The organism is Mycobacterium sp. IDUB_1, assembly GCF_055419625.1.
In genome coordinates, this window is record NZ_JBVAYA010000001.1 from 2,014,652 (window position 1) to 2,070,672 (window position 56,021).

The 56,021-nt window shown below is 68.9% G+C and carries 53 protein-coding genes and 1 riboswitch (2 of these 54 running past the window's edge); of the genes, 24 read left to right on the top strand and 29 right to left on the bottom strand.

What is annotated here, in order from left to right:
* Window positions 1-272 carry the 5' portion of an FHA domain-containing protein gene (locus tag ACZYYX_RS10290; protein ID WP_463814288.1) on the bottom strand. 2,302 nt of this gene lie to the left of the window's left edge, so 272 of the gene's 2,574 nt are visible here — the first part of the coding sequence; it begins with the start codon at window positions 270-272; its stop codon lies beyond the left edge, outside the window.
* A 305-nt stretch (window positions 273-577) separates the two neighbouring features.
* Between ACZYYX_RS10290 and ACZYYX_RS10295 the strand changes: the two genes are divergently transcribed.
* Complete coding sequence (locus ACZYYX_RS10295; protein WP_463814289.1) at window positions 578-1,141, top strand: TetR/AcrR family transcriptional regulator; 564 nt, start codon at window positions 578-580, stop codon at window positions 1,139-1,141.
* Here ACZYYX_RS10295 and ACZYYX_RS10300 read toward each other — a convergent pair.
* Entirely contained in the window at window positions 1,125-2,333 is a 1,209-nt protein-coding gene (locus ACZYYX_RS10300) for an NADH:flavin oxidoreductase (protein ID WP_463814290.1), read from the bottom strand. The two genes, ACZYYX_RS10295 and ACZYYX_RS10300, sit on opposite strands and share 17 nt — an antisense overlap.
* A 28-nt stretch (window positions 2,334-2,361) precedes the next feature.
* Here ACZYYX_RS10300 and ACZYYX_RS10305 point away from each other — a divergent pair, with 28 nt between their 5' ends.
* From ACZYYX_RS10305 to ACZYYX_RS10320, 4 genes are all read left to right on the top strand, one after another.
* Window positions 2,362-3,219 carry a bifunctional methylenetetrahydrofolate dehydrogenase/methenyltetrahydrofolate cyclohydrolase gene (locus tag ACZYYX_RS10305; protein ID WP_463814291.1) on the top strand — a complete coding sequence of 286 codons (858 nt, stop codon included), beginning with the start codon at window positions 2,362-2,364 and terminating at the stop codon, window positions 3,217-3,219.
* Window positions 3,216-3,500: a DUF3017 domain-containing protein gene (locus ACZYYX_RS10310; protein ID WP_463814293.1), complete on the top strand. Its 285-nt coding sequence runs from the start codon at window positions 3,216-3,218 to the stop codon at window positions 3,498-3,500. The genes ACZYYX_RS10305 and ACZYYX_RS10310 overlap by 4 nt, the downstream gene beginning before the upstream one ends.
* Window positions 3,501-3,678: 178 nt before the next feature.
* Entirely contained in the window at window positions 3,679-4,809 is a 1,131-nt protein-coding gene (locus ACZYYX_RS10315; protein ID WP_463814294.1) for a ferredoxin reductase, read from the top strand.
* Window positions 4,810-4,820: 11 nt separating this feature from the next.
* The gene (locus ACZYYX_RS10320; protein WP_463814295.1) at window positions 4,821-6,023 is read left to right on the top strand and encodes a fatty acid desaturase family protein; all 1,203 of its coding nucleotides are present in this window, start codon (window positions 4,821-4,823) and stop codon (window positions 6,021-6,023) included.
* Window positions 6,024-6,039: 16 nt separating this feature from the next.
* Here the strand turns inward: ACZYYX_RS10320 and ACZYYX_RS10325 are convergent, their stop codons facing one another.
* The 4 genes from ACZYYX_RS10325 to ACZYYX_RS10340 form a co-directional block, all read right to left on the bottom strand.
* On the bottom strand, window positions 6,040-6,771 hold the full coding sequence (locus ACZYYX_RS10325) for a class I SAM-dependent methyltransferase (protein WP_463814296.1): 732 nt from the start codon (window positions 6,769-6,771) through the stop codon (window positions 6,040-6,042).
* Complete coding sequence (gene metX, locus ACZYYX_RS10330; protein WP_463814867.1) at window positions 6,768-7,886, bottom strand: homoserine O-acetyltransferase MetX; 1,119 nt, start codon at window positions 7,884-7,886, stop codon at window positions 6,768-6,770. Before metX ends, ACZYYX_RS10325 begins: the two co-directional genes overlap by 4 nt.
* A 5-nt stretch (window positions 7,887-7,891) precedes the next feature.
* The gene (locus ACZYYX_RS10335; protein ID WP_463814297.1) at window positions 7,892-9,238 is read right to left on the bottom strand and encodes a bifunctional o-acetylhomoserine/o-acetylserine sulfhydrylase; all 1,347 of its coding nucleotides are present in this window, start codon (window positions 9,236-9,238) and stop codon (window positions 7,892-7,894) included.
* A 40-nt stretch (window positions 9,239-9,278) separates the two neighbouring features.
* A riboswitch (SAM riboswitch) is annotated at window positions 9,279-9,398 on the bottom strand.
* Between the two features lie 43 nt (window positions 9,399-9,441).
* Window positions 9,442-10,272, bottom strand: coding sequence for an alpha/beta fold hydrolase (locus tag ACZYYX_RS10340; RefSeq protein ID WP_463814299.1), 831 nt, complete (start codon window positions 10,270-10,272; stop codon window positions 9,442-9,444).
* Window positions 10,273-10,334: 62 nt separating this feature from the next.
* Between ACZYYX_RS10340 and ACZYYX_RS10345 the strand changes: the two genes are divergently transcribed.
* A complete protein-coding gene (locus tag ACZYYX_RS10345) occupies window positions 10,335-11,147 on the top strand; it encodes an exodeoxyribonuclease III (protein WP_463814300.1) in 813 nt (270 codons plus the stop codon).
* 49 nt (window positions 11,148-11,196) lie between these two features.
* On the opposite strand, the gene ACZYYX_RS10350 is transcribed toward ACZYYX_RS10345, so the two are convergent.
* On the bottom strand, window positions 11,197-12,222 hold the full coding sequence (locus ACZYYX_RS10350; RefSeq protein ID WP_463814302.1) for an esterase/lipase family protein: 1,026 nt from the start codon (window positions 12,220-12,222) through the stop codon (window positions 11,197-11,199).
* A 53-nt stretch (window positions 12,223-12,275) separates the two neighbouring features.
* Window positions 12,276-12,890: a TIGR03086 family metal-binding protein gene (locus ACZYYX_RS10355; RefSeq protein WP_463814303.1), complete on the bottom strand. Its 615-nt coding sequence runs from the start codon at window positions 12,888-12,890 to the stop codon at window positions 12,276-12,278.
* An 85-nt stretch (window positions 12,891-12,975) separates the two neighbouring features.
* On the opposite strand from ACZYYX_RS10355, the gene ACZYYX_RS10360 reads away from it, so the two are divergent.
* The 3 genes from ACZYYX_RS10360 to yhjD are packed head-to-tail and all read left to right on the top strand — an operon-like array spanning window position 12,976 to window position 15,473.
* Window positions 12,976-13,377: a MarR family winged helix-turn-helix transcriptional regulator gene (locus ACZYYX_RS10360; RefSeq protein ID WP_463814868.1), complete on the top strand. Its 402-nt coding sequence runs from the start codon at window positions 12,976-12,978 to the stop codon at window positions 13,375-13,377.
* A 16-nt stretch (window positions 13,378-13,393) separates the two neighbouring features.
* Window positions 13,394-14,407 carry a tryptophan--tRNA ligase gene (trpS, locus tag ACZYYX_RS10365; RefSeq protein ID WP_463814304.1) on the top strand — a complete coding sequence of 338 codons (1,014 nt, stop codon included), beginning with the start codon at window positions 13,394-13,396 and terminating at the stop codon, window positions 14,405-14,407.
* 13 nt (window positions 14,408-14,420) lie between these two features.
* Entirely contained in the window at window positions 14,421-15,473 is a 1,053-nt protein-coding gene (gene yhjD, locus ACZYYX_RS10370) for an inner membrane protein YhjD (protein ID WP_463814305.1), read from the top strand.
* A 12-nt stretch (window positions 15,474-15,485) separates the two neighbouring features.
* On the opposite strand, the gene ACZYYX_RS10375 is transcribed toward yhjD, so the two are convergent.
* Entirely contained in the window at window positions 15,486-16,700 is a 1,215-nt protein-coding gene (locus ACZYYX_RS10375; RefSeq protein ID WP_463814306.1) for a D-alanyl-D-alanine carboxypeptidase family protein, read from the bottom strand.
* A gap of 152 nt (window positions 16,701-16,852) precedes the next feature.
* Here ACZYYX_RS10375 and ACZYYX_RS10380 point away from each other — a divergent pair, with 152 nt between their 5' ends.
* Complete coding sequence (locus tag ACZYYX_RS10380) at window positions 16,853-17,995, top strand: metallophosphoesterase (protein ID WP_463814307.1); 1,143 nt, start codon at window positions 16,853-16,855, stop codon at window positions 17,993-17,995.
* 124 nt (window positions 17,996-18,119) lie between these two features.
* Window positions 18,120-18,290, top strand: coding sequence for a hypothetical protein (locus tag ACZYYX_RS10385; RefSeq protein ID WP_463814308.1), 171 nt, complete (start codon window positions 18,120-18,122; stop codon window positions 18,288-18,290).
* A 61-nt stretch (window positions 18,291-18,351) separates the two neighbouring features.
* Here ACZYYX_RS10385 and ACZYYX_RS10390 read toward each other — a convergent pair whose 3' ends face one another.
* The 4 genes from ACZYYX_RS10390 to ACZYYX_RS10405 form a co-directional block, all read right to left on the bottom strand.
* Complete coding sequence (locus tag ACZYYX_RS10390; protein ID WP_463814309.1) at window positions 18,352-18,654, bottom strand: hypothetical protein; 303 nt, start codon at window positions 18,652-18,654, stop codon at window positions 18,352-18,354.
* Between the two features lie 160 nt (window positions 18,655-18,814).
* Window positions 18,815-19,816 carry an SMP-30/gluconolactonase/LRE family protein gene (locus tag ACZYYX_RS10395; RefSeq protein WP_463814310.1) on the bottom strand — a complete coding sequence of 334 codons (1,002 nt, stop codon included), beginning with the start codon at window positions 19,814-19,816 and terminating at the stop codon, window positions 18,815-18,817.
* Window positions 19,817-19,839: 23 nt separating this feature from the next.
* Window positions 19,840-21,228 (bottom strand): aspartate aminotransferase family protein, encoded by a 1,389-nt coding sequence (locus tag ACZYYX_RS10400; protein ID WP_463814311.1) that lies wholly within the window; start codon window positions 21,226-21,228, stop codon window positions 19,840-19,842.
* Window positions 21,225-21,743, bottom strand: coding sequence for an Lrp/AsnC family transcriptional regulator (locus ACZYYX_RS10405; protein ID WP_335333206.1), 519 nt, complete (start codon window positions 21,741-21,743; stop codon window positions 21,225-21,227). The genes ACZYYX_RS10400 and ACZYYX_RS10405 overlap by 4 nt, the downstream gene beginning before the upstream one ends.
* 123 nt (window positions 21,744-21,866) lie before the next feature.
* Between ACZYYX_RS10405 and ACZYYX_RS10410 the strand changes: the two genes are divergently transcribed.
* Window positions 21,867-23,360 (top strand): gamma-aminobutyraldehyde dehydrogenase, encoded by a 1,494-nt coding sequence (locus ACZYYX_RS10410; protein WP_463814312.1) that lies wholly within the window; start codon window positions 21,867-21,869, stop codon window positions 23,358-23,360.
* Window positions 23,361-23,449: 89 nt separating this feature from the next.
* Here the strand turns inward: ACZYYX_RS10410 and ACZYYX_RS10415 are convergent, their stop codons facing one another.
* The 4 genes from ACZYYX_RS10415 to ACZYYX_RS10430 all read right to left on the bottom strand — a co-directional run bounded on the left by ACZYYX_RS10415 (window position 23,450) and on the right by ACZYYX_RS10430 (window position 33,124).
* Window positions 23,450-28,693: a PE family protein gene (locus ACZYYX_RS10415; RefSeq protein WP_463814313.1), complete on the bottom strand. Its 5,244-nt coding sequence runs from the start codon at window positions 28,691-28,693 to the stop codon at window positions 23,450-23,452.
* A 292-nt stretch (window positions 28,694-28,985) separates the two neighbouring features.
* Window positions 28,986-29,846: a universal stress protein gene (locus ACZYYX_RS10420; RefSeq protein ID WP_463814314.1), complete on the bottom strand. Its 861-nt coding sequence runs from the start codon at window positions 29,844-29,846 to the stop codon at window positions 28,986-28,988.
* A gap of 9 nt (window positions 29,847-29,855) precedes the next feature.
* Window positions 29,856-31,367, bottom strand: a complete 1,512-nt coding sequence (locus ACZYYX_RS10425) for an APC family permease (protein WP_463814315.1) — start codon at window positions 31,365-31,367, stop codon at window positions 29,856-29,858.
* Between the two features lie 62 nt (window positions 31,368-31,429).
* Window positions 31,430-33,124 carry an APC family permease gene (locus ACZYYX_RS10430; RefSeq protein WP_463814316.1) on the bottom strand — a complete coding sequence of 565 codons (1,695 nt, stop codon included), beginning with the start codon at window positions 33,122-33,124 and terminating at the stop codon, window positions 31,430-31,432.
* Between the two features lie 385 nt (window positions 33,125-33,509).
* Here ACZYYX_RS10430 and ACZYYX_RS10435 point away from each other — a divergent pair, with 385 nt between their 5' ends.
* Genes ACZYYX_RS10435 through ACZYYX_RS10455 form a run of 5 tightly spaced genes read left to right on the top strand, consistent with a single transcriptional unit; the run spans window position 33,510 to window position 39,599 of the window.
* Window positions 33,510-34,601: a polyprenyl synthetase family protein gene (locus ACZYYX_RS10435; RefSeq protein WP_463814869.1), complete on the top strand. Its 1,092-nt coding sequence runs from the start codon at window positions 33,510-33,512 to the stop codon at window positions 34,599-34,601.
* Window positions 34,601-36,109, top strand: a complete 1,509-nt coding sequence (gene crtI, locus ACZYYX_RS10440; protein WP_463814317.1) for a phytoene desaturase family protein — start codon at window positions 34,601-34,603, stop codon at window positions 36,107-36,109. The genes ACZYYX_RS10435 and crtI overlap by 1 nt, the downstream gene beginning before the upstream one ends.
* The gene (locus ACZYYX_RS10445) at window positions 36,106-37,053 is read left to right on the top strand and encodes a phytoene/squalene synthase family protein (protein WP_463814318.1); all 948 of its coding nucleotides are present in this window, start codon (window positions 36,106-36,108) and stop codon (window positions 37,051-37,053) included. The genes crtI and ACZYYX_RS10445 overlap by 4 nt, the downstream gene beginning before the upstream one ends.
* Window positions 37,054-37,056: 3 nt before the next feature.
* The gene (locus ACZYYX_RS10450; RefSeq protein WP_463814319.1) at window positions 37,057-38,592 is read left to right on the top strand and encodes an FAD-dependent oxidoreductase; all 1,536 of its coding nucleotides are present in this window, start codon (window positions 37,057-37,059) and stop codon (window positions 38,590-38,592) included.
* Entirely contained in the window at window positions 38,589-39,599 is a 1,011-nt protein-coding gene (locus ACZYYX_RS10455) for a DUF5914 domain-containing protein (RefSeq protein ID WP_463814320.1), read from the top strand. Before ACZYYX_RS10450 ends, ACZYYX_RS10455 begins: the two co-directional genes overlap by 4 nt.
* Here the strand turns inward: ACZYYX_RS10455 and idi are convergent.
* From idi to ACZYYX_RS10475, 4 genes are read right to left on the bottom strand one after another with little or no spacing between them, the layout of a single operon-like run.
* On the bottom strand, window positions 39,596-40,129 hold the full coding sequence (gene idi, locus ACZYYX_RS10460; RefSeq protein ID WP_463814321.1) for an isopentenyl-diphosphate Delta-isomerase: 534 nt from the start codon (window positions 40,127-40,129) through the stop codon (window positions 39,596-39,598). The two genes, ACZYYX_RS10455 and idi, sit on opposite strands and share 4 nt — an antisense overlap.
* A gap of 55 nt (window positions 40,130-40,184) precedes the next feature.
* Complete coding sequence (locus tag ACZYYX_RS10465; RefSeq protein ID WP_463814322.1) at window positions 40,185-41,417, bottom strand: NRAMP family divalent metal transporter; 1,233 nt, start codon at window positions 41,415-41,417, stop codon at window positions 40,185-40,187.
* Window positions 41,414-42,223 carry a magnesium transporter gene (locus ACZYYX_RS10470; RefSeq protein ID WP_463814870.1) on the bottom strand — a complete coding sequence of 270 codons (810 nt, stop codon included), beginning with the start codon at window positions 42,221-42,223 and terminating at the stop codon, window positions 41,414-41,416. The genes ACZYYX_RS10465 and ACZYYX_RS10470 overlap by 4 nt, the downstream gene beginning before the upstream one ends.
* A gap of 24 nt (window positions 42,224-42,247) precedes the next feature.
* On the bottom strand, window positions 42,248-42,733 hold the full coding sequence (locus ACZYYX_RS10475; protein ID WP_463814323.1) for a CGNR zinc finger domain-containing protein: 486 nt from the start codon (window positions 42,731-42,733) through the stop codon (window positions 42,248-42,250).
* Window positions 42,734-42,819: 86 nt separating this feature from the next.
* On the opposite strand from ACZYYX_RS10475, the gene ACZYYX_RS10480 reads away from it, so the two are divergent.
* Both ACZYYX_RS10480 and ACZYYX_RS10485 read left to right on the top strand, forming a co-directional pair.
* Window positions 42,820-43,686, top strand: coding sequence for an alpha/beta fold hydrolase (locus tag ACZYYX_RS10480; protein WP_463814324.1), 867 nt, complete (start codon window positions 42,820-42,822; stop codon window positions 43,684-43,686).
* Between the two features lie 28 nt (window positions 43,687-43,714).
* Window positions 43,715-44,779, top strand: a complete 1,065-nt coding sequence (locus tag ACZYYX_RS10485; RefSeq protein ID WP_463814325.1) for an AI-2E family transporter — start codon at window positions 43,715-43,717, stop codon at window positions 44,777-44,779.
* A gap of 111 nt (window positions 44,780-44,890) precedes the next feature.
* On the opposite strand, the gene ACZYYX_RS10490 is transcribed toward ACZYYX_RS10485, so the two are convergent.
* The 4 genes from ACZYYX_RS10490 to sdhC are packed head-to-tail and all read right to left on the bottom strand — an operon-like array spanning window position 44,891 to window position 48,330.
* Window positions 44,891-45,661 (bottom strand): succinate dehydrogenase iron-sulfur subunit, encoded by a 771-nt coding sequence (locus ACZYYX_RS10490; protein ID WP_463814326.1) that lies wholly within the window; start codon window positions 45,659-45,661, stop codon window positions 44,891-44,893.
* Window position 45,662: 1 nt separating this feature from the next.
* Window positions 45,663-47,417, bottom strand: a complete 1,755-nt coding sequence (gene sdhA, locus ACZYYX_RS10495; protein ID WP_463814327.1) for a succinate dehydrogenase flavoprotein subunit — start codon at window positions 47,415-47,417, stop codon at window positions 45,663-45,665.
* A gap of 13 nt (window positions 47,418-47,430) precedes the next feature.
* Entirely contained in the window at window positions 47,431-47,904 is a 474-nt protein-coding gene (locus tag ACZYYX_RS10500) for a succinate dehydrogenase hydrophobic membrane anchor subunit (RefSeq protein WP_463814328.1), read from the bottom strand.
* Window positions 47,905-48,330, bottom strand: coding sequence for a succinate dehydrogenase, cytochrome b556 subunit (sdhC, locus tag ACZYYX_RS10505; protein ID WP_335333221.1), 426 nt, complete (start codon window positions 48,328-48,330; stop codon window positions 47,905-47,907).
* A gap of 218 nt (window positions 48,331-48,548) precedes the next feature.
* Here sdhC and ACZYYX_RS10510 point away from each other — a divergent pair, with 218 nt between their 5' ends.
* From ACZYYX_RS10510 to ACZYYX_RS10525, 4 genes are all read left to right on the top strand, one after another.
* Complete coding sequence (locus ACZYYX_RS10510) at window positions 48,549-48,968, top strand: cytidine deaminase (protein WP_463814329.1); 420 nt, start codon at window positions 48,549-48,551, stop codon at window positions 48,966-48,968.
* Entirely contained in the window at window positions 48,968-50,263 is a 1,296-nt protein-coding gene (locus tag ACZYYX_RS10515) for a thymidine phosphorylase (protein WP_463814330.1), read from the top strand. Before ACZYYX_RS10510 ends, ACZYYX_RS10515 begins: the two co-directional genes overlap by 1 nt.
* Window positions 50,264-50,273: 10 nt before the next feature.
* Window positions 50,274-51,362, top strand: coding sequence for an adenosine deaminase (locus ACZYYX_RS10520; protein ID WP_463814331.1), 1,089 nt, complete (start codon window positions 50,274-50,276; stop codon window positions 51,360-51,362).
* Between the two features lie 95 nt (window positions 51,363-51,457).
* Window positions 51,458-52,267, top strand: coding sequence for an alpha/beta fold hydrolase (locus ACZYYX_RS10525; protein ID WP_463814332.1), 810 nt, complete (start codon window positions 51,458-51,460; stop codon window positions 52,265-52,267).
* On the opposite strand, the gene satS is transcribed toward ACZYYX_RS10525, so the two are convergent.
* From satS to ACZYYX_RS10540, 3 genes are read right to left on the bottom strand one after another with little or no spacing between them, the layout of a single operon-like run.
* Window positions 52,247-53,497, bottom strand: coding sequence for a protein export chaperone SatS (gene satS, locus ACZYYX_RS10530; protein ID WP_463814334.1), 1,251 nt, complete (start codon window positions 53,495-53,497; stop codon window positions 52,247-52,249). The two genes, ACZYYX_RS10525 and satS, sit on opposite strands and share 21 nt — an antisense overlap.
* A 22-nt stretch (window positions 53,498-53,519) precedes the next feature.
* Entirely contained in the window at window positions 53,520-54,596 is a 1,077-nt protein-coding gene (locus ACZYYX_RS10535; protein ID WP_463814335.1) for a C40 family peptidase, read from the bottom strand.
* A complete protein-coding gene (locus ACZYYX_RS10540; protein WP_463814336.1) occupies window positions 54,593-54,898 on the bottom strand; it encodes a type VII secretion target in 306 nt (101 codons plus the stop codon). The genes ACZYYX_RS10535 and ACZYYX_RS10540 overlap by 4 nt, the downstream gene beginning before the upstream one ends.
* A 64-nt stretch (window positions 54,899-54,962) precedes the next feature.
* On the opposite strand from ACZYYX_RS10540, the gene upp reads away from it, so the two are divergent.
* A complete protein-coding gene (gene upp, locus ACZYYX_RS10545; RefSeq protein WP_463814337.1) occupies window positions 54,963-55,586 on the top strand; it encodes a uracil phosphoribosyltransferase in 624 nt (207 codons plus the stop codon).
* Here the strand turns inward: upp and ACZYYX_RS10550 are convergent.
* Window positions 55,568-56,021, bottom strand: the 3' end of a protein-coding gene (locus tag ACZYYX_RS10550) for a phospho-sugar mutase (RefSeq protein ID WP_463814338.1). 1,163 nt of this gene lie beyond the right edge of the window; 454 of the gene's 1,617 nt are visible here — the last part of the coding sequence; its start codon lies beyond the right edge, outside the window; its stop codon occupies window positions 55,568-55,570. The genes upp and ACZYYX_RS10550 overlap by 19 nt on opposite strands.

The window sequence follows — 56,021 nt, forward strand, 5'->3', positions numbered from 1 at the left end:
GGATTGCCGATGTGTAATTGGGCGCCGTCGGTGATGTCGACGACCGGCACCCGCCGGCTGTTGACGAACATCCCGTTGAGCGAACCGTTGTCGATCGCGAGCCAGCGGCCCTGATCGAAACGCAACACCAGATGTGCTCGAGAGATCAGCGGATGCGCGATCCGGACATCGGCGCGTAGATCCCGGCCGACGACCACGTCGTTACCGGCCGCGAAGGTACGTGTGGACCCGTCGTAGCGCACGGTCAGCGCAGGGGGTGCTGCTCGGGTCACAGAGCCGCTCCCGCGGCGACAGTAGACATCGCGCCCAACTCTATCGGTAGGGCTGCATCGTCGAAGGTCGGCCGTGACTCCATCGTGACTCTGTGGGAGAGATGTGGGCGATCTGTGGCCGGGCCGTTACTCGAGCGTGTGCATATCGTGTCGCAGCGTGGCCCGACACGCCCACGCGCGGGACCTGAAATGTCCTGTGAACACTGGGAATAGCGCGCGCTCATTTCCTTCCTGTCGGAATTCACAGGTTCGCCGCTGAGTGCGCCGCGCATTTTAGAGGTTATTCTCTACTTTAGGGTGGAGCAATGCCACGGCCCGCCCGATACACCGTCGACGTCCTCCTCGACGCAGCGGCCGACCTGCTGGCTGCCGACGGCCCGGGTGCGGTGACGATGTCGGCGGTCGCGCGTGCCACCGGCGCGCCGAGTGGCTCGGTCTACCACAGGTTCCCGACCCGGGCGGCACTGTGCGGCGAACTGTGGGTGCGCACCCAGGAGCGTCTGCAGGACGCGCTGCTGTCAGCGCTCAACAGCGACGGCGACTCGGCGCAACGCTGCGTGTCCGGCGCGCTCTGCGTGCTGGCCTGGTGCCGCGCACATCCGACCGAGGCGCAGGTGCTGCTGACCGGCCCCGGGCAATTGGGGCTCGGCGACTGGCCCGAGAATCTCCTTGGCCGGCGGAAACGCTTGCAGCGCAAACTCAATAAGGCGCTGGGCGAGATCGACGGAGAAGCTGCCCGGGTCAGCGCCGCCGTGATCGACGTGCCCTACGCGATCGTGCGACGCCACCTGCGGGCGCGTCAGGCGATCCCCGCCAGCGCGGATGCGATCGTCACCGACTGCGCGCGGGCACTCATCGACCCGAACTGACCGGCGACGGCGATCCCGTCACCACGCAGTGGGTGTGGGTGTAGATCGTCGCCATGCACTGGTTGCAGTGCGTGCACATCGACTGCACCGATCGCCCGTCGGCGGCGATGCGATTGATCAGATCCGGTTCGGCGAGCAGGGCCCGCCCCATCGCGACGAAGTCGAAGCCCTCGGCCATCGCCAGGTCCATGGTCTCGCGATTGGTGATGCCGCCCAGCAGGATCAGCGGCATCGACAGCTCCGCGCGGAACAGCCGGGCGTCGCGGAGCAGATACGCCTCGCGATAGGGATACTCGCGGAAGAACTTATTGCCCGTCATCCGGATTCCCCAGCGCAGCGGCGGTTTGAACGCACCCGCGAACTGCTTGACGGGCGCGTCGCCGCGGAACAGGTACATCGGGTTGACCAGCGAGCTGCCCGCGGTGAGTTCGATGGCGTCCAGGCCCCCGTCTTCCTCGAGCCACTTCGCGGTCTGCAGCGCCTCATCGGTCGAGATGCCGCCGCGAACACCGTCGCTCATGTTCAGCTTGGCGGTCACCGCGATCGGCGTGCCTGCTTTCTCGACGGCCCGCCGGACGGCGAGCACCGTGCCGCGCGCCACCTTGGCCCGGTTCTCCAGGGAGCCGCCGAACTCGTCGTCGCGCCGGTTGATCAGCGGGGACAGGAACGAGCTCGCGAAGTAGTTGTGGCCGAGGTGCACCTCGACGGCGTCGAAGCCGGCGTCGATGGCCATCCGGGCAGCCTGGGCGTGTGCTTCGGTGATGTCGGTGATGTCGTCGCGGGTGGCCCGCTTGGCGAAGCGCATCGACAGCGGATTGAAGAAGCGCACCGGGGCGTAGGCAGCGGTGCGGTTGGACTTCGAGTTGGCGACCGGGCCGGCGTGCCCGATCTGCGCGCTGATCTTCGCGCCTTCGGCGTGCACGGCTTCGGTGAGCCTGCGCAGCCCGGCCATCGCCTCGGGTCGCCAGTAGATCTGGTTGCCCTCGGTGCGTCCGCCCGGGGCGACGGCGAGGTAGGCCACCGTGGTCATGCCGACCCCGCCGGCGGCGGGCAGCCGATGGTAGGTGATGAGGTCCTCGGTGACCAGAGCGTTCGGGGTCGCGGCCTCGAACGTTGCCGCTTTGATCACTCGGTTGCGCAACGTGATGGGGCCCAGCGTGGCCGGAGTGAACACATCGCCGACAGTTGTCATGTCTACAGAGCCTGTCACAATGATCGCCGTGGGTGCGATCACTTTGGACGGTAAGGCCACGCGCGACGAGATCTTCGTCGACCTCACGGCGCGCACGGCGCGCCTCGTCGAGGCCGGTCACACCCCGGGACTGGGCACCGTCCTGGTCGGGGACGACCCCGGGTCGAAGGCCTACGTGCGGGGCAAGCACGCCGACTGCGCGAAGGTAGGCATCACCTCGATCCGTCGCGACCTGCCTGCCGACATCAGCCAGGCCGACCTGATGGCCACGCTCGACGAGCTCAACGCCAACCCCGAGTGCACCGGCTACATCGTGCAGCTGCCGCTGCCGCGCCACCTCAACGAGAACGCCGCGCTGGAACGCATCGATCCTGACAAGGACGCCGACGGGCTGCACCCGATGAACCTCGGCAAGCTCGTGCTCAACGAGCCCGCCCCGCTGCCGTGTACACCGCGGGGGATCGTGCACCTGCTGCGACGCTACGAGGTCGAGATCGCCGGAGCGCACGTCGTGGTCATCGGCCGCGGCGTCACGGTCGGTCGTCCACTCGGCCTGCTCCTGACCCGTCGCTCGGAGAACGCCACGGTGACGCTGTGCCACACTGCGACCCGGCACCTGCCGCAGATCACCCGGGAGGCCGACATCATCGTCGCCGCCGCGGGCGTGCCGCACATGGTGACCGCGGAGATGGTGCGGCCCGGAGCGGCAGTCGTCGACGTGGGCGTCAGCCGCGACGACGCGGGCAAGCTCGTCGGCGACGTCCATCCCGATGTCTGGGACGTGGCCGGACACGTGTCACCCAATCCCGGCGGTGTCGGTCCGCTCACCCGGGCGTTCCTGCTCACCAACGTCGTCGAGCGCGCCGAGGCTGCCGCCGCGTCGTGAGGTCAACGCGCAGGCTGTTCAGCGGGCAGTGGCCGATCCTGGTCGTGGGACTGTCGTTGCTCGCCGCGTTCGTGCTCGTGGCAGCGGGGTACTGGCGGCGCGGCGCGCTGGTGATGGCCATCGGGGTGGGCACGGCCTCGGCGCTGCGGCTGACACTGCCGGAGGACCGCGTGGGGTTGCTCGCCGTCCGGAGCCGCACGGTGGATGTCGCCACCACCGCCGCGGTCAGCGCCGCCATGCTCTACATCGCGTGGACCATCGACCCGCTGGGAACCAGCTGAGCGTTTCCCGACCGCGCCGCTCTCCCGACTGATAGTGCAGGTCACAAGGTTTTCAACGTTGCCCGGATTCTTTGGTGAACAAATGTTTCGTTACCGGTGAGTAGGGATACCCCAGGGGCGTCCTCAACGGTGTGACTGCAGTCACACCGTTACCTGCGGAGCGCAACAGGGGTGATCCATGGCCGGATTGGTCAAGACGGTGGCGCGATGGTCCAAAGCGCCGGCTCGTGACGTCGAGGCGCCGAGCGGGGGGTGGGTGAACATGGTGCGCGGGCTCGCTGCCCGCGCCACCACGCCGCTGCTGCCCGACGACTATCTGTCTTTGCTCAATCCGCTCTGGTCGGCGCGTGAGCTGCGCGGTGAGATCGTCGAGGTTCGCGCCGAGACCGACGATTCGGCCACCGTGATCATCCGTCCTGGGTGGGGTTTCGCCCGCGACTATCAGCCCGGCCAGTACGTCGGCATCGGCCTGCGGGTGGACGGACGGTGGCACTGGCGCTCGTATTCGTTGACCTCGGTCCCGGAACAGACCGAGGGCGAGATCTCGATCACCGTCAAGGCGACGCCGGAGGGGTTCCTCTCCACGCACCTCGTCGATGGGGTGGAGCCCGGCACGATCATCAGGCTCGCCGCACCGCAGGGCGAGTTCACGCTGCCTGATCCGCCGCCGGAGTCGCTGCTGTTCATCACCGCGGGCAGTGGCATCACCCCGATCATGGCGATGTTGCGCTCGTTGAATGCCCGCGGCCAGGAGCCCGACATCGTGCACATCCACTCGGCGCCGTCGGCCGAGTCGGTGATCTTCCACGACGAGCTCCGGGAACTGGAGAGCCGACAACGCGGCTATCGCCTGCACCTGCAGCTCACCCAGGAGGACGGCAAGGTCGAGCTCACCGAACTCGACAAGCTCGTGTCGGACTGGCAGAAGCGCTCCGCGTGGGTGTGCGGACCCTCGGCGATGCTCGACGCGGCCGACGAGGTGTGGGAAGAGCACGGTCTGGCTGATCAGCTCAACATGGAGCGATTCACGATCGCCGCCACCGACAAAGGGGGCGAAGGCGGTACCGTGCACTTCGGGATCTCCGACAAGTCCGTCGAGATCGACGGTGCGACAACCATTTTGCAGGCCGGCGAGGACGCCGGCATTCAGATGCCGTTCGGCTGCCGGATGGGTATCTGCCAGACCTGTGTGCTCCCGCTCGAAGAGGGGCACGTTCGGGACATCCGTTCCGGGCAGGAACACGGTGCGGGCGACCGCATCCAGACATGCATATCCACCGCCTCCGGTGACTGCACCATCAAGATCTGAGGAGACTGACCATGGCAATCACCGACATCAAGGTCTATGCCCACTTGACCGAGGAGGACGTCGAGAACCTCACCGCGGAGCTGGACCAAATTCGTGCCGACATCGAGGAGTCGCGCGGTGAACGCGACGCCCGTTACATCCGGCGCACCATCCAGCTGCAGCGCGCGCTGGCCGCCGGCGGGCGGATCGCGCTGTTCGCGAGCAGCAGCCGCATCGCACGGATCGGCGGCACCGCGATGCTGGCGACGGCGAAGATCATCGAGAACATGGAACTCGGCCACAACATCACCCACGGTCAGTGGGATTGGATGAACGATCCGGAGATCCACTCGACCGAATGGGAATGGGACACCACCTCCCCGTCGGTGCAGTGGAAGAAGTCGCACAACTTCGTCCACCACAAGTACACGAATGTCGTTGGTCTGGATGACGACATCGGCTACGGCATCATGCGGCTCACCCGTGACCAGCGCTGGGAACGGTGGATGATCGGCAACCCGATCTACAACCTCATGCTGGGTACGTTGTTCGAGTGGGGTGTCGCCCTGCACGGCGTCGAAGTGACGAAGTACCGCAAGGGTGAGAAATCGATCGGCGAGGTGCGCAGAGACCTCAAGGTCATCGGCCGCAAGGTCGGCAAGCAGGTCGGTAAGGACTACATCGTCTTCCCGGCGCTGACAGGAACGAATTGGAAGCACACGCTCAAATGCAATGCGGTGGCGAACCTGATCCGCAACTACTGGGCGTACATGGTGATCTTCTGCGGCCATTTCCCTGACGGCGCAGAGAAGTTCACCGTCGAGGAGTTCGAGAACGAGACTCGCGGCGAGTGGTACCTGCGACAGATGTTGGGGTCGGCCAATTTCCATGCCGGGCCGATCATGGCGTTCATGAGCGGCAACCTGTGCTACCAGATCGAGCACCACCTGTTCCCCGACCTGCCGAGCAACCGGTACGCCGAGATGAGCGTGCGGATCAGAGAGCTCTGCGAGAAGTACGACCTGCCCTACACGACCGGGCCGCTGTTGCGCCAGTACTGGCAGTCGTTCTGGACCATCCTGAAGCTCGCGCTGCCGGACAAGTACCTGAAGGCCAATGCCGACGATGCGCCGGAGACGGCCTCGGAGCGGCGGTTCGGCCGCGTCGAACCCACCCCGGGTACGCCGAAGCGCGGGCTGCGCACCGCGATCAAGGAGCGCACCAGGGCGGCCTGACGCACTAGGACTCGCGCTAGGACAGCGTCGCGCGCACGCACACCGTCACGTACGGCAGTGCAAGCCCCGACGCGTTGGCCAGGGCCGGGTGCGTGGCGAGAAGCTCGCGCACCCGGTCGAGCGTGCGGGTACGCACCTGCTCGGGCGAGGTGATGCAGTAGCTGCGGGAGGCGACCAGGTCGATCAACGCCTGCGGCGTCAGATAACTCGTCCACTCGACCTGATGCCGTGAGACCTCGGTGAAGGGCGCGGGTAGCTCGACGGTTTGCGTGAACGGATCGACTTCGTGGCCGATGATCTGGCCGAGATCCTTGACCCAGCCCAGTCTTTCGTCACGGTTGTTCCACACCAGGCCGAGCCGGCCACCGGGTCGCAGTACCCGCGCCACCTCATCGAGGGCGCGTACCGGATCGAACCAGTGCCAGGCCTGAGCGACGAGCACGGCGTCGACGCTGTTGTCCGGCAACGGGATCTCTTCGGCGGTACCGAGCAGCGCGGGCGTGTGGGGGAGTGAGGTGCGCAGCAGTTCGAGCATCTCCGGAACGGGATCGACGGCGACGACGTCGAGGTTGCGTTCCACCAGCCGCGTGGTCAGCTTTCCGGTCCCCGCACCGAGATCGAGCACGGTGTGGGCATCGGGGGGAAGCAGCCAGTCGATGGCCTCCGGCGGATAGGACGGGCGGCCCCGCTCGTAGGCGGCCGCTTCGGCGCCGAAGGACAGCGACCGTTGCTGTGCCGAACCACTCACCGGCTGGCCAACTCCAGCGTGCGTCGGATCAATACCCCCACCGCGTCGGTTTCCACCAGGAAGCCGTCGTGCCCGAACTTCGACTCGACGATGTCGAGCCCGTCGCAGCCCGGCAGCAGATCGGCCAATTCCTGTTGCAGGCGAAGGGGATACAACCGATCAGAGGTGATTCCGCCCACCACGGTCGGCACCGGGCAGCCCCTCAGGGCGGCCGCCACGCCACCACGGCCACGGCCGACGTCATGGCTCGACAGCGCGTCGGTCAACGCCACATAGGTGCCGGCATCGAAGCGTGCAGACAGCTTCCGGCCCTGATACTCGAGATAGCTCTGCACCGAGTACCGGCCGCCCGCGGTGGGGTCTTCACCCGGTTGCGCGGAATTGCCGAAGCGCTCGTCGAGTTCGGCCTCGCCGCGATAGGTCAGGTGAGCGAAGCGGCGGGCGATCTCCATGCCGGTGTCGGGGGAGTGGCCGGTGTCGTGGTAGTCGCCGTTGCACCAGTGGGGATCTGAGGTGATCGCGGCGACCTGCGTGCTCTGCGTGCCGATCTGGTCGGCGGTGGCGCGGGCTCCGACCGCGAGCACCAGCGCTGCGCGCACGTCGTCCGGGTGACTGACGATCCATTCGAGAGCCCGCGCACCACCCATGGAGCCGCCGATCACGGCGGCCACCTCGGTGATGCCCAGCCGCTCGAGCGCCGCGACGTCGGCGGCAACCTGATCGCGCACCGTTGTCGCCGGAAACCGCGAGCCCCAAGCCTTTCCGTCAGGGGCGATGGTGCTCGGCCCCGTCGAGCCGCGGCAGCCGCCCAGTACGTTCGTCGAGATCGCGCACCAGCGGTCGGTGTCGATCGGGGCGCCGGGGCCGGCCACGCCGTCCCACCACCCGGGCGTCGGATGGTCCGGGCCCGCGGGGCCGGTGATGTGCGAGTCGCCGGTCAGCGCGTGCAGCACCACCACCACGTTGTCGCGCTCCGGAGAGAGCTCACCCCAGCGCTGCACCGCGATCGAGACGTCGTCGAGCACGGCGCCGTTCTCGAGGCGCAGCGATCCGACGTCGACGATGCCGATCTCGCCTTCGGGCGGCAGCGCCACGCGATCGTTGCGCACGTCCATGACGGTCACGTCTGCACCTCGAGCAGCTGGGCATCGGCGGTGCTGCCGGCACGCTGCGCCGCGGCGAAGCCCCGCTCGAGGTCGGCCAGGATGTCATCGATGCCCTCGATGCCGACCGCCAGACGTACCAAGCCGGGGGTGACGCCGGTGGCGAGTTGTTCCTCGGCCGAGAGCTGCTGGTGGGTGGTGGACGCCGGGTGGATCACCAGCGAGCGCACGTCGCCGATGTTGGCGACATGGCTGTGCAATGTCAGCGCGTCGACGAACGCCTTGCCCGCGGGGACCCCGCCCGCCAACTCGAACGCCAGGACTGCGCCGGTTCCCTTGGGCGCCAGCTTATTTCCCACCTCGTACCAGGGTGAGCTGGGCAGGCCCGCGTAGTTGACGGAGATGACGGCGTCGTGGCCGGCCAGGTATTCGGCTACGCGCTGGGCGTTGGCGACGTGGCGCTCCATGCGCAGGCTCAGCGTCTCCAGACCCTGCGCAATCAGGAACGCGTTGAACGGCGATGCGGCAGAACCCAAGTCGCGCAGCAGCTGCACGCGGGCCTTCAATGCGAACGCGGGCGCGCCCAGTTCGGCGAACACCACACCGTGGTAGCTCGGGTCGGGTTCGGTGAATCCGGGGAAGCGCCCGTTGGTCCAGTCGAAGTTTCCGCCGTCGACGATCACGCCGGCGATCGCGGTGCCGTGCCCGCCCAGGTACTTGGTCGCCGAGTGAACCACGATGTCGGCGCCGTGGGCGATCGGCTGGATCAGATAGGGCGTGGCGATCGTGTTGTCGACGATCAGCGGCACCCCGGCGTCGTGCGCCACCGCGGCGACGGTCGGGATGTCGAGCACGTCGATCTGCGGGTTCGAGATCGTCTCGGCGAAGAACGCCTTGGTGTTGGGACGCACTGCGGCCCGCCACGACTCGGGGTCGTCGGGGTTGTCGACGAAGCTGACCTCGATGCCCAGCTTGGGCAGCGAGTAGTGGAAGAGGTTGTAGGTGCCGCCGTAGAGCCGGGGGCTCGACACGATGTGATCGCCGTTGTGGGCGAGATTCAGGATCGCGAACGTCTCGGCCGCCTGCCCGGAGGCGACGAACAGCGCGGCGACTCCGCCCTCGAGCGCTGCGATGCGCTGCTCGACGACGTCCTGGGTCGGGTTCATGATGCGGGTGTAGATGTTGCCCGGCTCGGCCAGCCCGAACAGTGCGGCCGCGTGGTCGGTGTCGCGGAATGCGTAGCTGGTGGTCTGGTAGATCGGCAAAGCCCGCGCACCCGTGGCGGTGTCGGGTGCCTGGCCGGCGTGGACCTGTTTGGTCTCGAAAGCCCAGTCGGCACTCGGATCGGGGGTATCGAGGCTCATCAGATGTCTCCTCCGTGAACGGGGGGCCCGATTCACAGCGGACCCGCGCTTGCCTTATAGCCGTATTCGGCTACTCAACCTGGTCGTCTCCCGGGGCACCCCACCGCGGTTGGAGGGTTGCCGGCCAGCAAGCCGGGGCTTGACGCTGGCACTCATGACCGTTTCGAAGAATAACGCACCCGGCAGATCGGGTGCCACTGGGTTCAGCTGATGGCGCGCTGCGGGCCGGTCTGTTCGTCGAGGAACTCGCGGATCACGTCGGCGACGCGTTCGGGTGCCTCGAACATCGGAATGTGTCCGACGCCATCGAGTCTGGTGTAGCGGGTCGACTGGGGCAGGAACTTGCGGAAGTGGGCGGTGAACCGGGGATCCGGCAGCACCCGGTCTTTCTCGCACACCACCAGATAGGTGGGCGTCTTGGTGTCGGCGAGTTCCATCAACCCCGGCATCAGCAGCGCTTTGACGAGCAGCTGGTAGTAGGCCGGGCAGTGCCGGACGTCGTCGATGATCTCCAGGATGTCGGCGTCGCTGATCCCGTCGGGCCGGGCGCTGACCGGCAGGCTGGTCAGGAACCGCGCGCCGGGCACGCGCGCCGCGCGCTCTCCGAGCAGCTTGGCGACCACCCAGACGGGCATCCCCATCACGAACTTGAACACGATCTCGTATTTGGCCGGGGTCCAGCGGTGCCAGCCACCGGCCGGGGCGATGCCGACCAGGGACCGGGCCCGATTGCGGCGTTCGAGCTCGAAGGCCACCCAGCCGCCGAGCGAGTTCCCCACGATGTGGGCGGTGTCCCACCCGAGGCGGTCGAGGTGGCGCTCGATGTCGTCGGCCAGTGTGCCGCTGTCGAGCAGCCAGGAGCGGTTGGGACTGCCGCCGTGGTGGCCCGCCATCGACGGTGCGAACACCTCGTAGCGGCCGGTGTCGGCCAGCGCGGGCGCGACGTCCTTCCACACGTTGTTCGACATCATGAACGGGTGCAGCAGCAACACCGGTTCCCCGGAGCCGAGGTGGATGGGCGCGCGTTGGCTCATAGCGCCCGACCCTAAAGGTGGTACCCGCGGTACCGCAAGGACGCCCGCTAGGGTCGACGGCCGTGACGCGCCCCCTCACGATCAGCACTGTCAACGTCAACGGCATCCGCGCCGCGATCAAGCACCGCTCGGAGGACAACCGCGGCCTGCTGCCGTGGTTCGCGCAGACGGGTGCCGACGTGGTCTGCCTGCAGGAGACCCGCGCCGACGACGAGCAGGTGGCCGAGGCGCTGGCGCCGCTGCTGGCCGATGGCTGGCATCTGGCGTCGGCCGCGCCCCACGTCAAGGGTCGCAACGGTGTCGCAGTGGTGTCCCGCACCGCCCACGAACGCGCTCAGATCGGCTGCGGGGCAGATGAATTCGCCGATCACGGCCGCTACATCGAGGTCGACACCGGCGGTGTGACGGTGGCGAGCGTGTACTTTCCCACCGGCGAGGCCGGCACCGAGCGGCAGCGGGAGAAGGAGCGGTTCATGGCCACGGTCGCCGAGCGGATGGCCGTTCTGCGGGCCGAGGGCCGCGACGCGGTGCTGTGCGGTGACTGGAACATCGCCCACACCGAGAACGACATCAAGAACTGGAAGGGCAACGTCAAGAAGGCAGGATTCCTGCCCGAGGAACGCCAGTGGCTCACCGAGCTGCTGGCGACCGGCTGGGTGGACGTGGTGCGGGTGGCACACCCGGACCAGCCCGGGCCGTACGCGTGGTGGTCATGGCGCGGTAAGGCGTTCGACAACGACGCCGGCTGGCGCATCGACTACCAGCTGGCCACCCCGGGACTGGCGGCGCGCGTCACGGCGGTGCACACCGAACGTCCCGCGGCGTATGCGCTGCGCTGGTCCGACCACTGCCCTGTGACGGTCACCTACGCGTGACTTCGGCGTGCTTGTCGTCGCTGACCGACGACAGACACGCCGAAATCGCTCAGCAGCCGACGCGGTTGGGGGTCGATAGCGCGTCGTCGGCGCCGTCGATCGCGCCCCGGACCACCTCGAATACCCGCGGGTCCCACGTCATCCCGGTCTCCCACGGCAGGCCGACGGAATCGGAGACGAAGATGCTGTGGGTGTCGTCGAAGGACACGCAGCGGCGGTGGGGCAGTACGCGGTCGCTGATGTCGGTGGCCAGCGCGCTGCGGGTGGTCACAATGCCGTCGTTCGGCCACACCATCGGGTTCACCGGCGCGGGGCGGGTGAAGCGAGCGCCGCCGATCAGGACGACGGGGATGCGGTCCAGGACGCCGGCCTGGAATTCGTTCCACCCGTGCGGGCCCATCAGGTACCCCTGGTTGACCTCCCGGCCCGATCCGCTCTGCAGCCGCGTCACCTCGGCGGCCATCGCCAGCGACGCCTTCTCGCAGTAGGCATCCCCCAAGCAGTCCGACAGCGGGGTGATGCCGTTGGCGTAGTCGGACAGGAACGACCCCTCCCATGGGGTGCCCACCGTCGTCAGCGATCGGATGCGGATCGGCGAGCCGAGGTTCTGCATCACGCGGAACGCCGACCGCGAGTACAGCCCGCCCATCGAGTGAGCGACGACGTCGACGACGTCCACCCCTCGGGTGTCGTGCAGGTAGGTCAGGAAGCGGGCGAGGTGTTCGCCGGCCAGGTCGATCGACGCCGTGGAGTCGACGGTCATTGTGTCGGGCAGAACGATCGGGCAGTCGCCGAACGCGCCGAATCCGCCTTGGTCGGCGACGGGGCCGCGGCCCGCCATGGCCGGCGACGTGTACACGGTGTGGCCCGCTGCGAGCAGGTTCTCTCGCAGCGCCGTGTCGGTGTTGCCGGCGGCCAGGCCGGACCGGCACGCCGCCTCCGGCGTGGTGAAGGGACTGACCGCGTCACCGCCCGAGACGATGACGACGGCGTGACCGGGTGCGGCGTGCGCAGGAGCGCATGGAAGAAGCGTCGCGAGCACCAACAGAACAAAGGCCGACGACCACCGTCGCATGAGACCCCCTCGGTTGCGCGAATGCTAGCTCGGGCGGTGAGCTGGGACGGCGGTTATGCCGCGGTCGCCGCAGTCCAGGCCGGGTTGCGTCCGAGGTGGCGCAGCAGCTGGGCGAGGACGTCGCCGTCGCTCGGCGGCAGCGCGCGGGCGAATGGCGACGCGAGATCGTCCCGGAATTCGCCGTCGGGTACCGCGAGCACCAGCGGTGTCACCGCCTCGAGCACCTCGGTCGGCGGGGCGAACGGTGCTCCCAGCGACACCGCGACGTCCCAGCTGTGCACCACGTAGTCGACGAAGTGGAAGCCCATCGCCGTCTCGCCGATCACGGTGACGTCGGCCCCGAACTCGGGGAGCGCGAACATCGCTTGGTCCACACCGGGTCGGGCGAACGCCGCAAGCACATCGGCTGCCGCGGCGGCGTAGGTGCCTGCGGGATCCGTTGCGATCGCCGCGGCGAGCGGTTCGGTGCGCCACACGTCGATATCGGCGCCGAGACCGCGCGCTGCGGCGGCGAAGCCGCGGTGTTGAGCTGTCATGTGGGTGAGCAGATCTCCCAGCGTCCACCCGGCGCACGGCGTATGCCGGTCGAGGTCGCCGGGGCGGACGAGGGCGACGATGTCCATCGATGTGGAGACGGCGCGGTGATGCTGAAGAGAAAAAGTATGCATAAGCATATGATATGCACATGCATATAATTGCGCAACGCCTACGCTCTGATTCGTGGATTCGCCCCGTCCCGACCTGGCTGCCCTGATGGCCCCGCTCACGCGTGACCTCGTGGCCGCTGAGGAACCGATACTGGCCGAGCATGGCCTGACGATGTGGGGTTATGTGGTGCTCTCGGCGCTGGACCGAGGAGCGATCCGCACCCAGGCGGCCTTGGCCGAGGCCATCAACGCTGACAAGACGCGCATCATCCGCACGCTCGACGACCTGCAGGACCGGGGTTATCTCGACCGCGTCGCCGACCCCGCGGACCGACGCGCCCGCGTGCTGGCCATCACCGAGGAGGGCCGACGGGTCAAGAACGCGGCGCAGACGCAGATCCAGCGCGGGGAGGAACGTTGGCTCAGCGTCCTGAACGCCGAGGAGCGCCGGGTGTTCCTGCGCGCCCTCCGCCGGATGGCCGCCGGACAAAACGATGACCGCGCGTGAAAAACTGGTCATCACCATGAGCACTTCAGCCAAGCCCGTCGTCTTCTCCGGCGCGCAACCGACGTCCGACTCCCTGCATCTGGGTAACGCGCTCGGCGCGGTCGCGCAGTGGGTGGGTCTGCAGGACGGGCACGACGCCTACTTCTGCGTGGTCGATCTGCACGCGATCACGCTGGCCCAGGACCCCGCGACGTTGCGCCGGCGCACGCTGGCCACGGCCGCGCAGTACCTGGCCCTGGGTGTCGATCCGTCCCGCGCCACGGTGTTCGTCCAGAGCCACGTCCCCGAGCACAGCCAATTGGCCTGGGTGCTGGGCTGTTTCACCGGGTTCGGGCAGGCGTCGCGGATGACGCAGTTCAAGGACAAGTCCGCCAAGCACGGCGCTGATGCGCAGACCGTCGGCCTGTTCACCTACCCGATCCTGATGGCCGCCGACGTCCTTCTCTACGACACCGAACTCGTGCCGGTCGGCGAGGATCAGCGCCAGCACCTCGAGCTCGCCCGCGACGTCGCGCAGCGCGTCAACGCGCGCTTCCCCGACACGTTCGTCGTCCCAGAACCGATGATCCCCAAGGCGACGGCGAAGATCTACGACCTGGCCGACCCCACTGCCAAGATGAGCAAGTCCGCGGCCACCGATGCCGGGTTGATCAGCCTGCTCGACGATCCGGCGCGCACCGCCAAGAAGATCCGCTCCGCCGTCACCGACAGCGACCGCGAGATCCGCTTCGATCCTGACGCCAAGCCGGGGGTCTCGAACCTGCTGACGATCCAGTCAGCGGTCACGGGCACCCCGGTCGAGGCTCTGGTCGCGGGCTACGCCGGCCGCGGCTACGGTGACCTGAAGAAGGAGACGGCCGACGCCGTCGTCGAGTTCGTCACCCCTATCAAGGCGCGGGTCGACGACTACCTCTCCGACCCGGCCGAACTGGAGAATGTGCTGGCCGCAGGCGCGCAGCGTGCGCGTGAGGTGTCTGGCAAGACGGTGGCACGGGTATACGACCGGCTGGGATTCCTCGCACCGCGATAACGGGAGGCTGACGATGACGGCGCCGGACGGTTCGGCCTCCCCGGAAAATGCCGAGGACAAGCCCGGGTTGCTGGATCGGCTGCGGGCGCGCATGCCGTGGTTCGACCACGTGATGCGGGCCCAGGGGCGCTACAACGACAGCAAGGGCGACTTCTATGCCGCCGGCATCACCTATTTCACGATCTTCGCGTTGTTCCCGCTGCTCATGGTCGGGTTCGCGATCGGCGGTTTCGTGCTCACCTATCAGCCGGAGTTGCTCGAGCAGCTCAAGGCCAAGATCGCAGGAGCGGTCAGCGGAGACCTGGGGCAACAAGTCACGCAGCTGATGGATTCGGCGATCGACTCACGCGGCACCGTCGGCATCATCGGGCTCGCCACCGCGGCGTGGGCCGGTCTGGGCTGGATGGCCAATCTGCGCGAGGCGCTGAGCCAGATGTGGGGTCTCTACCGCGAAGAGCAGCCGGGCTTCGTCAAGACCAAGCTGTCCGATCTGCTGGCGCTGCTGTCGACGTTCGCCGCGATCGTGGTGACGGTCGCGCTCTCGGCGCTGGGGAGCCGCTCGGTGACGGGCAGTGTGCTCGAATGGCTGGGCATCCCCGAGTCGCCGGTGCTCGGAGTGCTGCTGCGCATCGGGTCGATCGCGGTGTCGCTTCTGGTGTCCTGGCTGCTGTTCACCTGGATGATCTCGCGGCTGCCGCGGGAGTCGACGAGCTTCCGCAGCAGTGTGCGCGCCGGCCTGCTGGCCGCGGTCGCGTTCGAGGTGTTCAAGCTGGTGGCGTCGATCTACCTGAAGTCGGTACTGACGGGCCCGGCGGGCGCCACCTTCGGACCGGTGCTGGGCTTGATGGTGTTCGCCTACATCACCGCGCGGTTGATCCTGTTCTCCACCGCGTGGGCGGCGACGATGCCGGAGAACATGGTGGAGGCGCCCATCCCGGCGCCCGGGCCGGCCGTCATCCGCAACCGCATCATCACCAGGCCCGGGTTGGCGCCGTGGCAGGCGGCCGGTGCCGCGGCGGTCGGCGCGCTGGGCGCGCTGGGCTTCGCGCGGCGGCGCAAGCGCTGACGCTGTCCGCCCTTAGTGTTGGGGCCTGCGGTTGAGCGCCCTGGCGCCCATGATCAGGCAGAACACGATCACCGCGCCGACGACGCCGACGCCGACGCGCACCGGCATGGCGTCGATCTCGGGCAGTGTCGCGCTGGCCTTGCTGGTCGCGGCGGCGGCGGCCGCCGGGTCGGCGTCAGGGGTCCGCAGGGACGGGTCGGGTTCGACCAGGCTGCCGACCTTGGTTCCCGGCGCGGTGGCGTAGCCGTAGTCGAGAAGGTGCGCGGCCTGCTCCCACGGGGCGATGGGTTGCCGCGTGCCGCGCATCAGCACCGCCACGAGACGTCGTCCGCCGTGGTCGGCCGCACCGACGAAGGTCTGGCCGGCGTCGTCGGTGTAGCCGGTCTTGCCGCCGAGCGCGCCCGGATAGTTGGCCAGCAGCTTGTTGTCGTTCTCGATCGGGTAGCTGCCGTCGCCGCGCCCGGGAAATGAAAACTCTTGCGTGTGAACGATATTCGCGAAGACGGGGTTGTTCCATGCGTAGCGGTAGAACAGTCCGACGTCGTAGGCGGAGGTGCTCATGCCCGGCCCGTCCAGTCCGGACGGGGTCGCCACGCGGGTGTCCCGCGCGCCGAGCTTGTTGGCCAGCGCGTTGAGCTTGGTCAGTGTGGCGTCCATGCCGCCCAGTTGCATCGCGAGGGCGTGCGCGGCGTCGTTGCCCGAGTGCATCAGCAGACCGTGCAGCAGGTCGTTGATGGAGTAGAAGCCGCCTTCGCCGACGCCCACCCGCGTGCCCTCGGCGTTCGCGTCCTCCTGGGTGCCCGGCACCACCTTGTGCAACGGCAGGTCGCGGATCGCCTGCATCGCGACGAGCACCTTGATGATGCTGGCCGGGCGGTGGCGGCCGTGCGGGTCGCGGGCGGCGATGACGTCACCGGAATCGATGTCGGCCACGACCCACGCCTCGGCGGAGACGTCGCCGGGCAGCGGGGGAGTGCCCGGCGCGGTGATCACGCCGCACCCGGAGAGCGCGTCGCCGCCCATCGGCTTGGCCGGCACAGGCAGCGGTGCGGGTGGGTCGCCGGATTCCGGAACCTCCGACGCGTCGACGGCGGGCGGGGTCGCCTCCCGGTAGGGGCAGGTGTTCGCCTCGGGGACGGGCTGGGCCGCAGCGACCGGGGCCATCGCCAGCATCGCCGCGCTGAGCAGCGCAGACACCCGCAGTGGGAACGTCGTGAAGGTCGCCATCGGGGTTGAAGGTTAGGCGATCGCGGCTTTCGGATCGGTGAGCCACGCGGTGACAGATGTGAAGAGAGTTTCGCAAGTTACTGGCCGAGCTCGGTGCTCCTCGCCGCTCACTAGGCTGGCGGGACCGCCCGAGCCGCCAAAGAAAGTCATCCATGTTCCTGCTCGTTCTCGGCTCGTTCCTCGGGCTGATGACCCTCTACGTCTGGTTTCGCCTCGTGCGATCCACCACCCGCCCGGGGCGCGTGCGCGGGGTCCTCACCGCGCTGCTGCTGATCTTGACCGCGCTGCTGGTGGCGGCGCTGATGCTCCGGCGCGACCCCGGCGGCTCGAGTTGGGCTGCCTGGCCCGGTTATCTGTGGTTCGGCCTGCTGGCCTACCTGGTGCTGGCGCTGCTTGTTCTCGAGCCGGCGCACCTGGTCGCCCGCGTGCGCCGGCGTCGGCGCTCCGCCGAGAAGGCGCCCGACCTCGAGCGGCGGCTCTTCCTCGCCCGAGCGGGCGCCATGGCCGCCGGTGCGGCGGCGGTCGGCGTGACCGGTGTCGGCGTCGCTTCCGCGCTCGGGCCGCCCGATGTGGTGCGCGTTCCCGTGCGATTGAACCGGTTGGGTGCGGAGTTCGACGGGTTCCGCATCGCCGTGGTCTCCGACGTCCATCTCGGGCCGCTGCTGGGCCGCCGGCACACCGAGCGGATCGTGCGGATGATCAACGAGACCGAGCCCGACCTGGTAGCCGTGGTCGGTGACCTGGTGGACGGTACGGTCGCGCAGCTGGGGCCCGCGGCGGCGCCGCTCGCCGACCTGGTGTCGCGGGAGGGAACGTTCTTCGTCACCGGCAATCACGAGTACTTCGTCGAGGACACCGCCGAGTGGCTGACCGAGCTCGACCGACTGGGGTTGCAGGTGCTGCGCAACGAGAACACCCGGATCCGCCGAGGCGCATCCGCGTTCGATCTAGCCGGGGTCAACGATCTCGCGGGACGGTCGATCCAGCAGCCACCTGACTTCGACGCGGCGTTGCGTGGCGTCGACGCCTCGACGCCGACGATCCTGCTGGCGCACCAGCCGATCCAGGTGGCCGAGGCCGCGCGGCGCGACGTCGACCTGCAGCTGTCCGGCCACACCCACGGCGGACAGATGTGGCCGTTCCACTACGCGGTGGAGCTGGCCCAGCCCTCGCTGGCGGGCCTGTCGACCGTGGACGGGACGCAGCTCTATGTCTCGCGAGGTGCGGGCTTCTGGGGGCCGCCTGTGCGTGTCGGCGCCCCGCCGGACATCAGCGTGCTCACATTGCGCGGCTGAGTGGGTTTACACCTGCTCGCGGGCGGTTACTTTCTCATCAACTTCACGGCTAACACTGACCGAATCGCTCAGGTGGGCCGAGCACGCTGAAGGAATCCAGGCGATTCAGCGGAAGGACGTTGAGATGGCGACAACAGTGAGCAACACCAACGCGAGCACTGCGGGCGTGGTCGACCTGCGATCACATCCCGCATTCAATGCCTCCGAGCGGCGGGCTTTCGCCATGCAGGAGGCCATGCGCCGTCATCCGTCCTTCCAGTCGCGCACGGGTGCCGCACCTCTGCACTCCATCTGACCCCCCGACAAAACAGGGGCACCTCCTCATTGGAGGTGCCCCTGTGTTGTCTGTGGCGTGCTCAGCGCACGTTGACGTAGACCGTCTGGTTGCTCACCGAGCGGGTGTTGTCGCCGTTGGAGGTGGCATTCGGTACCGCCTGGCGGACGTTGGGCCCGTGCGTGACGGACACGACGGACGCCTCCTCGAGCGGCGTGCTGCTCTGCCGGTTGACGACGACGCGGTTGCCCTGCGCCTCGAGTGCGCTGATGGTGTCAGCGGCACTGCCTGCGCCGGACGGGGCGGCGAGCGCGGGGGCGGCGAACCCGAGGACGCCCGCGGTGAGGGCGGCAGCGGCGGTCGTGGTGATCATGAGTGACTTCATGGGGTGCTCTTCCCTTGATCGGGTCGGAGCCGTGGAGCGATGTCGCGCGGTTCTGACTGTGTGAAATTGTCGGTCTGCGACCGGACTTCGTGGTGTGTCCGATACGCGCGGTACAACCAGGCGCTGCCCGCAATGCTTCCCGAATGTTTCGCAGTGTGTCTCACAACACGGTCGAGGCGAGCGCGATGCTGCCGAGATACGGGCCGCCGATGCTGCCCAGCCACAGCCGGTTGTTGCTCTCCACCATGCCGGTGACCATCTGCAGCTGCGGGTGGGTGGTGCGCATTCCGGCGACGGCGGTGCCGTCGTCGGGGTCGAAGGCGACGACCCACACCACCGACTCGGGGGTGGGCTGCAGTCGCTTGGGCAATCGCCAGATCAGGGTCCGCAGGATCGGCGGGCCGGCGGCCAGCCGGTCGGCAAGGCGGTTGGCGGGGGTCACCATCGCACACCAGATGCGCCCGTCGGCGCCGGTGGACAGGTTGTCCGGCATGCCGGGCAGGTTCTCGGCCAACGGCCGCAACGTCCCGGCGTGCGGTCCGGTCAGCCAATACTTCGACAGCCGCCGACCCTGGGTTTCAGCCACGATCAGCGCGGTACCGTCGGCGGTCGGCGTGACCCCATTGGCGAAGTACAGCCCGTCCACGACGGTCGTGAGGGTGCCGTCGGGGTCTAGGCGGTGTAGCGCGCCGCGGCCGCGCGCCTCCAGGATCGCGCCGAGGTAGTCGGCCACGGTGAAAGCTGAGGTGGATTCGGTGAAATAGATTGTGCCGTCGTCAGTTTCGGTGACGTTGGAGCAGAACTGCAGCTTTCTGCCCGCCACCGCGTCGACCAGTGTGTCGATTCGCCCGCTGCCAGGATCCAGCGCCAGCAGACCGCGTGGGCTGTCGCAGATCAGCAGCCGGCCGTCGCGCGCGAACGCCAAGCCCAGCGGCCGCCCGCCGGTGTTGGCGATCACCGTCGGCGCGGTGCCGTCGGGCTCGAACCGCACGATGCTGCCGTCGAGGGCGCCGGCCCACAGTCGACCGGCGCCGTCGACGACGACGTCTTCGGGTTCCCCGCCCGGAACGGAGGTCAGCGTGATGTCGGCCGCCGGGAACGCGGGCAGGGCCCCCACCGGGGGCGCCTGCCAGCGGACGGGATCGATGGGCGGTTTGGTCATACCGCCCAGTGTCGCCGACCGATCTACATCCGGCGGCTGGCTTCGCCGAGCACGCTGCTCAGCACGTCGTAGATCGCGTCGAACTCGCGCTGCCCGCAGATCAGCGGCGGAGCCAGCTGCACGACTGGGTCGCCACGGTCGTCGGCGCGGCAGTACAGCCCGGCTTCGAACAGGGCCGGCGTCAGGAACCCGCGCAGCAGCCGCTCGCACTCCTCGTCGTTGAACGTCTCCTTGGTGGCCTTGTCCTTGACGAGTTCGATTCCGTAGAAGAATCCTTCACCGCGGACGTCGCCGACGATCGGCAGGTCGAGCAGCTTCTCCAACGTGGCGCGGAACGCCGGAGCGTTCTCCTTGACGTGGGCGTTGATGCCCTCGCGCTCAAAGATGTCGAGGTTGGCCAGCGCCACGGCCGCCGACACCGGATGCCCACCGAAGGTGTATCCGTGCCCGAACACCGTGGAGCCGTCGTTGAACGGTTCGAACAGTCGGTCGCTGGCGATCATCGCGCCGATCGGGGAGTAGCCCGAGGTGAGTCCCTTGGCGCAGGTGATGATGTCCGGGACGTAGCCGAAATCGTTGCAGGCGAACATCGAACCGATGCGGCCGTACGCGCAGATCACCTCGTCGGAGACCAGCAGCACGTCGTACTCGTCGCAGATCTCGCGGACCCGCTCGAAGTATCCGGGCGGCGGCGGGAAACACCCGCCGGCGTTCTGGACCGGCTCGAGGAACACCGCGGCGACCGTGTCGGGACCCTCGAACTCGATGGCCTCGGCGATCCGGTCGGCGCAGTAGCGGCCGAACGCCTTGGGGTCGGAGCTGAACTGCTCGGGCGCCCGGTAGAAGTTGGTGTTCGGAACGCGGAAGCCGCCCGGTGTCGGCGGGTCGAACGGCGCCTTGAACGTCGGGATACCGGTGATCGCCAAGGCGCCCTGCGGGGTGCCGTGGTAGGCGATGGACCGCGAAATCACTTTGTACTTACCGGGTTTGCCCGTCAGCTTGAAGAACTGCTTGGCCAGTTTCCAGGCGCTCTCGACGGCCTCGCCGCCGCCGGTGGTGAAGAAGACGCGGTTCAGGTCGCCGGGTGCGTAGCCGGCGAGGCGCTCGGCCAGCTCGACTGCCGGCGGCGTCGCGAACGACCACAGCGGGAAGAACGCCAGCGATTCCGCTTGCTTGGCGGCAGTTTCGGCAAGCTCGGCGCGGCCGTGTCCGACCTGCACCACGAACAGCCCCGAGAGGCCGTCGATGTAGCGGTTGCCGTTGCTGTCCCAGATGTGGACACCCTCGCCGCGCGTGATGATCGTCGGTGTGATGCCCTCGCCGTGACGGGCGAAGTGACCCCAGAGATGGCGGTTGGCCTTGGCTCCCAGGCCGGAGGTGTCGGTCTGTTCGGTTTCGGAAATGATGGTCATCGGGTACCCCAATTGTATTGCTGTTTAACGAGTTTCAGGTAAACGAGGGTTTCTGTGGATATCACTCCCGGCAGCGCGCGGATCTGGGTGTTGAGCAGTTGCAGCAGATGGTCGTCGTCTTCGCAGACCACCTCGACGATGGCGTCGAAGGAGCCGGCAGTGAGCACCACGTAGTCGACGGAGTCCAGTGCGGCGAGCTTCTCGGCGATCTTGGTGGTGTCCCCGGTGCAGCGCACGCCGATCATCGCCTGACGGGCGAACCCGAGTTGCATCGGATCGGTGACCGCGACGATCTGCATGACCCCGGCGTCGACCATGCGCTGGACGCGCTGGCGCACTGCGGCCTCGGACAGCCCGACAGCCTTTCCGATACCGGCGTAGGACCGCCGGCCGTCTTGCTGCAGCTTCTCGATGATCGCCTTGGACAGTTCGTCGAGCTGGAAGGCGGCACCGGGGCGGGACTGATTCACTCGGAAGGAGACGGGGCCGACGTGCGGAACGCCCGGGTTGACCATGCCTGTGATTGTGCACGGAATCCGTCGTCTCAAGCAACCATAACCATGAAATCACTCGCTGTGAGTCGTTGACGGTGCCGTAATGCGTAGATTTCTCCGGCGTCGGCACGGTAGTTTTGGGCCATGACTGTGGTTTCCGAGACGGATGTCGCCAGCAGCTGGATCGACGGCGAGCCGGTCCGCACCGGCGGCGCCTCGCACACCGTGATCGACCCGGCCACCGGTACGCCCGTGGCCCATATGGCATTGGCCGCCACTGCCGACGTCGACCGGGCTGTCGCCTCGGCACGCGCGGCGCTGTCCGGCTGGGCCGGCGCGACCCCGGCCGAACGCTCGACGGTTCTGGCCACCCTGGCCAAGCTCGCCGACGCGGCGTCGGCGACGCTGGTCGCCGAGGAGGTCAGCCAGACAGGCAAGCCGGTGCGCCTCGCGCGCGAGTTCGACGTGCCGGGCAGCGTCGACAACATCGACTTCTTCGCCGGCGCCGCACGCCATCTCGAAGGCAAGGCGTCTGGCGAGTACTCCGGCGACCACACCTCCTCGATTCGCCGGGAGGCCGTCGGCGTGGTCGCGACGATCACGCCGTGGAACTACCCGCTGCAGATGGCGGTGTGGAAGGTGTTGCCGGCGTTGGCCGCTGGATGCTCCGTGGTGATCAAGCCTGCCGAGATCACCCCGCTGACCACACTGACACTGGCCCGGTTGGCCAGTGAAGCGGGTTTGCCGCCCGGGGTGCTCAACGTGGTGACCGGTGCCGGCGCCGACGTGGGCACCGCGCTGGCCGGTCACGCCGGGGTGGACATGGTGACGTTCACCGGGTCGACGGCCGTCGGGCGAAAGGTGATGGCGGCGGCCGCGGTGCACGGTCACCGCACCCAGCTCGAGCTCGGCGGGAAGGCGCCGTTCGTCGTGTTCGACGACGCGGATCTGGACGCGGCGATTCAGGGCGCGGTCGCGGGCTCGCTGATCAACACCGGTCAGGACTGCACGGCGGCAACGCGCGCGATCGTCGCCCGCGAGGTCTACGACGACTTCGTCGCCGGCGTCGCCGAGGTGATGGGCAAGGTCGTCGTCGGCGACCCACAGGACCCCGACACCGATCTCGGACCGCTGATCACGCTGGCGCATCGCGCGAAGGTGGCCGACATGGTGGCGCGCGCGCCGGGAGAGGGCGGACGCATCGTGACCGGCGGCGTGGCCCCGGACGGCCCGGGCTCGTTCTACCGGCCGACGCTGATCGCCGACGTGTCCGAGCAGTCGGAGGTGTATCGAGACGAGATCTTCGGTCCGGTGCTCACGGTGCGGCCGTTCACCGACGACGACGACGCGATCCGGCAGGCCAACGACACCGCCTACGGGCTGGCGGCGTCGGCGTGGACGCGCGACGTCTATCGCGCGCAACGGGCGTCGCGCGAGATCCACGCGGGCTGCGTGTGGATCAACGACCACATCCCGATCATCTCGGAGATGCCGCACGGCGGGTTCGGCGCATCAGGCTTCGGCAAGGACATGAGCCAGTACTCCCTCGAGGAGTACCTGTCGATCAAGCACGTGATGAGCGACATCAACGGCGTGGTCGACAAAGAGTGGCACCGAACGATTTTCACGAAGCGGTAGCGCGGGCACCGCGAGCGCGCGTGTCTGCACGCCGACGCGCCGCCACATCTGGCATTCAGCGCACGCTCGCGAGCTGCGAGAGCGCGCCGTCAGCCGTCAGCGCCGGGGAGTCCCGTCGCACCGTTGGTACCGGTTGGTTTGCCTGTGCCGCCTGCACCACCCGCGCCGCCGGACCCGCCCGTGCCGGCGTTCTGCACCGTGGACGCGGTACCGCCGTTGCCTCCTGTGCCGCCCATTCCGCCGTCGCCTCCGGTGCCCGAGCTCGACACGATGGCATTGCCGCCGGCGCCACCTGTGCCGCCAGTGCCGCCGGCTCCGCCGTTCCCGGCGTGCGCATCGCCGAGCGCGGCGCCGCCGGCTCCGCCGGCACCGCCGGCACCGCCCGAGAGACCTTCACCTGCGAATATCCAGGCAGGCTTACCGTCTGCGCCGACACCCCCGCTTCCACCGGTGCCACCGTCGCCTGCCTGTCCGCCGGCGAGCGCCGCTCCGCCGTCGCCGCCGATGCCACCCTTTCCGCCGGGGCCACCGGTGAATGTGATCCCTTTGTCGCCGCCGTCGCCACCTTGACCACCGGCGCCTCCGCGACCGGCAGTGCCATGAGGCGCGGCGGCGCCACCGTCTCCGCCTCGGCCACCCTCGCCGCCGTGTCGGGCGTCGGGCGCGTCACCGGGGAAATTGCCGCCAGCCCCACCGTCGCCGCCCGCTCCGCCGTTGCCGGAGATGCCCGAAATGCCGCCACCCTGCGCGCTCCCGGCCACGCCACCGGCGCCACCCGCGCCACCTGCTCCGCCCGCGCCACCGTCGTCGCTGATCGCATCCCTCGATCCGCCGACACCGCCCGAGGCCCCGGCACCACCGGCACCACCGTCACCGGAGCGACCGGCGCCGAAGAGCTCGCCGCCGTTGCCGCCGCGGCCTCCGGCGCCGCCTGTGCCGGCGCGGCCACCGGGCAGAGGTGTGTGGTCCAACGGGTCTTTGAGGTACTGGTAGGAGCTGTTGCTTGCACCGGCGCCACCCGCACCGCCGTCGCCACCTCTGCCGGCGGTACCGCCCGCAAGGTTCCCGGATGTGCCGACAGCACCGCCTCGTCCGCCGTTCCCGCCATTTCCGCCGTCGGCATCGGCGACGTTGTATAGCCGAGTCGCGAGCTTGGCGCCACCCGATCCGCCTCGGCCTCCGGCACCTGCGTCGCCGCCCACACCGCCGTCGGGCGCCCCTCCGCCGTCTCCGCCGTCGCCTCCGCGCCCGCCTGTGCCGCCTTTTCCGGCGAAGTTCTTCTCGTTGGAGCCGGTGTATCCGCCCGCACCGCCATTGGCGGCGTCCCCGCCCGACCCACCCTTGCCTGCGATGCCGCCGTCGAACACCGCGCCCCCGTTGCCGCCGTTGCCACCGCTTCCGGCTGCGCCGCCACTACCTCCGCCTCCGGTGAGGGGGTACCACTGAGGTCCCAATCCGGCGTCACCTCCGGCGCCGCTCTTGCCACCGTTGCCGCCGCTTCCGGCAGTGCCGCCCCCGGACGCCAATCCGCCGTTGCCGCCCCATCCCCCGTCGCCACCGCGGCCGCCTGCACCGCCGATGCTCATGTAGTTGCTCGCAGAGAAATTGTCCTGCGCGTTACCACCTTGGCCTGCTGTGCCGCCCTTGCCCCCCGCGCCGGCGTTCCCCGCGGTGCCTCCACCGAAGGCGGCACCGCCTGCGCCTCCGTCACCTCCACGGCCACCGTTGCCGCCGTACCCGCCGTTGTAACTCTTGATTCCGCCGATCGCTTGGTCGGCGTCAGCCCCGGAGCCGCCCTTACCGCCGGCGCCGCCGGCTGCGCCGAGGCCGCCGATGCCGCCGGCTCCACCGGAACCTGCAGCGCCGCCCTTTCCGCCGGCGCCGCCAGCACCGCCCGCACCTCCGCTGCCGGAGACGAACTCGAGGCTCGTCGATATCGCGAATCGACCGGAAATGCCGTCAGCGCCATCGCCACCGCTACCCGCCGCTCCGCCTTTGCCGCCGTTGCCATTGCGTCCGCCGGAGGAACTGTTGCCGCCCGCACCACCCGCGCCACCTGCGCCACCTGCGGAGCCGGCGCCGCTGAGGGCGCTGTTGCTCCGCACGCCGTTGGCTCCAGCGCTGCCCGCGCCGCCATCGCCGCCCGTGCCGCCGCGGCCGGCGTTACCGGCCGCGCTCGCCGCGCCCGCGCCGTCACCGGCCTTGCCGCCGGTCCCGGCATTGCCGCCGACACCGCCCGCGCCGCCGGTGAAGCCTGCGCCCCCGACGTTGTTGCCGGCTTTGCTGCCGTTGCCGCCGTCGCCACCATTGGCACCGGCGCCGCCTCGACCATTCACTCCGCCGGCCCCGGCCTTTCCGCCGTTGCCGCCGTTTCCGCCTGCGCCGCCGGCGTATCCGCTGTTCCCGGCTTGTCCGTTGCCGACGGCGGCGCCGTTTGCTCCGTCACTACCGTCGGCGCCACCGCCGCCGTTGCCACCATTGCCGGAGTTGCCGACCACTCCCGCGGCTCCTGCGCCGGCGCCGGCCTGCCCGCCGTTTCCGGCGTTGCCACCATCGCCGCCGGAGCCGCCGTTGAAACCGTTTGCGCCCAGGTGGGTGCCGGCACGAGTACCGCTGCCGCCGTACCCTCCGTTGCCGCCGCGGCCCCCGTCACCGTTGACTCCGCCCGCCCCGGCGTCACCGCCGCTCCCGCCGTTTCCGCCCCGACCGCCAGCGAACCCGTTGCTCCCCACGCGCGAAAATCCCGGTGTGCCATTGGCGCCGTAGGTGCCGTTGCCGCCGTTCCCTCCTCTGCCGCCCGTACCGGCGGCACCAGTCGAAGCCGTTGCACCGGAACCCGATCCGGCGCTGCCGCCTTCTCCTGCGGCGCCGCCCCTGCCGCCGTCTCCGCCGGCATAGCCGGTCGAGCCGGTGTGATTGCCCCCATTGCTGCCATTACCGCCGGTGCCACCGGTACCGCCACGGCCACCGTCGCCGTTGACGCCGCCCGCTCCCGCGGCTCCACCGGCTCCGCCGTTTCCGCCCGCGCCGCCCGCTTCGCCGGCGTAACCGTCCCGTCCGGCACCGATCCACGCGCCACTGTCGCCGCCGCTGCCGGCGCCGCCGTTTCCACCCGTACCGCCGGAGCCCGAATTGCCGGCGAGACCCGTTGCCCCGGAACCATTTCCAGCGATACCACCTGCACCGGCATCGCCACCTGCGCCGCCGTCACCGCCTCGGAAGCCGGTCCCGCCGGTGTTCGCGCCCGCGCGGCTGCCGTCGCCACCCTTGCCGCCGACGCCGCCCTGGCCTCCGGTGCCGTTGACACCTCCTGCGCCCGCGTCACCGCCCCGGCCTCCGCCGCCGCCTGCGCCGCCGGTGAAACCCGTGTTGCCATCGCGGCCTGAGCCCACTTCCCGGCCGTCGGCGGCGTCGCCGCCGGCACCCCCGGTCCCTCCGGTGCCACCGACGCCGGCGTTGCCGGCCGAGGCTCCCAGGCCGCCTGCGGCGCCGCCGGTTCCGGCGTCTCCACCGTCGCCACCGGCACCGCCGGCGGCACCGTCACCGCCGAGGTTTGCAGCGTCGGCGCTGTCGCCCCCGCGACCACCCTGGCCGCCGTTGCCGCCTACACCACCGTCACCGTGGACTCCGGTGACACCGACACCGAGCGCTGTTCCGGCGAGGCCGCCGGTCCCGCCCGTCCCGCCTGCTGCACCGCGCCCGCCGCGGCCGCCGGTGCTGCCGGGACGTGTTGCGGCAGTGCCATTTCCGCCGAAGCCGCCGTTTCCGCCCCCACCTCCCGTACCGCCGCGGCCGCCGTCACCGGCGGTGGTGCCGCCCAGTCCACCTGCACCGCCCGCACCACCTGCGCCGCCGTGTTGACCACCATCCCCGTCGCCGCCGGGTTGGTCTGCGTCGTCACCGTCGAGACCGGCGCCACCGTGCCCGCCGATCCCGCCGGCGCCGCCGTCACCGAGGCTTCCGGCATCACCTCCCGCGCCGCCCGCGCCGCCGACCCCGCCGATGCCGGTCTCGGTGTCGCCTGCTGCGTCGCCGCCATCACCGCCCGCGCCGCCGACCCCGCCATTTCCGGTCAGGGTGCCGCCGGCGCCGCCTCGCCCGCCGGCACCGCCGGTGCCGCCGCCTTGGCCGCCGTCGCCACCGCCGCCGCCTGCGCTGCCGTCGCCGTTCTCTCCAGCGTCGGCTCCGGCGCCACCAGCGCCCCCGGCGCCGCCTTCGCCGAGCTGTGAGCGTTCGCCGACGTCGCCTCCCCGGCCACCGTCGCCACCCTTGCCCCCGGCAGTGCCGGCGTCAGCGCCGTGGCCGCCGTTGCCGCCGTCGCCGGCGACGACCCCGCCGCGTCCGCCATCGCCACCGCGGCCGTCGTTAACCGTGACGATGCCATTGCCGCCGTCACCGCCGTTGCCGAACATGCCGGCGTCCCCGCCGCGACCCCCGTTGAATCCGTTGCCGCCGTTACCGAACAGGCCCCCGCTCCCGCCGTTGCAGGCCAGTCCCGCATTGCACGAATCGGCTGTCCACGAGTACCCGTTGCCGAACAGCCAGCCGCCGTCGGGATCGTCTGCGGTGCCGTTGCCGATCAGTCGGCGAACGTCGTCGTCACCATCGTCGACGGCAGCTACGGCGCTGTAGCCGGTAAAGGTGATTCTCGACCGCTCGCTCACGGCCGGTGAGTTCTCACGGCGATAGAATTCCCAAAGACCTTGAAGCAGAATATGAGTCAACGTCTTGGGAGCCGGTGTCGTGGTGACGTCGAACAGGGCCACTGTAGCTACGGGCGCCGCGGTCCGGATTGGCTTGGTGCCCGCGCTGTGGATGGCAGGAGTGTGGACCGCGACGGGGCGGAGCGCTTCGGGCACCGTGTGCGCAATGGGATCAGATGCGACTTCGTCTCGCTCGGTCGGTGTCGATGAGTTGTCGGTGTTCTCGGAGGGTTCGCCTTCAACACGCGGTACGTCCCTGTGGCCCTTTGTCACGTCGACTTTGTCTGACGGTCCCTCGGTGGCTTCGTCGCTGATGTCGGGTACGTTCCGGCCATCTTCTGTCGAGTCGACTTTGTCTGACGGTTCCTCGGAGGCTTCGTCGCTGATGTCGGGTGCGTCGCCGACGTCAGACGCGTCGCCGTCGTCGGCGGCACCGCCTGCGGTGTGGTCTTCGCGGTCGGTCTTCGAGACCGTGGTAGCACCAGCTGTGCTGGCCTCCGCCGAGTCCGACGTCGAGGACGATTCTCGGGGGCTCGCCCCGTCGTCATCAGCCCAGGCGGGCGATGCGGCAACCACGGCGCCACCCAACCCCAGCACTGCTGCAGCGGTTCCGACCCGAACGACATCCATCGCACGATGCATTGACGACCCCCCGATACCCCGAGCCCGCTTCGCGCATCCTGCGATAGCTGGGCAAACTCAAGGGCACCCTATCCGGCCGAGGTGGTGTGCGCACTAAATCGCAATCAACTGCATCTCTACGCTGGCGAAAATTTGCAAGCGAAACTTGCCGGCAAATTAGCTGTGAGAGCTACGTCGAATACATTTGCCTGCGTCGGTCGTCGGAGACCCACGATCTGAGGCGTTGCGCGGTGAACGTGCAGCGGCGGCAGCATCCGACGCCGAGCGGTAGGCGCGGCGCCTACCCGTCGCGGGGCACCACGATCACCGGCACGTCCACCCCGGCGAGGATCCGCGCGGCCGTCGACCCGAGGAAGATGCGGCGCGGAGCGGCGAAGCGTGACGAGCCGACCACGAGCAGGTCGCCGTCGTCCCATGTGAGCTTCTTCAACGCCGACTCCAGCGTCATGCCGTCGGCCACCAGCGATTCGATGTCCGGTGCGTCGGGCAGCGCCCGCGCGGCAACGGCCTGGTTCTCCTCGGCCGCCGCGACCTGAAGCTGGCGTACCTCGCGTGCGCTGCCCGCCTCGGCGAGGTTTTCTGCCGACACCAGGGACAGCATCCGAATCCGCAGGCCCGCCGCGCTGGCGAGCGTGATCGCGAACGGCAACGGGTTGTCGTCACCGGGTCGGGTGGGCACGGCCGCGGTGATCGCGGCGAAGTTGTCGTCGGGGTCTTCGGCGTAACCGCGCGGCGCGAGCGCCACCGGCAGCGGTGAGGAGTGCAGCAGCGCGCCGGTGACCGGACCGATGGTGTGCCGGCCGAAGAAGCCGCCACGTGCCCCGCCGACCACGATCAGGTCCGACGACTTCTCCTCGGCGACGTCGATCAGCGTCTGCGCGAACGACTCTCCCACGATCACCGACGAGTTCGCCTCGACACCGTCGCGGGCCAGCGCGGCCACTGCCCGCCCCACCCACTCCTCGCCCCGTTCGAGCAGCAGGCGTTGGTATTCCTGCCGACCCGGGTGGCCGTCGGGCAGTTCTTCGCGCACGACGAGCACGACGTCGACGGTCGCGCCGAACGTCGTGGCGAGAGCGCTGGCCAGTGCGACGCCGTCGTCGCCGGTCGGCGTGGCGAGATAGCCCACGGTCAGGTGCATGGTGAGTCCTTAGAAGACGTCGGGAACCTTGACTTCGGTGCGGGCATTGAGCGTCTCGCCGCGGAAGAACCTCTTGGTGCCGAAGGCGAAGCAGGCCAGCATCAGCGGCACGCCGAGCACCAGCATGCCGATGCCGAGCACGAACACGCCGCCGATCGGGCCGAATGCGGTGTAGCCGTAGTCGGGGGAGATCATGTCCTTGGCGCTGATGACGAACGCGGCAGCCATCGCGGCACCGCCGAGGAGTGGAAAGATGCCGCGGAAGAACAGGTTTCGCATCGAGGTGAACAGTGTGCCGCGGAAGTACCACACGCAGGCGAACGCGGTGATCCCGTAGTAGAACGCCACGGCCAGTCCCAGTGACGCGACCGAATCGGCGAGTGCGTTCTCCGACAACACCTTCAGGAGCAGATAGAAGAACAGCGCGGAGACGCCCATCACGATGGTGCCGAACGCCGGCGTCATGTAGCGCGGATGCACGTTCGCGAATCGCTTCGGAATCGCTTCGTAGACGGCCATTGACAGGGTGCCGCGGGCGGTCGGCAGGATCGTGGTCTGCGTCGAGGACAGCGCCGAGACCGACACCGTCAGCAGCAGCGCAGACGCGGCGACGGCGCCGGCCACCGGTTCACCGAGCACGGTCAGCACGTCGTCGGTGTTGTTGGGATTGTTCAGCCCGATCCCGACCTCACCGAAGCCTGCGAAGGACTGCAGCGCGTAGGCCACCAGAACGTAGGTGCACACCAGGATCAGCGTGGTGATCACCGCGGCGATGCCGGGGGTCTTTCCGGGATCCTTGGTCTCCTCGCCGACGGCCAGGCACGCGTCCCACCCCCAGTAGATGAAGATGCAGAGGATCACCGCCGCCGCGATCGACGACACGTCGAGTCCGCTGGGCCACAGCCAGGACCACTGCGGCGTGATCGCTTGGGCCCCTGCGTTGCCCGAGAACACCCGGACCAGTGCGATGACGCTGACCACGATCAGCACCCCGAATTGGATGACGATCAGGACGTTCTGCACCCGCTCGCTGACCACGATGCCGCGCGCCGAGATCAGCGTCATCGAGATGATGAAGAAGCAGCCCAGCGAGACCGTGGCGACGGGATTGTCGGCCAGCGAGTCCAGGCCGAGGAAGTTGTAGAGGTAGATCGCGGCGACCTCGGCGACGTTGGCCAGCACGATGATCGCCGACACCGCGAGGCCCCACCCGCCGATCCAGCCGATCCACGGTCCGAATGCCTTGGTGCCCCAGGTGAACGTCGTCCCGCAATCCGGGGTGTCCTGGGAGAGTTCCTTGTAGGCGAACGCGACCAGCAGCATCGGCAGGAACGCGAGCACGAACATCGACGGGGCTTTCTCGCCGACTTCGAGAACCACGTAGCCGAGCGTGGCCGCCAGGCTGTAGGCGGGCGCCACCGCGGCCAGGCCGATCACGACGTTGCCGACGAGGCCGAGGGCGCCTGCCTGTAGACCCTTCCCGCCGACAGCGGGTGTCGCCGGTTCCTCCGTGATCGCCATGGGCGGAAATATACGGTCCTGTCAGCTTGCTGGCAGGACAGTGCGTGAAACCTGTGTGAATATCAGCCTTTGGTGAATTCCTCGCCGGTGCGCGGGTCGATCGCGCGCTCACCCGGCGGCAGGTTGGACAGGTCGCGGGCGATGACGGTCGGCATGTCGCCGGCGTCGGGCAGGCCGAAGTGCGGCACGGCCGCCTCTTGATCCGGCACGGTCTCGAGCACGAGGTCGTGGCTGCGCCGGGGCAGCGTCCGGCCGGCGAAGAAGTCCGGCGACGCGATCCGCCAGACGATCATCAACACCAGGCCGAGGATCAGCGCGCCGATACCCACCACCGCGACTGCCCCGACGCCGAAGATCGTGACGTTGTTGCCGTCGTCGTCGGTGAGCCAGTCGGGTTTGGCGTACTGCAGCAGGCCGTAGACGAAGACGACGGTGAGCACGATGCCGCCCAGCAGCGGGACCACGCCGCGCATGACCAGGTCACGTGGGTTGCGGGTCAACGTCTTTCGGTAGAACCACACGCACGCGAAGCCGGTGAGCCCGTAGTAGAAGGCGATCATCAGACCCACCGAGCCGATCAGCGCGGTCAGCAGGTTGGTGCTGATGACGGTGAACAGGACGTAGAACACGGCGGAGACGACACCCATCGCGATCGTCGACGTGGTCGGGGTCAGGTAGCGCCGGTGGATCTTGGCGAACGATTCGGGCAGTGCGCGGTAGACGCCCATCGACAGCGTGGTGCGTGCCGTGGGGAGGATCGTGGTCTGGGTCGACGCCGAGGCCGAGGTCAGGATCGACGCGGACAGCAGCAGCATGCCGATGTGGCCGAGCGTGCTGTCGCCGAACAGGTCCGGCCCGATCGCGGCGAACACGTCGGCGGAGTTGTCCGGATTGCCCAGCCCGATACCCTCGGTTCCGACCCCCGCGAAGGCGACGGCCGCGACGCTGACGAGTGCGTAGGTGGCCAGCAGCAGAAAGGTGGAGATCACCGCAGCCCGGCCTGGGGTGCGACCGGGATCGTCGGACTCCTCGTTGCAGGCGACCGCGGTGTCCCAGCCCCAGTAGATGAAGATCGTGGTCAGGACCGCAGGCGCGATGACGGTGCTGAAGTCCAGCCCGCCGGGCCAGAACCAGGACAGCGACGGCATCAGCGAGTAGCTTTCCGCGGTTCGGGTGTACACCTTGACCAGCGCCACGATGGACAACCCGATCAGGACCACCACTTCGATGGCCAGCAATGCGTATTGCAGCCTCGCCGACACCTCGATGCCGCGGTAGCAGATGTAGGTCATCACGGCGATCCAGATGACGCCGGCCACGGTGGACCAGAACGTGCTGTCTGACAGCGTGGCCGCAGCGTCCCAGCCCAGATCTCCGGCGAAGGTGAAGGAGTAGGCCCCCGCGATCTGGGCGAGGTTGGCCATCACGATGACGTCGGCGGCGATGATGCCCCAGCCGCCGAGCCATCCGATGACCGGACCGAAGGCGCGCGAGGCCCAGGTGAAGGTCGTTCCGCAGTCGGGTTCGGCCTTGTTCAACTCCTGATAGGCCACCGCGATCAGGTACATCGGGATGAAGGAGATCAGCACGATGGCCGGCGCCTTGACCCCGGAGAGGATGGCTCCGCCGCTGGCGATGATGAGGCCCAGCGTGGCGGCCAGGCTGTAAGCGGGAGCCGTGGAGGCCATCCCGACCACGATGCTCGAGACGAGACCGAGCGCCCCGCCTTTGAGTCCTTTGCTTTCCACGCTGGTCATCGCGCCTCCTGCTTGGAATCAGTTGTGAACTCGATCACTATCGACTGATTCCGTCGATTCAGCAACCTCACAGCTTCGGAATCAGTTGGGCGTGCCGCCAGGTGGTGTGGGGTTCGACGTCCGATCCGAATTCCGGGTGATCTCGCCGCCTATACGTGCTTGGCTTCGGAGCGGGTACGGGTGATTCAGGGTCGTCTTCAGGGTCGCTGTAGTGAGGGTCGAGTAGCTTCGGTCGGAGATGTGGCGGGCGCCACTGTCGCTCGCCGCGATGCCGACCAATCCGGAGCCGACGGCGCTACGAATGGGTGGTGACGCGGGTCGATCAGGGCGTGCACCAGGAGGGGTCAGCTTGAGAGATGGCAAGTGGGCGGGCTCTCGCCTGGTGATGTCGGGCGCACGACCGGCCGACCGGCTCGACGCCTGGCGTGACAGTGTGCGTGAGTCGGTGCGCGGCCATCTTGCCGAGTTCGTGCGATCCGAGTGCGTTGGCCGCCTGGCGGCGGCGAACGTCGACATCGCCGGCGGTCTGCTCGCCGACTTCCTCGACGGCGGCAAGTACGTGCGGTCGACGTTCATGTACATCGGCTGGCTGTGCGGAGGCCACGGGGACGACCATGAACACCCAGCCGCGATGCGCGCCTCGGCGAGCCTGGAACTGCTGCACGCGTTCGCGCTGATCCAGGACGACGTCATGGATTGCTCGCCGCTGCGCCGCGCCCGGCCTGCCGCGCATGTTTCGTTCAGCCGGTGGCACCGCGAGCGCGGGCTGGCGGGGTCGTCCGATCGGTTCGGCGAATCCGCGGCGATCCTGCTGGGCGATCTGTGCCTGGTGTGGGCCGAGCAGATGCTGCGCCGCAGCGGCGTCGGGCAGCACGCGCTGGATCGGGTGTGGCCCCACTACGACGACATGCGTACCGAGTTGGCGATCGGTCAGTTCGCCGACCTGGTGAACAGTTCACATGCTCTGCCCACCCTCGAGGAGGTCCTCGACGTGCTGCGTCGGAAGTCAGGGAACTACACCGTCCGCAGGCCGCTGGAGATCGGCGCGGTGATGGCCGGGTGTGACGACGACGTCGTCGACGCGCTGTCGGCCTACGGCGCCGCCATCGGCGAAGCGTTCCAACTGCGTGACGATCTCCTCGGAGTGTTCGGCACCCCGTCGCTGACCGGGAAGTCGGCAGGCACCGACATGGAGGAACGCAAGGCCACCAGCGTCATCATCGCCGCCTACCAGCTGGCTGAGCCGCCACTGCGCGATCAGCTGTTCGATCTGATGAACCGCTCGCACATCGATGCCGAGGCCGCCGAGCACTGGCGCAACCTGATCGCAGCCAGCGGTGCCGTGGAGTGGATCGAGGAGCTCATCGCCGATCGGCACAGCCTGGCACTGGACCACCTCGACGCGGTCGAGCTGCCCGATTTCGCCCGAGCCGCGCTGGCCGACATGGCCGTCGCCTGCACCCAGCGGGCGGCGTGATGCGCACCGTCGCCGGGCGCACCGACCGCGTCGTCATCGTCGGAGCCGGACTGTCGGGGCTCTCTGCCGCACTGCAGCTGGCCGGCCGCGGCCGGGCTGTCACCGTCGTCGAGCGCGGCGCCCACCCGGGCGGGCGGGTGGGCCGCGAGGACATCCGCGGCTACAAGATCGACACCGGTCCCACGGTGTTGACCATGCCTGACATCATCGACGACGCGTTCGCCGCTGTCGGTGACTCGCTGGCCGCGCGGTTGCCGATGGAACGGGTCGATCCGGCCTACGAGGCGCGCTTCGCCGACGGCAGCGCGGTGCACGTGCACACCGACGCCGCGGCGATGGCCGCCGAGGTGGAGCGCTTCGCCGGCCGCGAGCAGGCCGACGGCTATCTGCGACTTCGGGATTGGCTGACCCGGCTGTACCGCACCGAGTTCGACGGCTTCATCGGGGCGAACTTCGACTCGCCGCTGTCGCTGGTGACGCCGCAGCTCGCCCGCCTCGCCGCTCTCGGCGGCTTCCGCGGCTGGGAGCGCATGGTGCGCCGCCACATCACCGACGAACGGCTGTTGCGGGTGTTCACCTTCCAGGCTCTGTATGCGGGCGTGCCGCCACAGAGCGCGCTCGCCGCGTACGCGGTGATCGCCTACATGGACACGGTGGCCGGTGTGTATTTCCCGCAGGGCGGGGTCCGGGCGCTGCCCGACGCGATGGCTGCGGCAGCGTCGCACGCTGGTGTCGAATTCATCTACAACGCAACGGTTTCCGAGCTCGAGTTCAGCGGCTCCCGGGTCACCGCGGTCCGCACGGCCGAGGGGGTCCGGGTGCCGGCCGACGCCGTGGTGCTCACCACCGAGCTGCCCGACACCTACCGTCTCGTGCGTCGCACGCCGCGTCGTCCGGTGAAGCTGCGGGCCGCCCCGTCGGCCGTCGTCGCGCACGTCGGTTGCGAGGCGGTCGGAGAGGCCGCCGGGCACCACACGATCCTGTTCGGCGACGCCTGGCATCAGACGTTCCGCGACATCATCGACGACGGCCGCACCATGCGAGACCCGTCGCTGTTGGTGACTCGTCCGACGGCCAGCGACCCGTCGCTGGCCCCGGCCGGTCGCGACTTGCTGTATGTGCTTGCGCCCGCACCGAACACCGATGTGGGCGTGGTGGATTGGGACACTGTGGGGCCGGGCTACGTCGACGACATGATCGACGCGGTCCGCAAGCGCGCGCCGGGTGTCGCCGACGATGCCGAGGTGCTCCACGTCGTGACCCCGGCCGACTGGGGTCGGCAGGGCATGGCCGCCGGTAGCCCGTTCGCGTTGGCGCACACGTTCTCTCAGACCGGGCCGTTCCGGCCGGCCAACACCGTCCGCGGCGTCGACAACGTCGTGCTCGCAGGTTCCTCCACTGTCCCCGGGGTCGGCGTGCCGACCGCGATCCTGTCAGGACGGCTTGCCGCCGATCGCATCACCGGCGTGCACGCCAGCCACCCCACCTCGGAGGTCAACCGCTCATGATCCACACCGAGCTCGACGCGGCGGGTGTTCGGGACCCGTCGCTACGCGACGCCTACCGGCAGTGCCGCAGCCTGAATGCCCGCTACGGCAAGACCTTCTTCCTGGCCACCCGGCTGCTGGCGCCGCGACAGCGGCCTGCCGTGCACGCGCTCTACGGCTTCGCCCGCTTCGCTGACGACATCCTCGACGACCTCGACGATCCGCGCACCGTCGATCAGCGTGCCGAGCAGTTGCAGCTGCTGTCGACGCGGCTGTTCAACGCCCTGGTCGAGAACCAGCCCTGCGGCGACGACCCGGTGCTGGCGGCGGTGGTGCACACCGCGCGCAAATACGACATCGGCTGGGATCTGTTCGATGACTTCCTCGCGTCGATGCGGATGGATCTCACGGTGACCGACTATCCGGACCGTGCCTCGCTGGAGAAGTACATGTACGGCTCGGCCGAAGTGATCGGGTTGCAGATGCTGCCGATCCTGGGCACCGTCGTCCCGCGCGACGAGGCCGCTCCGTATGCCGCCGCGTTGGGAAAGGCGTTCCAGCTGACCAACTTCCTGCGCGACGTCGACGAGGACCTGCACCGGGGTCGGGTGTACCTACCCGCCGACGAGCTGGCCGCCCACGGCGTGGATCGGGATCTGTTGCTGTGGTGCCAGGCCAACCGGCGCACCGAGCCCCGGCTGCGTGCCGCGCTGGCCGAACAGCACGCCATCACCCGTAAGACCTACGACGAGGCCCAACCGGGAATCGGCAAGCTCGCTCACGCCTCGCGCCCCTGCGTGGCGGCCGCGTCGACGCTGTACTCGGAGATCCTCGACCGCATCGAGGCGTCAGACTTCGACATCTTCGGCCGGCGCGCCACCGTGGGTAAGCCGCGGCGCGCGGTCGTCGCCGCGGCCGGCCTGGGCAAGTCATGGGTGGCCCGTGCCCGGCACGGGAGCGTGTGATCGGTGACTGATCGTCGCCGGCAGACCTGGCCCGCCCGCCCCGGGCGTCCCGCGATCACCGGTGACGACGCCCGTCCCCGCGTCGTCGTGGTGGGCGGCGGGATCGCTGGCCTGGCGGCGGCGACCGGCCTGGCCGAACGCGGTGTCGCCGTCGACGTCATCGAGCGTCAGGCCTATCTCGGTGGTCGCGTGGGCGGGTGGACCGAGACGCTGGCCGACGGGTCGCAGACCGGGATGAACCGTGGCTTCCACGCGTTCTTCCGGCAGTACTACAACCTGCGTGCGCTGCTGAGGCGTGGCGATCCGGCTCTGTCGGCGCTGACACCGGTCTCCGACTACCCGCTGATCGACGGCTCCGGTCGGCAGGACACGTTCCGCGGGTTGCCGCAGACGCCGCCGCTGAATGCATTGGCGTTCGCGTTGCGCAGCCCCACCTTTCGGTTGCGCGACCTCGTGCGCATCGACGCGAAGGCGGCTGCGCCGCTCGCGGCGGTGTCCGTACCCGATACGTACCGACAGCTCGACCATCGGGATGCGCAGACATTCCTGCGCGACATCAACTTTCCCGACGCGGCGCGTCACCTCGCGTTCGAGGTCTTCGCCCGCAGCTTCTTCGCCCGGCCCGAGGCGCTGTCGGCCGGGGAATTGGTCACGATGTTCCACATCTATTTCCTGGGCTCCAGCGAAGGTCTCATCTTCGACGTCGCGAACGCCAATTTCGATGTGGCTCTGTGGAATCCGCTGCGCGACTACCTTGCGGGACGCGGCGTGGTGTTCCACACGGGGGAGACCGTCGACGCCGTGACGGCCGCGGACGCTGTGACGGTGCGGACCGCAGGCGGTGACGTCCTCGACGCCGACGGCGTGGTCCTCGCCACCGACGTCGCCGGTCTGCAGCGCATCGTCGCGGCGTCACCCGGGTTGGGGGATGTGTCGTGGCGGCAGCGGGTCGCGGCGATGGGCACCGCACCACCGTTCGTGGTGCTGCGGCTGTGGCTGGACCGTCCGGTGCGCCCGGACCGCGCCGCCTTCGTCGGGACGGGGGGACGCGAACCGTTGGACAATGTCAGCGTGGTGGAACGCTACGAGCGGGAGGCCGCGCGATGGGCGGCGCGGACCGGGGGATCGGTCGTGGAACTGCACGCCTACTCGGTCACAGAACCGGTGGCCGCCGAATCGATGAACACGGTGCGCGATGCGCTGATCGCACGCATGCAGGAGCTCTACCCTGAGACGGTGACTGCCTCGATTGTCGACGAGCGGCTCCTGCGCCGCGACGATTGTCCGCGCTTCGCTCCGGGCGACTTCGCCGACCGGCCGGGAGTCCGCACACCGGATCCGCGAATCATGCTGGCAGGAGACGGTATTCGCATCGATTTGCCGGTTGCCCTGATGGAGCGGGCCGCGACGACGGGCTGGACGGCCGCCAACGAGCTGCTGGGCGGCTTCGGGCTGGCCGGCCATCCCCTGCACACGGTGCCCAACCACGGACGCTCCGGCGTGTTGCGCCGGCTGGCCAGCGCGGGTGCGGCCCGATGAGCGAGGACAAGGGCTGGCGCCAAAGGGTCGCTGCCGCATGGCCGTTCGAGGTGCTCCCGGCGCTCGACTGGGCGGGTCAGACCCCGACCTACGCTGATGCCAACCCGGCGCTGATCTCGGCCGCGCTGCGCCGGGCTCAGCGCAAGGCGGGCGGCAATTGGTTCGCGTTCGCGGAGAGTTCGACGCTGACGTCCTCGGCGCTGGGCACCACCGTCGCCGGTCGCGAGATCGTCGCGTGGCGCGGGGCCGACGGTGCTCTGCTGGTCGCGCCCCGGGCGTGCCCGCACCTCGGCGCCGATCTGGCGACCGCGCCGGTGGAGTGCGGCACGCTGGTGTGCCCGTGGCACGGGCTGCGGCTCGGCGAACGCAGGCACGGGACGTGGAAGCCGTACGCGTCCTACGACGACGGGGTGCTGTGCTGGGTGCGCTTCGACGACGCCGTCGACCCGGCGACGTCGCCACTGTCTGACACACCGCCGCCGATGCCGCGCCCCGGCGATCCGGCGCTGGCCGCCGTGACGCGGCGCGAGGGCGTCTGCGAACCGGCCGACGTCGTGGCCAACCGGCTCGACCCCTGGCACGGCGCGTGGTTCCACCCGTATTCGTTCACCCAGCTCAAGGTGCTCAGTGCCCCGCCGGCCGAGGACGATCTGCCCGAGTCGCTAGACCGGTTCGTCGTCGACGTCACGTTCCGCATCGGACGTCTCGGCGTCCCCGTCATCGCGGAGTTCACCACGCCGGGTCCGCGCACGGTCACGATGCGCATCATCGAGGGCGAGGGGCAGGGCAGCGTCGTGGAGACCCACGCGACACCTCTCGGGCCAGGCCCCGACGGGCGGCCGAGGACCGCGGTGGTGGAGGCCGTGATCGCGCACTCGGATCGCCCCCACTTCGGCAAGGGGCTGGTGGCCGGCCCGCTGTTGCGGCCGCTGATGCGGCGCGCGGCGGCCAGGCTGTGGCGCGACGATCTGGCGTACGCCGAGCGTCTGTTCCAGACCAGGGGTTAACGGCCCCGCGGGACGCCGGCGTTGTCCAGCAGCGGGATCTGCTCGGCGGCCCACGGGCTGATCGCCCAGCCCAGGCCGGCGGCGGTGCGGGCGTGCTCCCAGGGCACCCACCGGTAGTCCATGACTTCCTCCGGGTCGGCGTGCACGGGTCCGTCGACGCGTCCGCAGTAGACCGGGCAGAGCTCGTTCTCGGCGACACCGTCGGCGGCCACGGCGTAGTAGCGGAAGTCGCGCAGCACGCAGGTCAGCTCGGCGATGCCGACGCCCAGTTCTTCACGCACGCGGCGGTGCACGGCGTCGGTCATCGACTCGTCAGGGGCGGGGTGGCCGCAGCAGGAGTTGGTCCAGATGCCGGCGAAGGTGCGCTTGTGCAGCGCCCGACGGGTCATCAGCACGTTGCCGGACTCGTCGAAGAGGTAGCAGGAGAACGCCAGGTGCAGCGGCGTTGACTCGTGGTGCACCTGCGCCTTGGGCGCGGATCCGAGGCGACGGCCGTCGTCGTCGACCAGGACAACCAGTTCATTCGGCATGTGGTGAATTCGTCACCGCCCCCGGGTCGGATGGGTCCGATCGGCGAGACTCGGCTCACCCAGTGACCGACACCACCGCCAGCACGGCCACACACATCAGCACCACCGCGGTCGTCACGCCGTAGGCGATGGTCGCCGCCCGGCCGATGGCGAACTCGCCCATCAGATCCCGGTCGCGGCCCGTGCCGATCATCGCGATCAGCAGCGGTATCAGCAGCACCGCGTTGAGCACCTGCGTGCCGACCAGGATGGTCACCAGCGGCGCGCCAGGGATGAGAACCACCGTCGCGCCCAGTGCGCTCACCAGCCCGAACGAGACGTAGAACGTCCGTGCCTCGCCGACCGGATCGTCGAGGGCCGCTTCGACTCCGGCGTACTCACACACGGAGTACGCCGTCGACAGCGGGAGCACCGAGGCGGCGAGCAGTGCCGCACAGATCAGGCCGACGGCGAACAGTGTGGCCGCTGTGTCGCCTGCGAGAGGCTGCAGCGCCATGGCGGCGTCGGCGGCGTCTCTGATCGACCTGCCGTCGCGGTGCAGTGTCGCGGCGCAGGCCACCACGACGAAGAAGCCGATGACGCCGGTCAGTATCGCTCCGGTCACCACGTCGATGCGCTCGAACACCAGATCTTCGGTGCGCAACTTCTTGTCGACGGCGTAGGACTGGATGAACGACAGCCCCCAGGGCGCCAGGGTCGTTCCGACAGTCGCCGTGACGATCGCAATCGTCGCGCTGTCGGTCGGCATGCTCGGCACCACGAGCCCCCTGGCCGCCGCACCCCAGTCGGGCCGCGCCAGCACCCCCGAAGCGATGTAGGCGAGAAACACCGTCGACAACGCAAGCAGCACGTGCTCCACGCGATGAAAACTGCCGCGCAGCACCACCATCGACACGATCACCGCGGTGGCCGGCACGCTGATGTAGCGGCTGATCCCGAAGAGTTCGAAACCTGCTGCGATACCTGCGAATTCGGCACAGATGGTGCCGATGTTGGCGATCACCAGCGCGATCAGCACGGTGCCGCCGACCCGGACGCCGTAGCGCTGGCGTACCAGGCCGATCAGGCCCTGGCCGGTCACCACTCCCATGCGTGCGGCCAGACCGTGGAACATCACCAGCGCGACGGTCGACAACAACAGCACCCACAACAGTTGGTAGCCGTGCTCGGCGCCCAGCACCGAGTAGGTCGTGATGCCCGCAGGATCATCGTCGGAGAGGCCCGCCAGAAGTCCCGGGCCGACGACCGCGAACAGACCACCGAGGGCGATCCCTTTCCGGCGCTTCACGTGCGACGCGGCCAGACGTGCGACCGCAGGAACCGCCGGGCGCGCGGGCGGGCGAGGCGGCGGCGCCACGTGCGGGCGTGCTCGGCGGGCATCGCGGCGACGATCTTGACGGCGGTCGTGTCGGGCAGTGCCCGCAGTACTCGCTCGCCCACCTCGGCAGGTCCGGCACGGACGACCTCGGCGGCCACATACGGATTCCGGGTGGCGAGAACGTCGGTCGCCGCGCCCGTGTCCAGTCGGCTGACCAGCGCGGCGAGCGCGCGCGCGTCGAGGTGGTGCACTGCCGAGCGCGGAGTGGCGAGTTGCACGGCATGGCCGCGATCGGAGGTCAGATGCAGATCGCTCCACGCGACTGCGTCTCGTCCCGCTCGGGCTGCCAGCCGACGCAGACCCAGCCGCCGCAGCACGGCGCCGAACCCGACCTCGACTCCGACGACCTCCATGTGTCCGTCGGGGGTGCGGGCCAGGACCACGTCGGCGACCCGGGCCAGCCGCTGCTCACCGATGTCCACCACCTGGGTGTCGAGAACATCGCGCCGCACAAGGATTTCGTCGTCGTCGAGCGCCGCGGACAGCGAACCGATCGCGAACTGGGCCGGCTCGTCGATGAGCGACAGCATGCCGTGGGCCGCCGACACCGCCGACCACGGCAGCAGCGCATCGCTCGCGCGAGAGCGCCGGATCAGCACGCGGTCGATCAGCGGCAGCGGATTCGGATCGGCCAGGCTGACCGTCAGGTCGGCAACGCGACCCACCGGTGTCCCGTCGGGACCGCGGACCACGGCCCCGACGACCTGGCTCAGCATCAGCACCTGAGAAGCATGCCCGACTCAGTCGGGGTGAGTGCGCCGATAGTGCCGCCGGGCCTTCATGCGATTTCCGCAGATCGCCATCGAGCACCACCGCGCGGTGTTCGGCTTGCTGCGATCCAGCAGGAACAGCTGGCATTCGTCATTGGCGCACGGCCGCAGACGCCCAGGGCTGGTGATCCGCAGCGTGTCCCACGCGATCACGGCCCGGGCTGCGGCGTCGACGCTCGTGAACTGCCAGTCGATGCCGCCGTCGGTCGCGACGGGCTGCAGCGCAACGCCGTCGAGAAGCTGCAGCAACGCCGCCGGCGATCGCTCACCACGGACCACCGCCTGCAGCACGTCCCGCGCAGCGACGAGGCCGGAGAGCTCGGACGGCTCGATGTCGTGCTCGGCAAGCCACTCCGACGTCAGGAGGTCGGTGGGCACGCCGTCGATGACCGGGGTGGTGTTCACGAGATCGAGCAGCAGTGTCTCGTCGTCGGGCCCCGCGACCGGAAGCTCCATGACTAACCTCCTAAATGCTATTGACAGGTTACACCTCCGAGGGTTCACTAGGAATAACCAGTAAAAGCAATTTTAGGAGTTATACCGTGAATGTCGTGCATCATCGCTACGCCACCGTCGCCGGTCGCCAGATCTTCTACCGCGAGGCAGGCACGCCGGGCTCGCCGGCGATCGTGCTGCTGCACGGGTTTCCCACCAGCTCGTTCATGTTCCGCGACCTGATCGGTGAACTGGCCGACCGCTATCACGTGATCGCGCCGGACTATCTCGGCTTCGGTTACTCCGACGCGCCGCCGGCCGACGAGTTCGACTACACCTTTGACGCGCTGGCCGAGCTGACCGCCGGCCTGCTCGACCAGCTCGAGATCACCGAGTACGCCATGTACGTGCAGGACTACGGCGCCCCCGTCGGCTGGCGGCTGGCACTGCGCGACCCACAGGCCATCGCCGCGATCATCACGCAGAACGGGAACGGCTACGACGCGGGCTTCGTCCCTGAGGGCTGGACGGCGGTCTGGGATTACCAGCGCGAGCAGACACCCGCGACGGCGGACAAGCTACGAGAGTTCCTGTCGTTCGAGGCGACGCGGATGCAATACGTGGCGGGCGTGCCCGACCCGAGCATCGTCAGCCCCGACACCTGGCATCATGACCACGCGCTGCTGTCCCGGCCCGGCAACGACGCGATCCAGCTGGCTCTGTTCAAGGACTACGCGAGCAATCCCCGCCTCTACCCCAAGCTGCACGACTATCTGCGCACCAGCGCCGTGCCGGTGCTCGCGGTGTGGGGCGACAAGGATCCGTTCTTCGGACCCGACGGGGCCCGGGCCTTCGCCGAGGACGCTGTCGACGCCGAGATCCACCTGCGCGACGGCGGCCACTTCCTGCTGGAGAGCGACCTCGCCGCGGTGACAGCGCTGATCCGTGACTTCCTGGCTCGCCGATGGCGGTGAATTCCGCGCCGATGGGTAGAAAGGGCGGGTGGACCGCGGCCAGCTGTACAACAGGCATCTCCAGTCATTGGCGAGTGCGTCGCTGCGTCTCGTCGCGGTCGCAGCGGCGCTGTGGGTGCTCTCGTGGGTGATCGGCAAGACGTGGGTGATCCTGCTGCCGGTCGCGCTGGCGCTGATCCTGTGCACGGTGCTGTGGCCGCCGGTGCGCTGGTTGCGCGGCAAGGGGCTGCCGCCGGCTCCCGCGGCGCTGCTGGTTCTCGTCGCGGCCGTCGCCGTGCTGGCCGGGGTCATCGCCGCCGTCACGCCGGCGATCGTGAACCAGGCGGGCGAGCTGGCTGAACAGGCCACCGCCGGCGTCGTCGAGGTGCGCGACTGGCTCGGCGGACCGCCACTGAACATCAGTGACGCCCAACTGAACTCAGCGGTCGACGCAATCAACGACACGCTCAACTCCAGCAGCGCCAAGATCGCGGCCGGACTGTTCACCGGTGTCGGTGCCGCGACGTCGGCGCTGGTCACGGTGTTCACCGCGATCGTCGTCGCGTTCTTCTTCCTCAAGGACGGGCCGGGGTTCCTGCCGTGGCTGCGGCGCGTCGCGGGCATGCCCGCGGCCCCGCACCTGGCCGAGGTGCTCCAACGCGTCTGGGCCACCCTCGGCGGGTTCATCAGGACCCAGGCGCTGGTCAGCCTCGTCGACGCGGTGCTGATCGGCATCGGCCTGGTGATCCTCGGCGTCCCGCTGGCCTACGCGCTGGCGATCCTGACGTTCATCGGCGGCTTCGTACCGATCGTCGGCGCGTTCGTCGCGGGCGGGTTGGCAGTGCTCGTCGCGCTGGTGGCCAATGGTCCGGTCAATGCGCTGATCGTGCTGGGCATCATCGTCGCGGTGCAGCAGCTCGAGGGGAACGTGCTGCAGCCGTGGCTGCAGTCGAAGTCGATGAAGCTGCACGCGGTGATCGTGCTGCTCGCGGTGACGCTGGGCGCGTCGACATTCGGGGTGATCGGCGCGTTCCTGGCGGTGCCGGTGGCCGCGGCCGTCGCGGTGATCCTGCGCTACTACGACGAAGAGGTGGCAGAGCGGGCCCGCGAGTAGTGATTTCGGCGTGCTGGGTAGCGCTGAGCGCCCCTCCGCACGCCGAAATCGCCTAGCGCGCGAAGTGAGATGGCGCGCTTCCTCGTCGGGCTCGTCCCTCGCTCGCCTTCGTCAGCGCGCGAACATCAACGCGCGCTTGACCTCCTGGATCGCCTTCGTGACCTCGATGCCACGCGGACACGCCTCGGTGCAGTTGAACGTGGTGCGGCAGCGCCACACCCCGTCCACGTCGTTGAGGATGTCCAGCCGTTCGGCGGCCCCCTCGTCACGGCTGTCGAAGATGAACCGGTGGGCGTTGACGATCGCCGCCGGGCCGAAGTAGGACCCCTCGCTCCAGTACACCGGGCAGCTGGTGGTGCAGCAGGCGCACAGGATGCACTTGGTGGTGTCGTCGTAACGCGCCCGGTCGGTCTGGCTCTGAATCCGCTCTCGGGTGGGCTGATTGCCCGAGGTGATCAGGTACGGCTTGATCGCCCGGTATGCGTCGAAGAACGGCTCCATGTCGACGACGAGGTCCTTCTCCACGGGCAACCCGCGGATCGGCTCGATCGTGATGGTCAGCGCCTTGTTCGGGTTCTTCGGCAGCATGTCGCGCATCAGCACCTTGCACGCCAACCGATTCACGCCGTTGATGCGCATGGCGTCCGACCCGCACACCCCGTGCGCGCAGGACCGGCGGAACGTCAACGTCCCGTCGAGGTACCACTTCACGTAGTGCAGCAGGTTCAGCAGCCGGTCGCTGGGCAGGCACGGTACGCGGAAGCTCTGCCAGCCTGCGTCATCGGGTGCTTCCGGGTTGAACCGGGCGATCTTCAGCGTCACCATCACCGCGCCCTCGGGCACGGGGGGAGTGTCTTGCTTGTCCAGAACTGGTGCACTCATCTCAGTACTTCCGTTCCATCGGCTCGTACCGCGTCTGCACCACCGGCTTGTAGTCCAGGCGGATGTCCGACAGCAGGTCCTTGCCGTCCTTATAGGCCATGGTGTGACGCATGTAGTTGGTGTCGTCGCGGTTCGGGTAGTCCTCGCGGGCGTGTCCGCCGCGGGACTCCTTGCGGTTGAGCGCGCCGACCACGGTGACCTCCGCCAGCTCCAACAGGAAGCCGAGCTCGATGGCCTCGAGCAGATCGCTGTTGTAGCGCTTGCCCTTGTCTTGCACCGTGATTCGGGCGTAGCGCTCCTTGAGCGCGTGGATGTCGGTCAGCGCCTGCTTGAGGGTCTCCTCGGTACGGAACACCGCGGCGTTGTTGTCCATCGACTGCTGCAGCGCACCCCGGATGTCGGCGACGCGCTCGTTGCCGTGCTCGGAGAGGATGTCGCCGACCCAGCCGACCACCATGTCGGCCGGCTTCTCCGGCAGGTCGACGAAGTCATGTCCCAGTGCGTAATTCGCGGCGGCGATGCCGGCACGGCGACCGAAGACGTTGATGTCGAGCAGCGAGTTGGTGCCCAGCCGGTTGGCGCCGTGCACCGAGACGCATGCGCATTCACCGGCGGCGTACAGACCCGGCACGACGGTGGTGTTGTCCGAGAGCACCTGCCCGTTGACGGTGGTGGGGATGCCGCCCATGACGTAGTGACAGGTCGGGTAGACGGGCACCAGTTCCTTCACCGGGTCGACGCCCAGGTAGGTGCGGGCGAACTCGGTGATGTCGGGCAGCTTGGCCTCGAGCACGTCCTCGCCGAGGTGGCGCACGTCGATGTAGACGTAGTCCTTGTTCGGTCCGGCGCCGCGACCCTCGAGCACCTCGAGAACCATGGAGCGGGCGACGATGTCGCGGGGCGCCAGGTCGACGATCGTGGGCGCATAGCGCTCCATGAACCGTTCGCCCTCACCGTTGAGCAGCCGGCCGCCCTCGCCGCGCACGGCCTCGGAGATCAGGATGCCCAGACCGGCCAGGCCCGTCGGGTGGAACTGGTGGAACTCCATGTCCTCCAGGGGAAGTCCCTTGCGGAAGACGATGCCCAGGCCGTCGCCGGTCAGCGTGTGCGCATTGGACGTGGTCTTGTACATCCGGCCCGACCCGCCGGTGGCGAACACGATCGCCTTGGCGTGGAAGACGTGGATGTCTCCGGTTGCGAGTTCGTAGGCGATGACGCCGGTGGCGACCGGACCCGACGGGGTCTCGGTCATCGCGATGTCGAGGGCGTAGAACTCGTTGAAGAACTCGACGTCGTGCTTGACGCAGTTTTGGTACAGCGTCTGCAGGATCATGTGGCCGGTGCGGTCGGCGGCATAGCAGGCCCGGCGCACCGGGGCTTTACCGTGATCGCGGGTGTGGCCGCCGAAGCGGCGCTGATCGATGCGGCCCTCGGGGGTGCGGTTGAACGGCATCCCCATCTTCTCGAGGTCGAGCACCGCATCGATGGCCTCCTTGGCCATGATCTCGACAGCATCCTGGTCGGCGAGGTAGTCGCCGCCCTTGACGGTGTCGAAGGTGTGCCACTCCCAGTTGTCCTCTTCGACATTCGCCAGCGCGGCGCACATTCCGCCCTGGGCCGCGCCGGTGTGCGAGCGCGTCGGATACAGCTTTGTCAGCACGGCGGTGCGCACGCGCGGGCCGGCCTCGACGGCGGCGCGCATGCCGGCGCCGCCGGCACCGACGATGACGACGTCGTAGCGGTGTTCTTGAATCATCGTGAGCTCCCGATCAAGAGATGGACGCGTCGAACGTCAGCAGCACGTAGGTGCCCAGCACCAGCACGAACACCATCGACAGGGCCAGCAGGGTGTTCAGCCAGAACTTGGTCGAATCCTTGCGGCTGTAGTCGGCGATGATCGTGCGCATGCCGTTGCCGCCGTGCAGCTGAGCGAGCCAGAGCAGCAGCAGGTCCCAGGTCTGCCAGAACGGCGAGGACCAGCGCTGCGCGACGAAGTTGAAGTCGATGCGGTACACGCCGCCGTCCCACATCAACATGATGAACAGGTGGCCGAGCGCCAGGAAGACGAGCACCAGGCCGGAGAAGCGCATGAACAGCCAGGCGTACTTCTCGAAGTTGGGCATCCCGCCCGCGCGCCGCGGCGACCGGGGATTGTCGAGGCTGGCCGGCCGGTCGTGGCTGCGCTGCATGACCGGCGCGCTGCCGCCGCGATCGCTGATGTGGTCGTACGGATTCTCGGCCATTTAGAAGAACCTCTCCACCATGTGCATGCCGATCACACCCACGGACGCGATCAGCACCGTGAGGAAGACTCCGGCGACGACCCACAGCATCTTGCGTTGATGGCGCGGTCCCTCCGACCAGAAGTCGATCAGGATCACGCGGATGCCGTTGAGCGCGTGGTAGAGGACGGCGGCGACGAGGCCGAGCTCCATGAGGCCGATGATCGGCGTCTTGTAGGTCTCGATGATCTCGTTGTAGGCCTGCGGGCTGACCCGGACCAGCGCGGTGTCCGTCACGTGAACGAACAGAAAGAAGAAGATCGAGGCACCGGAGATTCGATGCAGAACCCACGACCACATCGCGGGATCGCCGCGATACAGGGTTCGTCGGCGCGACGGCTGCGAGCGTGGTGCCGCAATGTCGCCCGATGATGTTGCCGTACTCATCTGACCCCTCCAACGCCATCGGTGGATGCTCGGAGATGTGCCCGTCGGCTGGTTCTCCGAACCTCGCAGCGACTCTAATCTCCTTTGTACTGTCGAACGAACTAGCCTGTGGCCGTATGCCCTCGAAAACGGGCGTTTATTAGGGTCGCCTATCTGATACTGCTGGTCACGAGGCGGGGGGTTCGGAATGGATTCAGAATCTGCTGGGAAGGCCTGATGTGAGCGCCGATGTTGATTGGGAGTTGTTGCGGCGCAGTGCAATTGATGTTGCTCGGCACGCCTATGCGCCCTATTCGGGGTTCCCGGTCGGGGCCGCGGCACTGGTCGACGATTACCGAATAGTGACCGGGTGCAATGTGGAGAATGTCTCATATGGCCTGGGTCTCTGTGCGGAGTGCGCAGTGGTCTGCGCCCTGGTTTCCGGCGGTGGTGGGCGCCTGCTCGCACTGGCCTGCGTGGGCCCCGACGGCGCGACGTTGATGCCGTGCGGGCGCTGCCGGCAGGTGCTGCTCGAGCACGGCGGCCCTGACATGCTCGTCGACCATCCGTCAGGTCCGCGCCCGCTGCGCCAGCTGCTGCCCGACGCATTCGGACCCGACGATCTGGCCCGTAGGCCCGGGGAAATCGGGGAAAACTAGTGACCCAGAACACTTTCGGATCGAGTTTCGATGCGCCCACCGTCATTCGGACCAAGCGCGACGGCCACACCCTCTCCGACGCCGCGATCGACTGGGTGATCGACGCCTACACCCGCGACCGCGTCACCGACGGACAGATGGCGGCGCTGTTGATGGCGATCTTCCTGAAGGGCATGTCGACTCATGAGATCGCCCGCTGGACCGCGGCGATGGTCGCCTCCGGGGAGCGGTTCGACTTCTCCGACGTCGGCCGCCCGACCGTCGACAAGCACTCCACCGGCGGCGTCGGGGACAAGATCACCATCCCCCTGGTCCCGATGGTGATGGCGTGCGGTGGTGCGGTCCCGCAGGCGGCGGGACGGGGTCTCGGGCACACCGGCGGCACCCTGGACAAGCTCGAGTCGATCGCAGGGTTCACCGCGGAGATCACCAAACCGCAGATCCACCAACAACTTCGGGACCTCGGCGCGGCGATCTTCGCCGCCGGGGAGCTGGCGCCCGCAGACCGTAAGATCTACGCGCTGCGCGACGTCACCGGCACCACCGAATCGCTTCCGCTGATCGCGAGTTCGGTGATGAGCAAGAAGATCGCCGAAGGCGCCGCAGCGCTGGTGCTCGACACCAAGGTCGGCTCCGGGGCGTTCCTCGCCACCGAACCGGAGTCGCGCGAATTGGCGGAGACGATGGTCGCCCTGGGCCGCGAGCACGGGGTGGCCACCCGCGCGCTGCTGACTGACATGGAGGTGCCGCTGGGACGCACGGTCGGCAACGCGGTCGAGGTGGCCGAGTCGTTGGACGTCCTCGCCGGCGGCGGACCCGAGGACGTGGTCGAGTTGACCGTCGCGTTGGCGCGGGAGATGTGCGACGCGGCCGGTCTGGACGCCGTCGATCCGGCACAGACACTGCGCGACGGGTCGGCGATGGACCGGTTCCGCGCGTTGATCGCGGCGCAGGGTGGTGACCTCGCGACACCGTTGCCGATCGGTGCTCACAGCGAGACCGTGATCGCCTCGCGCAGTGGCACGATGGGGGACATCGACGCGATGGCCGTGGGACTCGCGGTGTGGCGGCTCGGCGCGGGCCGGTCGGCTCCCGGCGAGCGGGTGCAGTTCGGCGCAGGCATGCGCATTCATCGTCGGCCCGGCGAACCCGTGGCTGCGGGTGAGACGCTGTTCACGCTCTACAGCGACACCCCTGAGCGGTTCGGGCCCGCCTTGTCGGAACTCGACGGGGCCTGGCGAGTGGGCGACGAGGCGCCGCCCACGCGTCCGCTGATCATCGATCGGATCACGTGAGGAGAGCCAGATGACGACACCGTTGACGCTGGAGAACATCCGGCAGGCGCCCAAGGCGCTGCTGCACGATCATCTCGACGGCGGGCTGCGGCCGCAGACGGTTCTCGAACTGGCGGAGGAAACCGGGTACGACCAGCTGCCCGAGCAGGACTCCGAGGCGCTGGCGACGTTTTTCCGCACCGCCGCGCACAGCGGCTCGCTGGTGCGCTATCTGGAACCGTTCGCCCACACCGTCGGCGTGATGCAGACCCCGCAGGCACTGCATCGGGTGGCCCTCGAATGCGTGGAGGACCTCGCCGACGACAACGTCGTCTACGCCGAGATCCGGTTCGCCCCCGAACTGCACATCGACGGCGGGTTGTCTCTCGACGAGGTCGTCGAGGCGGTGCTGGCCGGCTTCGCCGACGGAGAGAAGGCGGCTGCTGCCGGGGGCCGCCCCATCGTGGTGCGCTGCCTGGTCACGGCGATGCGCCACGCCGCGCGCTCGCGGGAGATCGCGGCACTGGCGATCCGGTTCCGGGACCAGGGCGTCGTCGGCTTCGACATCGCCGGCGCGGAAGCCGGCTACCCGCCCACCCGTCACCTCGACGCGTTCGAGTACATGCGAAGCAACAACGCGCGCTTCACGATTCACGCGGGCGAGGCTTTCGGGTTGCCGTCGATCCACGAGGCCATCGCGTTCTGCGGAGCGGACCGGCTCGGCCACGGGGTGCGCATCGTCGACGACATCACCGTCGATCCCGACGGCACCGCGCGGTTGGGCCGGCTCGCGTCTCTGCTTCGTGACAAGCGGGTGCCGTTCGAGATGTGCCCGAGCTCCAATGTGCAGACCGGCGCAGTCGACAGCATCGCCGAGCATCCGTTCGACCGGCTGGCTCGCTTGCGCTTCCGGGTGACGGTGAACACCGACAACAGGTTGATGAGCGACACCACGATGAGCCAGGAGATGCTCCGGCTGGTGGAGGCGTTCGGCTACGGGTGGAGCGATCTCGAACGGTTCACCATCAACGCGATGAAGTCGGCGTTCATCGCGTTCGACGAGCGCTTGACGATCATCGACGAAGTGATCAAACCCCGCTACGCGGTCCTCATCGGCTAGCGATTTCGGCGTGTCTGTCGTCGCTCACCGACGGCCAGCACGCCGAAATCGCGGCCGAGCGATGACTTCGGCTCGCTGAAGCAGTCGAACTCACCATGACCAGCTCTCCCGTCACCCGTCGGCTGACCGTTCCCGGCGCCGTCCTTCATTACGAAGTCCGCGGTAGCGGGCCCCTGCTGGTTCTGGTCGGGTCGCCGATGGGTGCCGGCGATTTTCAGCCGCTCGCCGATGCGATGGCGCCCGAGCGCACGGTCGTGACCCTCGACCCGCGCGGGTATGGCGCCAGCACGCTCGACGACCCGGACCAGAAGGCGACGGTGGAGACGCGTGCTGAAGACGTGGTCGCGATCCTCGACGACATGGGCGCTGACCGCGCGGAGGTCTTCGGCTCCAGCGGCGGTGCGGTCACAGTGGTGGCGCTGATGACGCGGTGGCCGGCACGCGTGCAGACGGCGATAGCCCACGAGCCGCCCTTGATCGAGTTGCTGGCCGACGCGGAGAGCCGCCGCGCCGACACCGAGCGCATCATCGACACCTTCCACGCCGACGGCGTCCACGCCGCGTGGCGCGCCTTCATGATCAATGCAGGCTTCGAGCCGCCCGAGGCTGTGGGGGAGACCCCGCCGCCGAGCGAGGAGGAGCGCCGGCACGCGGCCCGGTTCTTCGACCACGACCTGCGGGCCACCACGGGCTACCGGCCCGACGTCGACTCACTGCGCGGCAGCCGGATCGTCGTCGGCATCGGCGCCGACTCGGGCGCGTTGCTCACCCACCCGACGTCATCGGCGCTCGCCGATGCGCTCGGCATCGGTGCGCAGATCTTCCCTGGCGGACACGTCGGGTTTCTCACCGATACGGCCGTCTTCGCCGAGGCTCTGCGGGCGTCACTCCGAGCGCAGGCGTGACTCCACGAAGCGCTCCAACGACTCCCACTGCGTGACGGCCTCGGCGTACGGCGCGCTCGGCCGCGACACCGAGCCCGGCTCCAGCGAGTAGGCGATCAGCCGGCCCAGCGCGGTGTCCTTGTCGAGCTTGGCCGCGACGCTGGTGTCCTCGGCGTAGTCCGCGATGTCGCGCAGCAACTCGACGGCGAGCTCGAGCTGGTCGTGATCGAGCGCGTCGGGACCTTCGGCGAGGTCGTCGACGATCCCCGACAGCACGTAGATGTTGTCGTCGGTGACCTCCACGCGCAGCGAGCCGTCGGTCGCCGCGGTTCGGATGTCGTCGTAGGTCGCGAGGTCCGACAGGTCGTGATCGTGCTCGTCAGCCAGGTAGCGAGCCAGGGCCCGCTCCGACCCGAACACGCTGATGCGGCCGTTGCGGCCCAGGAAGATCGGCCGGTCGTCGAGGTAGCAGCGCAGCGTGAAGAAGGTGCCGCTGCTGGTCATCATCCGGACCGGGTCGATGCCGACGCGCGCCCAGAAGTCCTCGTCGCTGCCCAGCACCTTGTCCTCGGCGGCCGCGGTCAGGTCGTCGGCCTCCTCCTCGGTGTCCACGATGTCGTCGATGACGACCTCGTCTTCTTCCGGCTCAGGCGCCGGCTCGTCGAGCTCTGCCTGCGCCTTTTCGACGGCGGCACTGTCCACGTCGGGCTTGGTGATGATCTCGTCGATCGACTCGATCACTGCGTCCCAGCCGCGGTTGATGATCTTCTCGATCTCGGCCCAGCGCTTGCGCCCCGCTCGACCGGCGTACGCCTCGGCGCCGCCGCCGACGGTGCCCAGCAGCGGATTGCCGTTGAAGAACTTCGTCACCGCGGGCAGTTCGCACACCGATCCGATCGACGACACGACCGACAGTGCGCGGTGCAGCGTGCGCACGCTGTCCTCGGTCGGCTTGTTCGACAGGATCTCCTCGAAGCCGGCGAGGTCGTAGGAGTGCTCCTCGTCGGGCACGAGCCGGTGCGCGTTCGCCGTCGTCAGCTTCTCCCACGCGGGGTGGTCGGTGAGGTCGTTGTCGGCGTTGGTCCGCACGAACGCGGCCAGGTCGGCCACGGAATCGAGCACGTAGAGGTCCTCGTCCTTGCCGAGGAACGCTTCCCACTCGTCCCCGTCGGCGCGCCACCGCGGTGCCCACAGCGTGTACACGTCGCCCTTGGTCAAGCTCAGCCCGATCGGCACGATGTCTGCAGCCATGCGGCACAGCCTAACGAGGCCTCTAGGCGGTGGGCCGCCAGAACCCCTGGAAGCCTTGGCCGGCGTTCGCCGTCCTGATCGGCGAGAGCTTCACAGGATCACCCGCCTCGATCATGGTGCCGTCCCCGACGATCATCGCGACGTGGCCGTCCCACACCGCGAGGTCCCCGGGCATCAGCGCGCCCGGCGCCACCGCGCGGCCGATGTCCTGCTCCTGGGCCAACCGCGGGATGTCCAGGCCCGCTTCGCGATACGCCCACTGGGTCAGGCCGCTACAGTCCAGGCCCTGGCCCGGCGTGGTGCCGCCCCACTGGTAGGGGACACCGAGCTGGGTCAACGCGTGGCGGACGGCATCGGCGGCGACGGCGTTGGGTGCCATCACCACCGTCCCATCGGGCAATCGCACCGCCACACCCTCGCCGAAGGTCGCCGCGTCGGGGGTGTCGATCGGCGCCTCTGCCGCTGTGAAAGCCGCTGGTTGGGCCATCGGCTCGCCGCCGGACAGACCTCCCCCGGGAAGCCCGGCTGTCCCACCCGCGGGGAGTCCGCCCCCGCCCGTGCCGGTGCCCGGCCACCCCGCCGCGTGGGTGGGTGCGGGCCGCGTCTCGATCGCCGCGGCATGCCGGTCGAGTTCGGCGAGCAGCTCCTCGACCACGGCGATCGCGCGGCTCAGCGCGTCGCGTGCCTCGGTGAGCAACTGCTTGGCCACGCCGGGCTCGTCCAATCTCGGCTCGAGTGCCGCGGCCTTCGCCTCGAACTCGTCGACGATGTCCTGCAGCCGCCGGTGTGCAGATGCGACGGACCCGGCGGCGTCGCGTGCCACCGAGCCCAGCCGACCGGCCCGCTCCGCCGCACCGTCGATCGCCGCGGTCGTCGTCGCCGCGAATTCCGCCGCCGCGTCCGCGCCGGAACCCGACCAGTCCGCGTCGGCCTCGCGCCACGCCTGCGAGGCGGCATCGGCCACGTCGGTCAGGGTGTCTCGGACCCCGGTCAGCACCGCCGCGGGATCGCCGGCTTGATCTCCCGACCAGCCCGGACCGACCAGCGCCTGCACACGCCGCAGCGGGGCGGCGAGTGCGCTGACCAGGGCGCTGGTCACCAGAGCGCGATCCGGGACGCGGCGTCCGCCTCGGTGGTGTCGTAGCTCAGCGCCGAAGAGTCCGCGGCCACCCGGGCGCCCGCCAGCGATGCGCCGAGGGAGGCGAGCGCGGCGGCGTCGTCCCCGGCGGCCCGGGCCAGTGAGGCGAGAAACCGCGCCCCGACCGGCCCGTAGGCAGCGGCGCCGTCGGCCGCACCGGTGAGGTGCGCGGCAGCGGCGTGCAGTGCGTCGGCATGCGCGTCTGCTGCGCGGCCGTAGGTGCGGACGGCTTCGGTGTCGACGGACAGGGCGTCTACGGACAAACGGGCGAACACAGACAGTTAGACGCCGGGAAACGTCACCCGGTTCCCATTAAGGTCCAATTCCATGGATGTGCGCGTTGTCGACCACCCGCTGGCCGCGGCGCGGCTGACCACCCTGCGCGACGAGCGCACCGACAACGCGGCGTTTCGCGCCGCGCTGCGGGACCTGACGTTGATGCTCGTCTACGAGGCGACCCGCGAGTCGCCGGTCGAGACCATCCCGGTGCGTACTCCGATGGCCGAGACGTCCGGTGCGCGCCTGGCCAATCCGCCGCTGCTGGTGCCGGTGCTACGCGCCGGCCTGGGCATGGTGGATCAGGCGCATGCGCTGATCCCGGAGGCTCAGGTCGGCTTCGTCGGCATGGCCCGCGACGAGGAGACGCATCAGCCCACGCCGTATCTGGAATCGTTGCCCGCGGATCTGAGTGCGCGCCCTGTCATCGTGCTGGACCCGATGCTCGCGACCGGCGGCTCGATGGTGCACACCCTCGAGCTGCTGTTCGCCAGGGACGCTGTCGACATCACCGCTCTGTGCGTGGTGTGTGCGCCGGAAGGCGTTGCCGCACTTGAGAAGGCGGCGCCACAGGTGAAGCTGTTCACCGCCAGCATCGACGCGGGCCTCAACGATGTCGCCTACATCGTGCCGGGTCTGGGCGATGCCGGCGACCGTCAGTTCGGTCCGCGCTGAGTCAGTGCCCGGACGTCCTCGGTGAGGGTGTCCTGCACCTGCGCGGCCCGTGCTCGTGCCCCCTCGAGATCGCCGTCACAGCGAACTTCGAGGTAGCACTTGAGCTTCGGCTCGGTGCCAGACGGGCGGATCACCACGCGAACCGACGTCGACGCGTCACCGCCGGTCCACACCAGCGCGTCGGTGCGCGGCGCGAGGTCAGTGGTCTCGACGGGATAGGACGCCAACCGCCGTGGTGCTTTCGCGCGCAGGGCAGACATCAATTCAGCTGCCGCAGAGGGTGATTCGACGCGGCGGGTGATGGCTGTGGTGCTGTGCACGCCGTGGCGGCGCGCCAGCTCGTCGAGGGCGTCGGTCACCGTCCGCCCGCGCGCCCGCAGCACTGCCACCAGGTCGCAGGCCAGCACCGCGGCGCTGATCCCGTCCTTGTCCCGC

Bases quoted from the DNA above. Each gene is read 5' to 3' on its own strand.
- ACZYYX_RS10405 (WP_335333206.1), bottom strand. From the start codon at position 21,743: ATGGTCAACCCGGGCGTTCCGCACGTCGGCCCCGTCTCCTTCCGAGTG.
- ACZYYX_RS10415 (WP_463814313.1), bottom strand. From the start codon at position 28,693: ATGGATGTCGTTCGGGTCGGAACCGCTGCAGCAGTGCTGGGGTTGGGT.
- ACZYYX_RS10430 (WP_463814316.1), bottom strand. From the start codon at position 33,124: ATGACCAGCGTGGAAAGCAAAGGACTCAAAGGCGGGGCGCTCGGTCTC.
- ACZYYX_RS10315 (WP_463814294.1), top strand. From the start codon at position 3,679: ATGGCCGGATTGGTCAAGACGGTGGCGCGATGGTCCAAAGCGCCGGCT.
- ACZYYX_RS10385 (WP_463814308.1), top strand. From the start codon at position 18,120: ATGGCGACAACAGTGAGCAACACCAACGCGAGCACTGCGGGCGTGGTC.
- yhjD (WP_463814305.1), top strand. From the start codon at position 14,421: ATGACGGCGCCGGACGGTTCGGCCTCCCCGGAAAATGCCGAGGACAAG.
- trpS (WP_463814304.1), top strand. From the start codon at position 13,394: ATGAGCACTTCAGCCAAGCCCGTCGTCTTCTCCGGCGCGCAACCGACG.
- ACZYYX_RS10520 (WP_463814331.1), top strand. From the start codon at position 50,274: ATGACGACACCGTTGACGCTGGAGAACATCCGGCAGGCGCCCAAGGCG.
- ACZYYX_RS10425 (WP_463814315.1), bottom strand. From the start codon at position 31,367: ATGGCGATCACGGAGGAACCGGCGACACCCGCTGTCGGCGGGAAGGGT.
- satS (WP_463814334.1), bottom strand. From the start codon at position 53,497: ATGGCTGCAGACATCGTGCCGATCGGGCTGAGCTTGACCAAGGGCGAC.
- ACZYYX_RS10335 (WP_463814297.1), bottom strand. From the start codon at position 9,238: ATGAGCCTCGATACCCCCGATCCGAGTGCCGACTGGGCTTTCGAGACC.
- ACZYYX_RS10390 (WP_463814309.1), bottom strand. From the start codon at position 18,654: ATGAAGTCACTCATGATCACCACGACCGCCGCTGCCGCCCTCACCGCG.
- ACZYYX_RS10470 (WP_463814870.1), bottom strand. From the start codon at position 42,223: ATGCTGAGCCAGGTCGTCGGGGCCGTGGTCCGCGGTCCCGACGGGACA.
- ACZYYX_RS10355 (WP_463814303.1), bottom strand. From the start codon at position 12,890: ATGCATACTTTTTCTCTTCAGCATCACCGCGCCGTCTCCACATCGATG.
- sdhA (WP_463814327.1), bottom strand. From the start codon at position 47,417: ATGATTCAAGAACACCGCTACGACGTCGTCATCGTCGGTGCCGGCGGC.
- ACZYYX_RS10375 (WP_463814306.1), bottom strand. From the start codon at position 16,700: ATGGCGACCTTCACGACGTTCCCACTGCGGGTGTCTGCGCTGCTCAGC.
- ACZYYX_RS10350 (WP_463814302.1), bottom strand. From the start codon at position 12,222: ATGCGACGGTGGTCGTCGGCCTTTGTTCTGTTGGTGCTCGCGACGCTT.
- ACZYYX_RS10445 (WP_463814318.1), top strand. From the start codon at position 36,106: ATGATCCACACCGAGCTCGACGCGGCGGGTGTTCGGGACCCGTCGCTA.
- ACZYYX_RS10525 (WP_463814332.1), top strand. From the start codon at position 51,458: ATGACCAGCTCTCCCGTCACCCGTCGGCTGACCGTTCCCGGCGCCGTC.
- ACZYYX_RS10420 (WP_463814314.1), bottom strand. From the start codon at position 29,846: ATGCACCTGACCGTGGGCTATCTCGCCACGCCGACCGGCGACGACGGC.
- ACZYYX_RS10340 (WP_463814299.1), bottom strand. From the start codon at position 10,272: ATGAGCCAACGCGCGCCCATCCACCTCGGCTCCGGGGAACCGGTGTTG.
- idi (WP_463814321.1), bottom strand. From the start codon at position 40,129: ATGCCGAATGAACTGGTTGTCCTGGTCGACGACGACGGCCGTCGCCTC.
- ACZYYX_RS10475 (WP_463814323.1), bottom strand. From the start codon at position 42,733: ATGGAGCTTCCGGTCGCGGGGCCCGACGACGAGACACTGCTGCTCGAT.
- crtI (WP_463814317.1), top strand. From the start codon at position 34,601: ATGCGCACCGTCGCCGGGCGCACCGACCGCGTCGTCATCGTCGGAGCC.
- metX (WP_463814867.1), bottom strand. From the start codon at position 7,886: ATGGACGTGCGCAACGATCGCGTGGCGCTGCCGCCCGAAGGCGAGATC.
- ACZYYX_RS10300 (WP_463814290.1), bottom strand. From the start codon at position 2,333: ATGACAACTGTCGGCGATGTGTTCACTCCGGCCACGCTGGGCCCCATC.
- ACZYYX_RS10395 (WP_463814310.1), bottom strand. From the start codon at position 19,816: ATGACCAAACCGCCCATCGATCCCGTCCGCTGGCAGGCGCCCCCGGTG.
- ACZYYX_RS10360 (WP_463814868.1), top strand. From the start codon at position 12,976: ATGGCCCCGCTCACGCGTGACCTCGTGGCCGCTGAGGAACCGATACTG.
- upp (WP_463814337.1), top strand. From the start codon at position 54,963: ATGGATGTGCGCGTTGTCGACCACCCGCTGGCCGCGGCGCGGCTGACC.
- ACZYYX_RS10380 (WP_463814307.1), top strand. From the start codon at position 16,853: ATGTTCCTGCTCGTTCTCGGCTCGTTCCTCGGGCTGATGACCCTCTAC.
- ACZYYX_RS10410 (WP_463814312.1), top strand. From the start codon at position 21,867: ATGACTGTGGTTTCCGAGACGGATGTCGCCAGCAGCTGGATCGACGGC.
- ACZYYX_RS10320 (WP_463814295.1), top strand. From the start codon at position 4,821: ATGGCAATCACCGACATCAAGGTCTATGCCCACTTGACCGAGGAGGAC.
- ACZYYX_RS10400 (WP_463814311.1), bottom strand. From the start codon at position 21,228: ATGACCATCATTTCCGAAACCGAACAGACCGACACCTCCGGCCTGGGA.
- sdhC (WP_335333221.1), bottom strand. From the start codon at position 48,330: ATGAGTACGGCAACATCATCGGGCGACATTGCGGCACCACGCTCGCAG.
- ACZYYX_RS10490 (WP_463814326.1), bottom strand. From the start codon at position 45,661: ATGAGTGCACCAGTTCTGGACAAGCAAGACACTCCCCCCGTGCCCGAG.
- ACZYYX_RS10455 (WP_463814320.1), top strand. From the start codon at position 38,589: ATGAGCGAGGACAAGGGCTGGCGCCAAAGGGTCGCTGCCGCATGGCCG.
- ACZYYX_RS10500 (WP_463814328.1), bottom strand. From the start codon at position 47,904: ATGGCCGAGAATCCGTACGACCACATCAGCGATCGCGGCGGCAGCGCG.
- ACZYYX_RS10295 (WP_463814289.1), top strand. From the start codon at position 578: ATGCCACGGCCCGCCCGATACACCGTCGACGTCCTCCTCGACGCAGCG.
- ACZYYX_RS10435 (WP_463814869.1), top strand. From the start codon at position 33,510: ATGTCGGGCGCACGACCGGCCGACCGGCTCGACGCCTGGCGTGACAGT.